43 protein-coding genes are annotated in these 49799 nt (G+C 63.9%); 12 read left to right on the top strand and 31 right to left on the bottom strand.

The window, feature by feature from the left end; all coding sequences use genetic code 11:
• Window positions 1-5: 5 nt before the first annotated feature.
• Window positions 6-1088: a GHMP kinase gene (locus PLN84_RS02250; protein WP_348531885.1), complete on the bottom strand. Its 1083-nt coding sequence runs from the start codon at window positions 1086-1088 to the stop codon at window positions 6-8.
• Window positions 1089-1102: 14 nt separating this feature from the next.
• Window positions 1103-1654, bottom strand: coding sequence for a DUF2148 domain-containing protein (locus PLN84_RS02245; protein WP_292386221.1), 552 nt, complete (start codon window positions 1652-1654; stop codon window positions 1103-1105).
• 92 nt (window positions 1655-1746) lie between these two features.
• Between PLN84_RS02245 and msrA the strand changes: the two genes are divergently transcribed.
• Window positions 1747-2238, top strand: a complete 492-nt coding sequence (msrA, locus tag PLN84_RS02240) for a peptide-methionine (S)-S-oxide reductase MsrA (protein ID WP_300033232.1) — start codon at window positions 1747-1749, stop codon at window positions 2236-2238.
• Between the two features lie 25 nt (window positions 2239-2263).
• On the opposite strand, the gene PLN84_RS02235 is transcribed toward msrA, so the two are convergent.
• The 19 genes from PLN84_RS02235 to PLN84_RS02145 all read right to left on the bottom strand — a co-directional run bounded on the left by PLN84_RS02235 (window position 2264) and on the right by PLN84_RS02145 (window position 23191).
• Complete coding sequence (locus PLN84_RS02235) at window positions 2264-2689, bottom strand: PaaI family thioesterase (RefSeq protein ID WP_348531884.1); 426 nt, start codon at window positions 2687-2689, stop codon at window positions 2264-2266.
• 4 nt (window positions 2690-2693) lie between these two features.
• The gene (locus PLN84_RS02230; RefSeq protein ID WP_348531883.1) at window positions 2694-3392 is read right to left on the bottom strand and encodes a glycosyltransferase; all 699 of its coding nucleotides are present in this window, start codon (window positions 3390-3392) and stop codon (window positions 2694-2696) included.
• Window positions 3389-4366, bottom strand: a complete 978-nt coding sequence (locus PLN84_RS02225) for a glycosyltransferase family 4 protein (protein ID WP_292386225.1) — start codon at window positions 4364-4366, stop codon at window positions 3389-3391. Before PLN84_RS02225 ends, PLN84_RS02230 begins: the two co-directional genes overlap by 4 nt.
• A complete protein-coding gene (locus PLN84_RS02220) occupies window positions 4363-5682 on the bottom strand; it encodes an FAD-dependent oxidoreductase (RefSeq protein WP_292386226.1) in 1320 nt (439 codons plus the stop codon). The genes PLN84_RS02225 and PLN84_RS02220 overlap by 4 nt, the downstream gene beginning before the upstream one ends.
• 127 nt (window positions 5683-5809) lie before the next feature.
• Entirely contained in the window at window positions 5810-6898 is a 1089-nt protein-coding gene (locus PLN84_RS02215) for an epoxide hydrolase family protein (RefSeq protein ID WP_292386227.1), read from the bottom strand.
• Window positions 6899-6977: 79 nt separating this feature from the next.
• On the bottom strand, window positions 6978-8375 hold the full coding sequence (locus PLN84_RS02210; RefSeq protein ID WP_292386228.1) for an NAD(P)H-dependent oxidoreductase: 1398 nt from the start codon (window positions 8373-8375) through the stop codon (window positions 6978-6980).
• Between the two features lie 164 nt (window positions 8376-8539).
• The gene (locus tag PLN84_RS02205; protein WP_292558714.1) at window positions 8540-9298 is read right to left on the bottom strand and encodes a 4Fe-4S dicluster domain-containing protein; all 759 of its coding nucleotides are present in this window, start codon (window positions 9296-9298) and stop codon (window positions 8540-8542) included.
• Window positions 9299-9615: 317 nt separating this feature from the next.
• Window positions 9616-10275, bottom strand: coding sequence for a DUF4332 domain-containing protein (locus tag PLN84_RS02200; RefSeq protein ID WP_292386231.1), 660 nt, complete (start codon window positions 10273-10275; stop codon window positions 9616-9618).
• A gap of 9 nt (window positions 10276-10284) precedes the next feature.
• Window positions 10285-11505 (bottom strand): radical SAM protein, encoded by a 1221-nt coding sequence (locus tag PLN84_RS02195; RefSeq protein WP_292386232.1) that lies wholly within the window; start codon window positions 11503-11505, stop codon window positions 10285-10287.
• Window positions 11502-12326: an EFR1 family ferrodoxin gene (locus tag PLN84_RS02190; RefSeq protein ID WP_292386233.1), complete on the bottom strand. Its 825-nt coding sequence runs from the start codon at window positions 12324-12326 to the stop codon at window positions 11502-11504. The genes PLN84_RS02195 and PLN84_RS02190 overlap by 4 nt, the downstream gene beginning before the upstream one ends.
• Entirely contained in the window at window positions 12323-13201 is an 879-nt protein-coding gene (locus PLN84_RS02185; protein WP_292386234.1) for a metalloregulator ArsR/SmtB family transcription factor, read from the bottom strand. Before PLN84_RS02185 ends, PLN84_RS02190 begins: the two co-directional genes overlap by 4 nt.
• Window positions 13202-13320: 119 nt before the next feature.
• The gene (locus tag PLN84_RS02180; protein WP_348531882.1) at window positions 13321-14907 is read right to left on the bottom strand and encodes a sodium:solute symporter family protein; all 1587 of its coding nucleotides are present in this window, start codon (window positions 14905-14907) and stop codon (window positions 13321-13323) included.
• A 331-nt stretch (window positions 14908-15238) separates the two neighbouring features.
• A complete protein-coding gene (locus PLN84_RS02175) occupies window positions 15239-16825 on the bottom strand; it encodes a sodium:solute symporter family protein (RefSeq protein ID WP_348531881.1) in 1587 nt (528 codons plus the stop codon).
• Window positions 16826-17031: 206 nt separating this feature from the next.
• The gene (gene ilvN, locus PLN84_RS02170) at window positions 17032-17535 is read right to left on the bottom strand and encodes an acetolactate synthase small subunit (protein WP_292386239.1); all 504 of its coding nucleotides are present in this window, start codon (window positions 17533-17535) and stop codon (window positions 17032-17034) included.
• Window positions 17532-19202: a biosynthetic-type acetolactate synthase large subunit gene (gene ilvB / locus PLN84_RS02165; RefSeq protein WP_348531880.1), complete on the bottom strand. Its 1671-nt coding sequence runs from the start codon at window positions 19200-19202 to the stop codon at window positions 17532-17534. The genes ilvN and ilvB overlap by 4 nt, the downstream gene beginning before the upstream one ends.
• Window positions 19174-20685 (bottom strand): 2-isopropylmalate synthase, encoded by a 1512-nt coding sequence (locus PLN84_RS02160; protein ID WP_292386241.1) that lies wholly within the window; start codon window positions 20683-20685, stop codon window positions 19174-19176. Before PLN84_RS02160 ends, ilvB begins: the two co-directional genes overlap by 29 nt.
• A 95-nt stretch (window positions 20686-20780) precedes the next feature.
• A complete protein-coding gene (locus tag PLN84_RS02155; RefSeq protein ID WP_292558718.1) occupies window positions 20781-21455 on the bottom strand; it encodes a DUF4013 domain-containing protein in 675 nt (224 codons plus the stop codon).
• Window positions 21456-21583: 128 nt separating this feature from the next.
• Window positions 21584-22279 carry a DUF4013 domain-containing protein gene (locus tag PLN84_RS02150; protein WP_300195535.1) on the bottom strand — a complete coding sequence of 232 codons (696 nt, stop codon included), beginning with the start codon at window positions 22277-22279 and terminating at the stop codon, window positions 21584-21586.
• 264 nt (window positions 22280-22543) lie between these two features.
• A complete protein-coding gene (locus PLN84_RS02145) occupies window positions 22544-23191 on the bottom strand; it encodes a DUF4013 domain-containing protein (protein ID WP_292558719.1) in 648 nt (215 codons plus the stop codon).
• A gap of 434 nt (window positions 23192-23625) precedes the next feature.
• On the opposite strand from PLN84_RS02145, the gene PLN84_RS02140 reads away from it, so the two are divergent.
• Window positions 23626-23970 (top strand): zinc ribbon domain-containing protein, encoded by a 345-nt coding sequence (locus PLN84_RS02140; RefSeq protein WP_292558720.1) that lies wholly within the window; start codon window positions 23626-23628, stop codon window positions 23968-23970.
• Between the two features lie 94 nt (window positions 23971-24064).
• Here PLN84_RS02140 and PLN84_RS02135 read toward each other — a convergent pair whose 3' ends face one another.
• From PLN84_RS02135 to purH, 3 genes are all read right to left on the bottom strand, one after another.
• A complete protein-coding gene (locus PLN84_RS02135; protein WP_292558721.1) occupies window positions 24065-24757 on the bottom strand; it encodes a DUF4013 domain-containing protein in 693 nt (230 codons plus the stop codon).
• A 137-nt stretch (window positions 24758-24894) separates the two neighbouring features.
• On the bottom strand, window positions 24895-25338 hold the full coding sequence (locus PLN84_RS02130; protein ID WP_292558722.1) for a GNAT family N-acetyltransferase: 444 nt from the start codon (window positions 25336-25338) through the stop codon (window positions 24895-24897).
• A gap of 73 nt (window positions 25339-25411) precedes the next feature.
• Entirely contained in the window at window positions 25412-26896 is a 1485-nt protein-coding gene (gene purH / locus PLN84_RS02125; RefSeq protein ID WP_292558723.1) for a bifunctional phosphoribosylaminoimidazolecarboxamide formyltransferase/IMP cyclohydrolase, read from the bottom strand.
• A gap of 278 nt (window positions 26897-27174) precedes the next feature.
• On the opposite strand from purH, the gene PLN84_RS02120 reads away from it, so the two are divergent.
• The 5 genes from PLN84_RS02120 (at window position 27175) to PLN84_RS02100 (ending at window position 32541) form a co-directional block, all read left to right on the top strand.
• The gene (locus PLN84_RS02120) at window positions 27175-27684 is read left to right on the top strand and encodes a nucleotide exchange factor GrpE (RefSeq protein ID WP_292386251.1); all 510 of its coding nucleotides are present in this window, start codon (window positions 27175-27177) and stop codon (window positions 27682-27684) included.
• A 4-nt stretch (window positions 27685-27688) separates the two neighbouring features.
• Window positions 27689-29503, top strand: coding sequence for a molecular chaperone DnaK (dnaK, locus tag PLN84_RS02115; protein WP_292386252.1), 1815 nt, complete (start codon window positions 27689-27691; stop codon window positions 29501-29503).
• A gap of 5 nt (window positions 29504-29508) precedes the next feature.
• Entirely contained in the window at window positions 29509-30657 is a 1149-nt protein-coding gene (gene dnaJ, locus PLN84_RS02110; protein WP_292558724.1) for a molecular chaperone DnaJ, read from the top strand.
• Between the two features lie 453 nt (window positions 30658-31110).
• Entirely contained in the window at window positions 31111-32064 is a 954-nt protein-coding gene (locus tag PLN84_RS02105) for a methyltransferase domain-containing protein (RefSeq protein WP_292558725.1), read from the top strand.
• A 108-nt stretch (window positions 32065-32172) separates the two neighbouring features.
• Window positions 32173-32541, top strand: coding sequence for a hypothetical protein (locus PLN84_RS02100; RefSeq protein WP_292386267.1), 369 nt, complete (start codon window positions 32173-32175; stop codon window positions 32539-32541).
• Window positions 32542-32777: 236 nt separating this feature from the next.
• Here PLN84_RS02100 and PLN84_RS02095 read toward each other — a convergent pair whose 3' ends face one another.
• Window positions 32778-33344: a phosphatidate cytidylyltransferase gene (locus tag PLN84_RS02095; protein ID WP_292386268.1), complete on the bottom strand. Its 567-nt coding sequence runs from the start codon at window positions 33342-33344 to the stop codon at window positions 32778-32780.
• Between the two features lie 150 nt (window positions 33345-33494).
• On the opposite strand from PLN84_RS02095, the gene PLN84_RS02090 reads away from it, so the two are divergent.
• Window positions 33495-34262 (top strand): TIGR04255 family protein, encoded by a 768-nt coding sequence (locus tag PLN84_RS02090; RefSeq protein ID WP_292386269.1) that lies wholly within the window; start codon window positions 33495-33497, stop codon window positions 34260-34262.
• 56 nt (window positions 34263-34318) lie between these two features.
• On the top strand, window positions 34319-35818 hold the full coding sequence (malQ, locus tag PLN84_RS02085) for a 4-alpha-glucanotransferase (protein WP_292386270.1): 1500 nt from the start codon (window positions 34319-34321) through the stop codon (window positions 35816-35818).
• Between the two features lie 373 nt (window positions 35819-36191).
• Here malQ and PLN84_RS02080 read toward each other — a convergent pair whose 3' ends face one another.
• A complete protein-coding gene (locus tag PLN84_RS02080) occupies window positions 36192-36389 on the bottom strand; it encodes a hypothetical protein (RefSeq protein ID WP_292386271.1) in 198 nt (65 codons plus the stop codon).
• Window positions 36390-36545: 156 nt separating this feature from the next.
• Window positions 36546-38318 carry an alpha-glucan family phosphorylase gene (gene glgP, locus PLN84_RS02075; RefSeq protein ID WP_292558726.1) on the bottom strand — a complete coding sequence of 591 codons (1773 nt, stop codon included), beginning with the start codon at window positions 38316-38318 and terminating at the stop codon, window positions 36546-36548.
• 670 nt (window positions 38319-38988) lie between these two features.
• Here glgP and PLN84_RS02070 point away from each other — a divergent pair.
• Window positions 38989-41436 carry a plasma-membrane proton-efflux P-type ATPase gene (locus PLN84_RS02070; RefSeq protein WP_292558727.1) on the top strand — a complete coding sequence of 816 codons (2448 nt, stop codon included), beginning with the start codon at window positions 38989-38991 and terminating at the stop codon, window positions 41434-41436.
• Window positions 41437-41446: 10 nt separating this feature from the next.
• Here PLN84_RS02070 and ppsA read toward each other — a convergent pair whose 3' ends face one another.
• The 4 genes from ppsA to gpmA form a co-directional block, all read right to left on the bottom strand.
• On the bottom strand, window positions 41447-43885 hold the full coding sequence (gene ppsA, locus PLN84_RS02065; RefSeq protein ID WP_348531879.1) for a phosphoenolpyruvate synthase: 2439 nt from the start codon (window positions 43883-43885) through the stop codon (window positions 41447-41449).
• On the bottom strand, window positions 43882-44937 hold the full coding sequence (locus PLN84_RS02060; RefSeq protein WP_292385949.1) for an NAD(P)-dependent oxidoreductase: 1056 nt from the start codon (window positions 44935-44937) through the stop codon (window positions 43882-43884). Before PLN84_RS02060 ends, ppsA begins: the two co-directional genes overlap by 4 nt.
• A gap of 12 nt (window positions 44938-44949) precedes the next feature.
• The gene (gap, locus tag PLN84_RS02055; RefSeq protein WP_292558729.1) at window positions 44950-45957 is read right to left on the bottom strand and encodes a type I glyceraldehyde-3-phosphate dehydrogenase; all 1008 of its coding nucleotides are present in this window, start codon (window positions 45955-45957) and stop codon (window positions 44950-44952) included.
• A gap of 64 nt (window positions 45958-46021) precedes the next feature.
• Window positions 46022-46768: a 2,3-diphosphoglycerate-dependent phosphoglycerate mutase gene (gene gpmA, locus PLN84_RS02050; RefSeq protein WP_292385945.1), complete on the bottom strand. Its 747-nt coding sequence runs from the start codon at window positions 46766-46768 to the stop codon at window positions 46022-46024.
• 256 nt (window positions 46769-47024) lie between these two features.
• Between gpmA and PLN84_RS02045 the strand changes: the two genes are divergently transcribed.
• Window positions 47025-48668: an META domain-containing protein gene (locus PLN84_RS02045; RefSeq protein ID WP_292385943.1), complete on the top strand. Its 1644-nt coding sequence runs from the start codon at window positions 47025-47027 to the stop codon at window positions 48666-48668.
• 247 nt (window positions 48669-48915) lie between these two features.
• Complete coding sequence (locus PLN84_RS02040; protein WP_292558730.1) at window positions 48916-49788, top strand: META domain-containing protein; 873 nt, start codon at window positions 48916-48918, stop codon at window positions 49786-49788.
• The last annotated feature ends 11 nt before the right edge of the window (window positions 49789-49799 follow it).

The following is a 49799-nucleotide window of genomic DNA, read 5'->3' as shown; positions in this document are numbered from 1 at the left end:
CGGCCTTACGCCTTCTCTTCCACCCGGATCTTCAACCCCTCGTTGTCCACCGTCGTCGCGATCGCGACCCGGAGCCCTGCCTCGGTGAGGATCTTCGCCACCTCGTCCTCCGGGCGGGCGGTGACGACGGCGATCGACGGCCCGACCGAGCTCATCCCGACGAACTCGAGGCCGGCGTCTCTGAGCGCCGCCATGTAGCGGTAGATCTCGAATCCGTGGTGCTCCACCTCGGCCCGCTTCGAGCCGCGGAACTCGATCTCCCAGATGACGTCGCCGATCTTCTCGAGATCCCCGCGCTCCAGTGCCGGGATGAGGTCCATCAGGATGAGGTAGGACTTCAGCTCGCGGTCGCGGTAGTCCAGGGTCCGGGCCTTGTTCATCAGCAGGTCGAACTCCTTCTCCCCCGCCGACGAGACATCGGAGGTCGGGATGGCGATGTAGACCCGCTTGCCCTCGGCAAACGCGTGCCGGTAGACGAGGGTCAGCTCGTCCCCCATCACCGCCATCCCGCCGTGGGTGCTCGCGGCGGGGCCGACACCGGTCTCGAACCCGAACGCGACGTTCCCGGCATCCGTCTCCTCGACGAAGTTGCTGCCGAGGAGGAGGCGGAGCTGGTCGCTCGTTAGCGGCGAGCCCACGGCGGTGTTGAGGGCGTTTGCGACCGCAATCAGGATGGTGCTCGTGGACCCGAGCCCGACGTGCTCGTACATGTGGTCGCGTGCAGAGATCTTAAAACCGCCCTCATAACCGACAACCTGCCGGAAGGCCTCCACGAAGTGGCGGAGGATCGGTTCGCGGGAGTAGTCGATCTCGATGCCTGAGGCCGTGCACGTGACCTCGGCGGTGCAGTAGACACCGATGGCAAACCCGATCCCGCCTCCCCCGGGGTGGTCCGGGGAGAACCGGTTCATGTCGAGCACGGTGAGATGAATCCTCGCCGGGGCGCGGACAACGACGGTGCCGGCAACCGGCGCGAGCGGGTAGTCCTTCTGGAGGCCGCACGGTCGGATATGCTCGCCGGGGGAGAAGGAGGTGAACTCGTACTCGACGAGGTCTAAGTCCCCTCCGCGGATCTTCATAATGGGCATGATGTCACTTCGTTTCAGCGTGTGCGGTCAAAGAAGATATCCTTTCCAGCAGCCCGGAGCGGGATGCCGTAGGCGACGCCGCATCCATCCAGCCACCCGAGCGAGAGCGCGCCGACGCCGACCGAGTACATGACCCGGTTGTCGACGTTGTGGATGCTCGCAGTCTTTACCGCGGAGCCGACCGCGATCCCGAGATCGGCCATCCGGACGGCGCAGTTCGGGCCCCCAAACGGCGTGGTCCGCACCCCTCCCTCGCGCTGTGCATCAAGCATCTCTGCACAGGTGGAATAGCCGCACGCGCCGCAGTCGAGGCCCACGGCATCGTTTAAGAGCGATCCGATGAGGAAACAGGCGTCGCTTGCCGCGACGTTAGCCGCGTCACGGAGAAAGAACCCCAGGTTATGCCGCTCGCCGAACCTCCGCATCGCCTCCGCGAGGACCGTCTTCCCTTCGCCGGTGACGATCCTCGTCCGGATGACGTCGGTGCCCCGGGCTTTCGGGGCGGTGCGCGCCGAGAGAGCCATTAACTTCGCGACGGTCTCCACGGCGTCTGATTCGATACCCATGAGAGTACGTGGCACCGGCCCAAGATAAGAGTATGCCCGGCCGGAGGCAGCGATACATTTTTCCGGGAACCCCGCCGAAGAGCCGGGTTGTCATGGCAACGGAGAAGAATCTCGAGTCGGCCACATTCGGCGCAGGATGTTTCTGGGGCGTCGAGGAGACGTTCCGGCACGTGCCGGGTGTCGTGGATACGGCGGTGGGGTTCATGGGGGGCACCACCGCAAACCCATCCTACGAGGGCGTCTGCACCGGGAGGACCGGGCACGCAGAGGTCGTGCAGGTGACCTACGACCCCGGCGTGGTCTCGTACCGGGCGCTCCTCGACGTCTTCTGGAACGCCCACGACCCGACCACCCCGAACCGGCAGGGCCCCGATATCGGGGCGCAGTACCGGTCGGTGATCTTCTACCACACCCCGGAGCAGGAGAAAGAGGCACGGGCGTCGAAGGAGGAGGCGGACCGCTCGGGCAGGTTCCGGCGCCCCATCGTCACCGCGATCGAACCCGCGGGGACGTTCTGGCGGGCCGAGGAGTACCACCAGCAGTACTTCGCGAAGCGCGGCGGCGGGCACTGCAGGGTCGTTTAGGGGTCTCCGGCAGGTGCGGACTCCTTCACTCCCGCTTCCGGGGCACCCCGGTCTTGAACCCGACGCCCTCGAATGAGGCGACCAGGCGGTCGCCCGAGTAGACGGCGACGGCGTAGACGGACGTCCTCTCCGTCTCCGAGACCTTGCGGGCTACCGCCTCGAGCGTACCCGTCGCCGGCGGAGAAAAATAGCGAATATAGGCAGAGATTGCCGTCTGGTCCACCCCATCCATGTTCCCGGCGATGCCGAAGGCGTGGTCCGCGAGAGCGAAGATCGCGCCACCATGCGTCGTGCCGTGGGCGTTCTCCCGGCCCTCCGTCTGCATCGCCACCCGGACGCTGCCGCCCTCGACCGCCGTGACCTCCATCGCGAGGAGGCGGGCAAACCCACAGGCGTCGAACCGGCGCACCACATCGCCATAGGCTTCCGGGATGGAACCGGTCTGCTTCATGGAACTATTTATACTCCCGCTGCGTGTAGGTGGCGTTGCCGGCCTCGCCGCCGCGAAGAACGATATACAGCCATTCCGATATCGACTTGAGCGTCCCGAACTGCTGGTAGCGCCGCATCGAGAACCCGACTTTCAGGCCCGGGTCGAGGTAGACCTTCCCGAGCTTCCGCATCCTCTGGGCTATCTCGAGGTCGTCCCCGGCATCGATGCAGCGGTACATCCCCGCCCGGACGAACGCCTCGCGGTCGAAGGCCGTGTTGCACCCGAGCGTGAAGTAGATCGTCCGGGTGTGGTAGCCCAGGCGCGAGAAGGTGTTTGCGCCGAGGAGCGAGAGGTGGTTCCGGATGCCCCCCTCGATCGGGTAGACCGTGCCGTAGAGCTGCACGATCTTCTTCTCCGCAAAGTTCCTCCCGATCCGCTCCACCCAGTCATGGGGGAGGATACAGTCGGCGTCCGTCGTCGCGACGATATCGCCGCTGGCCGCCATCGCCCCGTCGTTTCGCGCCCCGCCCACCCGCTTGCTCGTCTGGACAAAGACCCTGTCCGCGAGCGGCTCGGCCAGTTCCCGGGTCCGGTCCTTTGAGTTCCCGTCGACGACGATGATCTCGTAGGAATCCCTCGGCACCGTCTGGTCGGCAAGAGACTGCAGGCAGCGCTCGATATTCTGCTCCTCGTTATAGGTCGGAACGACCACGGAGATCATCCCTCGATCAACTCCCGGTATAGTTGTTGATGTCGTTTTGCTATAAGCGTGATGTCGTATCTCTCCGTCGAAGCACGAGCCCTCGCGGCGCAGCGCTTCAGGGCCGCGTCGTCGGCGAGGAGGCCCTGCGCCTCATCGACCTCCCGGAAGAAGAGGACCGAGTCCCCGAAGATCTCCTGGAACTCGAAGATGTCCCGGGCGATCACCGGGAGGCCCGCCGAGAGGGCTTCGACGATCACGAGGCCGAAGGTCTCCGCGTGCGAGGGCATGAAGAAGATGTCCGCCCCGCTGTATGCCCGGGATATATCTTCGATGACGCCGGTGAAGATGACGTTCTTGTGGGACTGGGTCTTGAGCATCTGGATCTTCGCGTAGTCCTTCGAGAACGTCCCGTAGGGGAACCCGCCCACCCAGACCCAGGTCATCTCCGGGTGCAGGTCGGCAAGCGCCAGGAAATCGTAGATCCCCTTCCGGGGTGTCTGCTGGCCGACGGAGAGGACCACTCTCTGGCCGTGGTCGATCCCGTACTCGTCGCGGAACTCCTTTCGCTTCTTCTTGTCCCGCTTGAAGTACGCCCGGTCGATGCCGTTCGGAATGAGAGTCTTCGGGACATCGGGGACGAGCTGGTCGGTCTCCCGGTGGCAGGGTTCCGATATCGTGATGATGTGGTCGAACTGCCGGTAGATCTTCGGGTATACCGTATTTATCCTCTTTGAGAAGGCGACATTCCCTTCGTTCAACCGGGGGGTCGAGTGGGCGGTCAGGACTTTTACGCCCTCGGTGAACTTCAGGTGGTACATCGCCCAGGGCCCGAAGGTGTGGTAGTGGGTCAGGTCGAAGTCACCGTGATACAGGTTGCGGGAGACCTCCATACCGGGGAGCAGGGCGAGGTGGTTATGCAGCGTCCGTGCCGCCGTTGCGCACCCGATGTAGCGCAGGAAGCGGAAGTCCTCGACGAATATGTTGACCTTCATCCATTTGTCCCCACGAAGTCGATCGCGCTCCTGATGCAGCCGTCCATGTTGAGGTACTCGAACTGCGAGAACCGCCCGACAAGGTCGATCCCCCGCTCCCGGCAGAACTCACGAACGATCGCGACGTTCGTGAGATACCCGGTATCGTAGACGACGTAGGCAAACTTCTGCCGCGCGACGCCGGTGTAGACGACGTTTTCCCGTGAAGGGATGATCCCGGCCGCGATGAGAGAGCCCACAGTATGCTCGATCACCGCATCGTCCGTCATCTGTGATACCGTGTCGCCGTCGTTGTAGGTGATCTCGGCGAGGATCGAGGAGTGACCGGCCGGGGCGACCGCCGTGCTGTAGTTCGAGGGGAACGATATCCGGTTGAAGAGCCCGGTCGCCGGGTCGGGGACGTAGAGCCACGATATATCGGGGACGTCACCGGAGAGACCGATGAAGACCGAACAGAGCGAGTTGTAGCGGAGGGCGTCGCAGGCCGCCTGCACCCCGGCCGGGACGTCGGCAAGGCAGGGGAGCAGGTTCTGGAGCGGGATCGTCGATATCAGCCGTTCGGCATGGACGGTCTTTCTGCCGTCGCTGACGGCAAACCCCCCGCTCTCCTCGCGGATGGAGCGGACCGCAAAGTTGGTCCGGACGGCGGGGAGGACCGGTTCGGCAATCGCATGGACCAGGGCCTCGATACCGCCTGTCACCGGGTAGGAGAAGACCGCCTGGTGGACGTAGCCCTCGGTCTCGATACCCACGGCCGACCGGATGATATCCTCGACCGGCGGCCGGGGGATGCGCCCCTCCACCCAGTGGTGCGACATCCGTCTGGCCGGAAAGTTCCAGATCTTTTCGTTGTAGGGGAGCATGTAGGACTCGGCGATCCCCCGGCCGAAGGTGTAATTAATCCATTCGGCAAAGTTTTCCGGCGGGGGGACCTCGCCCTTCTCGACGGCGATGAGGTTCTTGACGAACTCGTTGATGCAGAAGAAGCGGTCTTCGTCAGGGAGTTGATAGAGGCCGTTCTCGAAGGGGTATTTGACGTAGCGACCTTTATAGAGGATCTTCGTGTTCCGCTTCCGACGATCGGCGTTCCCGCCGAGGACCGAGAGCATGAAGGAGAGGACTTCGGTGTCGCGGGAGAAGATGATGTGCGAGCCCCCGAGATCAAACGTGAACCCAGCATCCGTGATCGATCGGCAGAGCCCTCCGATCGTCGTATCCCGTTCGAGTACGGTCACGTCCTCGCCCTGTTCGTGGAGCAGGCGGGCCAGCGTAATCCCGGTAAGACCGCCACCCAGTACCGCCGATTTCACATTCATACTGTTTACTGCCGATGCCATATATGGTTGACCATCCGGTTCCCGGAGATTGCTGCAAAATGGAGTAGAAAGGCGGTGAAATCAGACCGGGAACGCGGGGTGCGACACCGCCGCCCGGCAGGGGTTCCTAAAGATTGCGCAGTTCCCCGACGAACGCCCGCAGGTCCTCCGCGTAGAGTTCGGGCTCCTCCCAGGCCGCGAAGTGCCCGCCGCGAGATAGGTCGGTGAAGCGCACGAGGTTCACTCTGCGCTCCGCCCATTCACGGGGCAGCGGAGCGTCCCGGGGAGGGTGGGCGACGGCCGCCGGAACCGGGGTGCGCTCCCAGGGACCGGAGGCCGTGTGCGTATCGAGGTAGTACCTGCGGACGGACGAGCCGATCGTCTCCGTCACCCAGTAGATCATGATGTTCGTGAGCAGGTCGTCGCGGCCGATGCGCGCTTCAATCTCCTCGCCGGTCGTGTCCGAGGCCATGAAACTCATGATCCAGGCCGCGAGGCCCGCGGGCGAGTCGGCAAGTCCGTAGGCGAGGCTCTGCGGTTTGGTCGACTGGATGATATTGAAGGCGCCTTCGCTCATCCACCACCCCTGGATGAACTCTGCGAACGCGACCTCGGGCTCCGTGAGGGACGCGAAGTCCGTCGACGGGTCCGGGTAGCCGACGTCGGTCAGGTGGATGCCGATGAGCGCCTCTGTATGCCGTTCCGCAAGTGACCGGGCGATCAGTGTCCCGGCATCGCCGCCGGCCGCGATGAACTTCTCGTAGCCGAGCAGATCCGTCATCAGTTCGGCGAAGATGTCGGCGGCTTCATCAGTGGTCATGGCCTTCCGGTCGGAGAACCCGTGGCCGGGGATGGACGGGACGACCACGTCGAAGGAGCCGGCGAGCAGCGGGATGACGCGGTGATAGCGGTAAAACGAGTCGGGCCAGCCGTGGAGGAGGAGGAGCGGCACCGGGTCCGGTCCCTTCCCGCGCTCGTGGACGAAGTGGATTCCCGTCCCGTTGATCTCGGCGCGGAACTGGCGATACCGGTTCAACTCCGCTTCGCGGGCCCGCCAGTCGTAGGAGTGCCGCCAGTAACGGACGAGGTCTTTCATGTAGGAGAGGGCGGTGCCGTACTCCCACCCGGCGCCGTCGTCGGGCCAGCGGGTGTCGGCGAGCCGCCGGCGCAGGTCCTCAAGGACTGTCTCCGGAACGGAGATGGTGAAGGGTTCCATGCTCCGGGTGGACGGCCTGTCTCCGGTTATATATTTCGCGTGGGGGCTGCATCAATTGACCGGGCGGCTCAGCGGAGCTCTATCGTCTTTTCCTCCTCTCTGCCAGGACCCTGCTCGTTTCTATCGACTTCTGCAGGGGCTGGATCATATAGGCGGGCATACTCTTCACCACCTCCCGCCTGACGGAGGGGATGCTCATTGCAAGAGAGGTCACCCGGGTGCCGATCCGCTGCAGGTAGTTCCAGGTGGGGAAGTCGTAGAGCCCGTGCTGCCGATAATACCGGTCGTCCGCCTTGAAGGTCGCCCGCATCCCTCCCCAGATCTCGTCCCGGAAGATCTTATGGCCGCCCACAGCCGGGAAGGTGGCCGGTGCGATATACCCCCGGCCCGCGAGCCTCACGGAACGTTCGGCCAGGGCCTGCAGGGCGGCATCGATCTCGCCCGGGTCCGGCTCGTTGGTCACGATCCCCGCAAGGTTGGCTTTTTCCGTCATCACCAGGCTCGTGAGAACCTCCCGGAGGGTTGCAAGATGGCCGAGCGGGCCTTCCACGAGGTATGCGACCTGTTTTCCCTTAAACGCCGGCACATGGCCGCTAAAGAAACTCCGGTCGATGAACCGCTTCCAGGCTGCCGAGAAGAAGCGGTCGCGGACGGTCCCGGCCATGACCAGAATATCCGCGGCAACGACATACCGCCTCCAGAATGCCATAAATCCGTCGTCGTAGATGCAGGTGTTCTCCAAGGCGCATCGGCAGCACCCCAGGCAGCCACCGTTCATCATGGCGTCCCGGATGTGGGCAACCTGGACGGAACCTGCGTAGCACGCCGTGAGGTGCCGAACCATCGCCTCAAGGTCGGAGCCGGGTTCCGCGTCGTGCAGGATGACCACCCGTTTCCCGCGGGTGTCCACCGCGGCCGGCGGGGTCTCCGGAACGTAGGAGGAAGAGAGCGCGGGCAGCGATGGAAATTCCCTCAGAACCGGCCGCCGTTCTTCTATCGCCTCCAGGAAATCGGAGAAGAACAGGACGAGCTGCTCCTGGAACGCCTCCTTCTCGAGATCCTGCATGTGGGCCGAGCAAGAACCGGCATACCGCATCCCGAGGTCGTCGCAGACCCCGTGCAGGTAGGCGTGGGCGGTGTGATCGAAGAAGTGGATGGAGGTGGTGAGGCTGGCGGCATACTTCCCCGAGAACGTCTCCGCCGCGTTCCGGGTGCCTATCAGTTCGATGAAACGCTTGAGCTGCGCCGGGACGAGCATGCAGTAGACCGGGGTCGCCCAGAGCACGCCGTCAGACTCCTTCACCGCGGCGAGCAGCCTGTTCCATACCTCTTCCTGCCGCTCGATCGTCTTAATCTCCTGCCCCACATGCGCCACGGAGAAGGTATGCTCCGGAAATGCCTGCTCAAGGAACCGGACGTACTGGAGGGTGACGCTCTTCTCTCCCTTGGGGCTCCCGGAAATGACACGGATCTGCATGATTTCGCACGCTCGCGTATTATATACGGATCTAAATCAGGCGGAGGGATATATCTTGCGGAAGGACGGTCCTGCCGGCGATCCGGAATTTCTCGCAGGGCATTTCGCCAACCGGGTAGCGGCGAGTTAATGCGGCTTTTTTGGTGCGGCAGGGGGCTTCACGCTCACTTTCCCCTCCACGTGTACCCGACGGCACCCTCCGGGCAGGCGTCGACGCACTCGCCGCAGAGGATGCACTCGGTGCTCTCCATCTTCCCGTCCCGGACCATGCCGTGGACATCGAGGCCCATCGGGCAGGCGTTTGTGCACCTCTCACAGCCGATGCAGCGGCCGGCGTCGGCCGCAAGGCGGAGCGCCGGCCAGCCGACGGCGTTCCTGATCTTCCGGCCGGCGATCATCAGTGCGGCGGTCGGGCAGAGGACGCGGCAGAAGCCGCGCCGGCCCAGGAGGTATGCGGCAGCGAAGAGCGCGAGGAAGATGACTCCGACGATCACCAGGGTCTCGGACGACGTGATCGAGACGCCGTTCACCGTGCCGTAGAAGGGATCGACTGCACGGATTCCGCCGGCACCGATGAAGAGGTACGCGAGCAGTGAAAGCCAGAGGACCGTGACGCCGTACTTGACCCGGTCGCGCCGGCCGTCCACCCTGTGCTTCATGACGGGCGAGCAGATCTCCTGCCATGCTCCCATCGGGCAGAGCCAGCCGCACCAGAAGCGGGAGACCCCGAGCGAGAGGACGGCGAGTGCGGCAAAGACGAGCAGGCTGCCGGTGGCGATGCCTTCGGCCGCCCCCATCAGGATGACGATGGGCGAGATATAAAAGAGCGTGACCGGGAGGAGGAGGAACGAGACGACGAGGATCGCCTTCCGGATTGTCTGGCGCGACAGTCTCGGTTGTTGCGACGGGGTTTCGTGTGCCATAATAATACCTTTGCATCAAGGTGACGGTTGTGCGGTCTTCTCACCCGCCGGATCGCCGTGCCGGAATCATCCGTTATGGAATCTTCCCTCCCGGAGGCCGTGAGTATCCGCACGGGGAAATACTCCCGGTTCGATCGGAGGATGCAATAATACTTATACATGGTGATTTCATCTCTGCCGGGCAGGCTGTTGCAGGAATGAGCCATTGTTACGGCTCCGATTCCTTGTTACCCTCTATAGGGGGGGTTGTCCATCTTCGGAGCATGGGGTGAGCCGGATCCCGAACCGGTAAACCGCAACATCGCGACCCTGCTGAGTTACGAAACATACGATGCCGCTTTCACCAGCCGCCTGACGTCTCGAAGGCCGATCGTTCCTTTGAAGTACTTATGCTCCCTGTTGACCCGATCGAGATCGCTGCATAATCTCTCAGGATCTGCACCTGAAATCGCTTCCGGATCCGTATACCCCGCAGAGACCAGCATCCTGGCTACAATGGGACTTACCCACTGGATTCTTGTGAGACCGGCCAGCACATAGAGAGCATCGATGACGTCGGCATCGACGCCGAGAGCGACCGCAACCTCCTCTCGCTTCCCGGAGGAGGCCAGAGTTTCGTAGAGTAAAACAGTATTCTTCAACCCCAAGCCCTCCAGTTTTTCGAGGTCGGTCTTCTGGAACCAATCAAAAGCGCCTGCGGGGTATGGTTTTGGGAAATAACCCTCAACTTCCCGGCGCAGCAACGTTAGATACGCCGCATCGATCCCGGTCTCCCCTGAAAGAGCCGGTATGTTCTTTGGGTTTTTCAAACTCTTTCGCAGGTCCGCGAGAGTCGCGAAACCATGCGACTTCAGTCTCAAGAATGTTCCGTCAATCTCTTCCAGCAGAGACCGGCGGCTTGGAACCAGATCGGTCTCCTGAATCCTCGTTTGCAGGTCGTCAAGACTCACTCTTTCAGCATCGATGTAGTACGGCATCCGGTTACCTCACTCCCCCATAGCATCGTCGTGCTCCGCCGTTACGGCGACAATCCCCTTCTCCGGACCGCCTGCCGCGGCGTGTCCTCCGGGCATCCCGGCCGGAGCCTCCTCCCGGCCGATCAGCGCCTCCACCCATGCCCGGTTCGCCCATAGGGCACAACCGCCCTCCGACTCCGTGAGCGCCTCCGGTGTCTCGCGGAGCCGGTTGAGCAGTCTCGAACGGAGGGCTTCCCGAAGCGGCACGGCCGCAAGGTTCACGTCCGAGTAGGGGGCCGCGGGGCAGGGCTCGAGGTCACCCGAGGGGCTGACGTGGACGAACCCCCGGCCCGCGGCGAGGCACCCGCCGTAGGCGTCCTCGTCGCCGGGGAAGCCGATGAAGAGCGCCGGGAACTGCCGGTTGTGGCTTGCAAGGACCGCCTGGAGTTCCGTCCTCTGTTCGGGGGCGAGGACGAGATCCTCCGTCCCGGGCGCCATCGGCACGTACTCGACGTAGGTGAAGACCCGGACACCGGCCAGGAGCATCTGCCGGACGAAGGCTTCGTCGGTGACGTCCGCAAAGTTCTCCCGCGTCGTGGTCAGGGAGCAGCCGAAGAAGACGTTGCGGTCTTTTAAGCAGGCGGTTGCCGAAAGGAGCCGGTCATAGACCCCGTCGCCCCGCCGCCGGTCGGTATGCTCGCGGGAGCCCTCGAAGCTGATGACCGGCACCACGTTCCGGCATCCCGCGAGCAGATCGGCAACCGCACCATCGATCAGGAGGCCGTTCGTGAAGACCGCAAAGAGCACCTGCGGATGGGCCCGTACGAGGCAGAAGATCTCCTCCATCCGGACGAGCGGCTCGCCGCCGGCGAGGACGACGATGGAGACGCCGAGCCCTGTCGCCTCGTCGACGACCGATGCAAGGACCTCCGGTTCCATCTCGGCTCTGTGGTTCCCGCCCCGCCCGTGCATGTAGCAGCCCGCGCACGCGAGGTTGCATCGCGCGGTGACGCTCACGATCATCACCGGCGGGACGAGGAGCCCCTCCTGTTCGTGCCGCTTCCGCGCTGCTGCCGCTCGTTTCTGGTGGCGGAGGATGGCGGCGCCGGGGATGGCGAGGGCCGGCTCCGCGGCGATGATCCTGACCGCCTGGCCGAGGGTCTCGCGGATCGTGGCATCGAACGTCTCCCGGTAGCGGTTGTCGCCTGCCGCGGGTGCTGCCTCTCCTCTGGTAGGGTACCCGGCGATCATGGAGCGCCTGCCCTTTCCGGGGTTCTCTGTTCCCGCTGGTTCTCCATATCCTCAATCTCCAGGTCCGGGTGCCGGTAGCGCTGCCTCTTCTCGGTGCGGCTGCCGGCCTGGATCGCCTCCGCCGGGCAGAGGTGGATGCACCCGCAGCAGAGTTCGCAGCGGTGGTTCCAGACGGGCCTCCCGCCGACTATATCGATGTTGCCCGCCGGGCAGACGGCGGCGCAGGTGCCGCACGACGTGCACGCTTCGCTGACCGTGAACTTGCGGTCATTCTCGTGGACATGGGAGAGGAACCGGGGGTACATGAGGGCCCTAACGATTCGCGCAACCGGCGAGTTCGGGAGGTTCACCCTCTCTGCCTGTCCGATCCGGCCCGCGATGCGATCGAGTTCCGTGTCCGCCGCATCAAGCAGCTGGTCCCGCTTCTCCCCTGCGGGCGACGCGTACATCAGGATGTAGTTGCCCGGCATGCTCACGGCGAACCCGGCATCGAGCCCCTTTCCGGCCTTCTCCCTGAGGATGCCGTCGAGCTGCCGGAGGGCCGCGGCACCCCCGCCGCCCCCGTGCGTGACGACCGAGAAGACGTAGTCCGCCGCGGTGAGGTCGAGGCGCTCCGCAAACGATGCCGCCATCGCCGGGAGCCCGGAGAAGTAGACCGGGCAGACAAGCCCGACCCGGTTCGCCCCAGGGGCGACGGGTCCCGGGGTATCTGCAAACGATGCAACAGGGACGATATCGCAGTCCCCGAGGGCCCCGGCGATCTTCTTTGCGGCTGCAAGGGAGTTGCCGGTCCCGGTAAAATAGTAGATGATGGTCTTCATGATATCAGATCCTCGACCGGAAGCGGGTACGCCCCGACGATCCGCTCGATGAGGTCGTTCTCCGCCGTCCGGGCCGCCATCTCCTCCTGTGTCAGGCTGACCGCCGCCGCGACCTCTATCCCCCGTGCGGCGAGCGCCGCTTCGAGGAGCGGGAGGGCTTCACCGGGCTGGCCGCAGTTCGTGCAGAAGATCACGGCCCGCTTCCCCTCGCAGCCCGAGAGCGCCCTGACGGCGGCGTTGATGGCCGGTGCGGGTTTCCAGGCCCAGACCGGCGTCCCGATGACGAGAAGGTCGTAGCGGGAGACGTCGATCCGGTCGGGGAGGATCGGGTCGCAGACCCCTCGCCGGGCGTGCAGGACCCCGGTCGTGTATGCCGTGAAGGCCGAGTACTCGGTCAGGGTCTTCACCTCGACGAGGTCGCACCCGCAGGCGTTCCGGATCCGTTCCGCGACGCCCCGGGTCACGCCGGTATACGAGTAGAAGACGACGCAGGCGTTCAGCGACGTCTGCTGCGTCGTCTCCCGGACGAGTTCGCGGTCGCACCGGTCCATGACGGCCGCCGACATCTGGTCGAAGTGCTCCCGGAACTCCAGCAGCCGGTCGCGGTTGAACGAAAAGTAGACCCGGAACCCCTCCCGCCGGGACGTCACGAACCCCTCGCTCTTCAGCGTTTTCAGGTGCTGCGAGGCGGCCGGCTGTGAGATGCCGAGGATCCCGGCAAGGTCGGAGACGCCCAGTGTCCCGGTCGTGTCCGTTGCGAGCAGGTGGATGATCCGGAGCCTGTTCGGGTCGCCGAGGGCTTTGAAGGCGCCGGCCATCCCGGGGACAATCTTACAGAGGCCGGTGCAGGGGTCGCACTTATTACAGTCGTCCATGTGAATTGTATAAGTGTATGCTTATACAGATATAGACCTTGCGGGCGGACGATCCGGAGCTGCGCAGGAGAGGCGATGAGGAAGCGACGCTAAAAAAATATTCGGGGAGCGCTCCTCCATCACTGCTGACGAGGGGAGTCCTGGTCGACCCGCCAGGCATCTCCCGGGCTGGTCTTCCGTGAAGGCTGGCCGGGCGACTGGATGAACCAGCCGGTCCGGGTATTGTCGAGTATCTCCGCGGAGTTTTTGGCGGTCATGAGGCTCGCGACGACCATCGCGACGGCCGAGAGGACGAGGGCGTAGAGGCTGAAGTGCACCGGAAGCGAGCCCACGAACTTGGAGTAGTAGCCGAAGATGCCGGCGGCGACGAGCCCGACCGCCATGCTCGCGATCGCTCCCTCGCCCGTGGCGCCCCGCCAGTAGAGCCCCGCGAGCAGCGGGACCGCGAACGTCGCGAGCATCACCCCGATCCCCATCCAGATCAGCCAGGCGAGCATCTCCGGGGGGTTGATGGCAAGGAGGAGCGTGCCGCCGGCACCGAGGATGATGGTGACCTTCGAGACCAGGAGCACCTCTCTATCGGTCGCGGAAGGCCGGAGGATGTTCTTGTAGACGTCCCACGCAAACGAAGTGCCGACGGTGAGCATGAGCCGGTCGGTCGTGGACATCACCGCCGCAAGGACGATCACCGCAAAAAGTGCCCAGAGCGCCACGTTCGGCATCGCGTGCTCGACGCCGGCGATGAAGGCGAAGTCCTGGGCGTTCACGGCGTCGGGAAGGACAAGCGTCCCCTCCTCGACGAGCGACCGCACGGCAAACCCGGTGAACTTCACGAGAAACATCACGACCGCATAGATCAGGAACGCGACGAGCGGCGCCCACTTGAAGTAACGGGCCTCCTTTGCGGCCAGGACGTTGTTGATGACGTGCGGTGCGCAGGCAAGCCCGACCATCAGGAGGATCCCGAACGAGACGAGGAACTCCGGCGTCGCGTAGGCGTAGGAGGCGTAGGCCGGACTCGGGAACCAGGGTTCGACGAAGTTCGGGTCGATCCCGGCGATCACCGTGTTGATGTGATCCAGCCCGCCGGCGCTCATGATGACGGGCGGCGCCATCAGGAGCACGCCCAGGATCAGGATGCCGCCCTGGAAGAGGGTCGTCCAGGATACGGCGTAGAGCCCCCCGACGACCGTGTAAGCGGTGATGATGACCCCGGCGATGAGGAGCGCCTGCCAGTGCGGGATGTTAAAGAGCCAGACGAGGACGATGCTGATCGCGGCATACTGCCCGACGAGGTAGATCAGCGAGACGACGATGCCCGCGATGGCCGAAAGACCCCGGAGCGCCCGCGGGCTCTCGAACCGTTCGGCGAGGTAATCCTGGATGGTCAGGTAACCCCGCGTCTTGCCGATGGCGTTCAGCTTCACCCCGAAGAAGATGATACAGAACGAGGCAGCGAGCGGGACGAAGATCTGCTCCCAGATGCCCGGCCAGCCCGACGTGTATCCAAAGCCGCTGACGCCGAGGAGGGTCATCCCGCTGCAGATCGAGCAGACGATCAGGATCGTGAAGACCCAGAATCCAAGCGATCTCCCGGCGAGGATGTAGTCCTCGGTGTTCTTGATCTTCTTTGAGGCCCAGCTCCCGATGCCGATGAGCACGACAAAGTAGAGAACGATCAGCGCGAGCGTGATGAGGTCCGCCATTCAAGCGGCCTCCTTAAACCGGAGTCCCCAGAGGGCGAGCAGCACGACGACCAGAGCGACAGTCCCGCCCACGATGGCTCCCGTATGGAAAGGTAGCGCGATGAACATGCTGTGTCACTATGTGACATGCCAGCATATAACACGATCGGTCGGGACGGCCTCCCCGTCCCGATGAAAGGTCCGGCACAGGAGATCGAGAGAAAGGTATTTTGAAGTATTCACGGCCTTTGTCCCACGAAGGAGAGAAATTTCACGTGCGGGCGGGCACCATGGTGCCGTCGCGGCCGTGAAGAAAAAAGATTGGCGCCCGGAGGCCGGGAGCGCTCCCCCATCACTGCCGGCGGGGCGAGTCCCGGTCGACCCGCCAGGCATCTCCCGGGCTGGTCTTTCGTGACGGCTGACCGGGCGACTGGATGAACCAGCCGGTCCGGGTGTTGTTGAGTGCGGTCTCCGAGTTCCGGGTGGAGAGAAGGCTCACGACGATGATGGTGAGAACCGAGCAGACGAGCGCATAGATGCTGAAGTGCATCGGGAGCGGCGCCACGAACTGGTGCCAGTAGCCGAAGGCGGCGGACGCGACGAGCCCGACCACCATGCTCGCGATCGCTCCCTCGCCCGTAGCGCCGCGCCAGTAGAGCCCGGCGAGCAGCGGGACCGCGAACGTCGCGAGCATCACCCCGATCCCCATCCAGATCAGCCAGGCGAGCATCTCCGGGGGGTTGATGGCAAGGAGGAGCGTGCCGCCGGCACCGAGGATGATGGTGACCTTCGAGACCAGGAGCACCTCTCTATCGGTCGCGGAAGGCCGGAGGATGTTCTTGTAGACGTCCCACGCAAACGAAGTGCCGACGGTGAGCATGAGCCGGTCGGTCGTGGACATCACCGCCGCAAGGACGATCACCGCAAAAAGTGCCCAGAGCGCCACGTTCGGCATCGCGTGCTCGACGCCGGCGATGAAGGCGAAGTCCTGGGCGTTCACGGCGTCGGGAAGGACAAGCGTCCCCTCCTCGACGAGCGACCGCACGGCAAACCCGGTGAACTTCACGAGAAACATCACGACCGCGTAGATCAGGAACGCGACGAGCGGCGCCCACTTGAAGTAACGGGCCTCCTTCACCGCCAGGACGTTGCTGACGACATGCGGTGCGCAGGCGAGGCCGACTATCAGGAGGATCCCGAACGAGACGAGGAACTCCGGTGTCGTGTAGGCGTAGGGTGCGTAGGCCGGGCTCGGGAACCAGGGTTCGACGAAGTTCGGGTCGATCCCGGCAAGCACGGTATTGATGTGGGCCAGGCCGCCGGCGCTGGCGATGACCGACGGGGCCATCAGGAGGACGCCGAAGATCAGGATGCCGCCCTGGAAGAGGCCCGTCCAGGATACGGCGTAGAGTCCCCCGACGACCGTGTAGGCGGTGATGATGACCCCGGAGATGAGGAGCGCCTGCCAGTGGGGGATAGCAAAGAGCCAGACGAGGACGATGCTGATCGCGGCATACTGCCCGACGAGGTAGATCAGCGAGACGACGATGCCTGAGACCGCGGCGAGCGCCCGGACCTCCCGCGGGCTCTCGAACCGGTCCGCGAGGTAGTCCTGGATGGTCATGTAGCCCCGCTCCCTGCCGAGGGTGTGGAGTTTCACCCCAAAGAAGATGATACAGAACGAGGCTGCGAGCGGCACGAAGATCTGCTCCCAGATACCCGGCCAGCCTGAGGTGTATCCGAAGCCGCTGACGCCGAGGAGGCTCATGCCGCTACAGATGGAGCAGACGATCAGGATCGTAAAGACCCAGAACCCGAGCGACCTCCCGGCGACGATATAGTCCTCGGTGTTCTTGATCTTCTTTGAGGCCCAGCTCCCGATGCCGATGAGCACGACAAAGTAGAGAACGATCACGGCGAGCGTCGCCAGGTCCGCCATTCAAGCGGCCTCCCTGAAATGGAGCCCCCAGAGGGCAAGCAATACGATGACGACGAGAGCCGCACCGCCCAAGATGAGTCCTGTATGGAAAGGTAATCCGAAGAACATGCTGTATCAATATTTGGCACGTTCTGTGATAACGGGATCGCCGGGGAGACAGAGATCTCGCCCGGTGGCAGGACGGGCGCATCGCACCCGAAAGAAAGTTATTTGGAACTCTTCACGGTCTTTGCCCCCCGGAGGAGGGCAATCTTTCCCGTGCGGACGAACTCCTTGATGCCGTACTGGCGCAGGAGTTTCTCCATCGCGTCGATCTTTGACGTGTCCCCGGTGACCTGGAGCACCAGGGTCTTTGCACCGACGTCCACGACCTGAGCACGGAAGATATCCGCGATCTGCAGGACCTCGGCGCGGGAGGTGCCCGGTTCGGCGGCCACCTTGATGAGGGCGAGCTCGCGCTCCACGCTCTCCCGCTCCGTCAGGTCCGAGACCTTGATGACGTCGATGAGCTTGTTGGTCTGCTTCATCACCTGCTCGACGACGCCGTCGTCGCCGTTCACGACGATCGTGATCCGGCTCATGTTCGGCTCCTCGCAGGTCCCGACGGCGAGGCTCTCGATGTTGAACCCCCGCCGCGAGAACATGCCGGCGACCCGGCTCAAGACGCCGGCCCGGTTCTCCACGAGGACGCTCAACGTATGCGGCTTCATTGCCTCACCCCGATCATCTCGTTGATCGCGGCCCCCGCCGGGACCATCGGGAAGACGTTCTCTTCCCGCTCGACCCGGAAGTCGAGGACGAACGGCCCGTCGGTCGCAAGAGCGGTCTCGATCGCCTCCCTGACACCGTCCTTCGCGTCGACCCGGATCCCGTCGACCCCGTAGGCGTTCGCGATCTTCACGAAGTCCACCGGCGGGAGCTCCGTGTAGGAGTAGCGGCGGTCGTAGAAGAGTTCCTGCCACTGGCGGACCATGCCGAGGTACATGTTGTTCAGGATCATGACCTTGACGGGGATCCGGTAGTGCGCCACCGTTCCGAGCTCCTGGATGTTCATCTGGAAACTCCCGTCGCCGGCGACGTCGACGACCGGGACGTCCGGGCAGGCGTAGTGGGCGCCGATGGCCGCCGGGAACCCGTAGCCCATCGTGCCGAGGCCGCCGGAGGTGATCCAGGTCCGGGGTTTTGTGAAACGGTAATAGAGCGCGGTCCACATCTGGTTCTGGCCGACCTCGCTCGTGATGATCCCCTCTCCCTTCAAGACGTCGGAGAGCTCGCGGATGACATACTGCGGGCGGAGGTGGTCGTCGTCGCGGAACCGGAGCGGGTACTGCGCCTTCCAGGCATTGATCCGGGAGACCCAGTTCGCCGTGTCGCCGCGCTTCTGCATCCGCCTGAGGAGGGCCTGGAGCACCGCCTTCACGTCGCCGACGATCGGGACGTCGACTTTCTTGTTCTTCCCGATCTCCGCCGGGTCGATGTCAATGTGGATGACCGTGGCGTTCGGCGCGAAGGTCTCGATCTTCCCCGTCACCCGGTCATCGAACCGGGCGCCAATGGCAAGCAGGAGGTCGCATTCCGTCACCGCGTAGTTCGCGGACTGGGTGCCGTGCATCCCGAGCATGCCGAGGTTCAGCGGGTGATCGCCCGGGACGGCGCCAAGCCCCATCAGGGTCGTCGTCACCGGGACGGCGGCGGTCTCTGCAAACTCCAGGAGTTCTGCCGAGGCCCCCGAGAGGACCACCCCGCCGCCGGCGTAGATGAGCGGCCGCTCTGCCCCGGTGATCAGATCGAGCGCCTTATCGATCTGGCGGACGTGCCCCTGGTAGGTGGGCTGGTAGCCCCGGAGGGAGACCGCCTCCGGGACGGGGTTACTCTTCGCCACGCTCGTGGTGACGTCTTTGGGGAGGTCGACCAGCACCGGACCGGGCCGGCCGGTCCGGGCGACGTAGAACGCCTCCTGGACGACGCGGTCGAGATCGGCGACGTCTTTGACCAGGTAGTTGTGCTTCGTCACCGGCATCGTGATCCCGGTGATGTCCGACTCCTGGAAGGCGTCGTTCCCGAGGAGGGCGGTCGGTACCTGGCCGGTGAGCGCCACGATGGGGATGGAGTCCATGTAGGCCGTCGCGATCCCCGTGACCAGGTTGCACGCACCGGGGCCGGAGGTGGCAAGGCATACCCCTACGCGGCCGCTCGCGCGCGCGTAGCCGTCGGCCGCGTGCGCCGCTGCCTGCTCATGCCTTACCAGTATATGCCGAACCGACGAATCGTAGAGTTCATCGTAGATCGGCAACACCACGCCGCCGGGGTAGCCGAATATGGTATCTACCCCTTCACGCTGCAGCGCTTCAATCAGAGTCCTGGCTCCGGTCTTCATGCTCTTCCCTGAGTAGTCTGTTCATCCCGACGATAACTGCTTCGACGCTGGCCATGATGATGTCGGTCCTCGCCCCTCGCGATGTCACGGTCTTTCCGTCCTTGCTGAGTTTCACCGATACGTCAACGACGGCGTCGGTGCCGCCGGTTATCGCATCGACGCTGTATTCATCGAGTCGTACGCTCCCGACGTCCGCGACCGATCTCTGGAGCGCGCGGATCGCCGCGTCCACCGGCCCGGTCCCGACTGCGGCACCGGTGATCTCGTCGCCGTTGACAAGCATCGTCACCGAGGCGGTCGGCATCGCGTTGCTCCCCGAGACGATGGTGAACTGGCGGAGTTCGAGGCAGGGCGTGAACTCGATTGCCATCACGGTATCGGCGATCGCCATGATATCGGCGTCGGTTATCCGCATCCCGGTGTCCCCCACCTGCTTGATCCGGGCGACGATCTCGGCGAGTTGCGCCGCATCGGGGGCATACCCCATGTCGTGGAGGGCGGCCTCGACCGCCGTCGACCCGGAGTGTTTGCCGAGGACGATCCGGCGCTTCCGTCCCACCCGTTCCGGCTGGAGCGGTTCGTAGGTGCTCGCATCTCGCATCACCCCGTGGGCGTGGATGCCGCTTTCGTGGGTGAAGGCCATCTCGCCGACGATCGGCTTGTTGGTCGCAAGCGGCACCCCGGTCAGCCGGGCGACGTGGGTCGAGAGGGGGTAGAGTTCCTCGGTCCGGATCCCGGTTTTAACCCCATAGAGGACCTCGAGCGCCATCACGAGTTCCTCTAGCCCGGTGTTCCCCGCCCGCTCGCCGAGGCCGTTGACCGTGACGTGGGCAGAGGAGGCCCCGGCACGGAGGGCGGCGACGGTGTTTGCGAGCGCGAACCCCAGGTCGTCGTGGCAGTGGATCGAGAGCGGGGCAACGAGGAGCGGCGGTATGATCGCGGCCGCCCGCTCGGGCGTGAGGAGCCCGACGGTGTCGCAGAAACAGAGCCGGTCGGCTCCCCGCTCCACCCCTTCCCGGAAGACCTCCGCGAGGAACGCCTGGTCGGCGCGGGACGCATCTTCTCCTGAGAGTTCGACGATGAGGCCACACTCCTTCGCGTACTCGACGGCGCTCCAGGCCATCTGAGAGACCTGCTCGCGGGTCTTTCGAAGCTTCGTGCTGATGTGGAGGTCGCTCACCGGGACGACGAGGTGGACGGAGTCGGCGCCGGCGTCGGCGGCAAGGTCGATGTCCCCGGGAAGAGCCCGGACGTAGGTGCAGCACTCGGCGGCAAGCCCGGCGTCGGCGATGATGCGGATGGACTCGCGCTCTCCTACGGAAGCGGCCGCGGACCCGGCTTCGATGACGTGGACCCCGAGGTCGGAAAGATGCGTTGCAATCTCAAGTTTCTCGGCCGGCGTCAGGCAGACACCCGGTGTCTGTTCGCCGTCCCGTAACGTGGTGTCAAAAAAGCGAATCGGTTCACCGAATAAAACAATCACACATAGTGCAATTCACCGTCAGAGAATTGGCGGCGGCGCTACTTAAATGTTGGGCATTCGGGGATTCTGGTGCAGGATAAAAAAAGAGGGGGGATTTACGCCGGCGCCGGGGCGCTCTCGTAGACGAGGGCGATGTAGCGGGAGGCGAAGATGACGAACGCCGGCGAGAGGAGGAAGAGGGCGATCGGGCCGATGATCGGGATGAGCATGAGGATGAGTTCCACGACCGTGATCACGACGATCAGCACGAGAAAGGCGATGAAGACGTTCAGCCATCCGACCCTGCCGATGTGGGCGAAGAGAGTGCCGAACCTGAAGGCCTCGCCTAGCCTCCCCGTCCGGGCAAGCCGGACGGACCCGAAGGTCGCGAGGATGCTGCAGACGATGATGGCGACGACGAAGAGAACGAGGATGGCGAGGACTACGACGATGCCGAACTCGGGGCCGAGACCCGGCGCAGGGCCCGTTCCCGGGGTCGTCGTCGACGAGACCGGGACGAGGTACGCGAGGAAGGAGACGGCCGCGAGGAGGAAGACCGGGATCGTGTAGACGAGCGATACGATGATCAGTTTGATGCCGTCGATAAAGAGCCCGATCCAGCCCTGGGGTTCGGGGGCGGGCTTTGCGCCGCTCATGACCCGCAGGCTGTAGCCGTAGATGAACGGGAAGAGGATCGAGGCGATGAGCAGGAGAAGCCAGCGGACCCACCTGCCCCAGAGGGCCTCTTTTGTGTAGTCGAAGGACTCGTTGAGGTATCGGATATAATCCATGGATATCACCGCGTGTTACGAGAAGAAATCGTGTGTTTTGGGAGATAAATGCGCTGATCTGCTTTCGAGGCATCCCGGCGACGGAATGTCGCAGGAAAAGACTTAAAAAGTGGGGGGTTATTCCGGTATTACGCGGGAGCGGGCGCTTCCTCGTAGACCTGGGCGAAGTAGCGGGCGTAGAAGATGACGAACGCCGCGTTGAGGAAGAGGATGATGATGAAGCCGAGGAACGGTATCGCGCCGAGAAGGCCGATTACGAAGCCGTAGACCGCCGCGATGATGATGAGGACGATAACCGCGATGATCCAGGTTCCCCACCCGAGTTTGCCGATGTGGCCAAAGATCGCGCTGAAGTTGAACGCCTCACCGAGGCTGTCGGTGTGCGCAAAGCGCAGTATGGCAAACAGGGCGATGAACCCTACGACGATCGCGACGATCCCTGCAAGCAGGAAGCCCCCGATGAGGCTCAGCGCCGCAGCGCCCACCGCCGCCGGGTCGCCGCCGGCTGCTTCGCTCGCGAGCATCCCGATTGCGCCGAGCCCGCCGAAGACCAGGAAGACCAGGATCGCCGGGAGCATGTAGACCAGCGAGATGATGTTCATCTTCCATCCATCGACAAAGAGTTTGACCCAGTCGTCGATCTCGGGGGCCGGCGTCTTTCCTGAGAGGATACGCACGGCATACCCGTTGAGGAGCGGGATCAGCGAGAGCGTGAGCCCCTGCACGAGCGACAGGACGGCCAGGATGACCCATTGCATCCACTTTCCTACCAGAGCATCTTTGGTATACTCAAATGCCCTGGAGATTACAGTACCATAGTCCATAGGTGTATCACCTACGAGTAGATGCGAGAAACCGGCATATAATACTATTGGTAAAATTCGGGCGAATACATCACGTTTATCCTGAAACGAGCCGATTCTTTTCGTATAAACCGGGCAACCTTGACACAGAGCGCTTTCCCGGGAACAGGAGCGCAGCGGTGTATATAAGGCCGGGAACCCGGCAGCGACGACAACCTATGCCGTGCCCGGGTATCCGGAGCCTCCCCGGCGGCGATCCCGATCGAAAAAGGTGAAAAGTGATCTTCAGGCCGGCGCCGGAGCGCTCTCGTAGATCAGCGTCATGTACCGCGCCGTGAAGATGATCCAGACGGGGTAGAGGAAGAGCGTGATCAGCCAGCCGAGGACCGGGATTACAACCAGTATCCCAACGATGAAACCAAAGACAATCCCGACAATCCAGAGGACGATGAGGGCGATGATGTAACTACCCCAACCGATCTTCCCGATGTGCTCGAGAATGGCACCGAAAGCGAACGCCTGGCCCATACTGTCTTTCTGGGCGAACCGGATCATACCGATCGCCGCGATGAGCGAGATGATGATCGCGACGATGAGCGTGACGATGAGCCCGATGCCGATTGACCCGATAGCGAGCATGGGATCCCCGTCGGCAACCATGGCCGCCGGTATGATGAAGATGGTCATGATGATGAAGACCGGAATGGCGTAGATGAGCCCGATAATCCAGAGCTTCAGGCCGTCAATGAACATTCCCACCCAGTTCTCCGCCTCGGGAGCCGGCTTTACACCGCTATAGATGCGGACCATATATCCCATGATGAGCGGGAATATGATCGTGCTGATGACGAGCAGGATCCACCGGCCCCACTTGCCCCAGACAGCGTCTTTTGCATAGCTGAACGAATCGCCCAGCATGTTTCCAAAGTCCATAGGTACAACCCCTATGATTTACCTTAAGATAGGATGGTATAAAAGTGTTGCCATGATTCCTTCCTTTAAATCCCTCTTTTGGAGAAATCGAGCGATGTTTTCGACTTGAATCGGACAATCCGGGTGCAGAAGAATTCCAGGAGAACCGGGGCGCGGCCGCGGGGAAAACCCGAGACCGGACGGCAAAAGGGCGCAAAAGATGCTGCAAGCCGCCCGGGGGGAGATCCTGACGACCCGGCCGAGGGCGGGCAGCACCGGGAGCGAAGGGGCGCATAGTCCAGGCGCCTGCACTACAAAAACGTAGTTCCTGGCATGTTTGCCCTGGAGCAGGGCCTATAACCGCTTGATTGTTCGAAAATAGATGTATGATAAAGGACCAAAAGGAGATCGTTTAAATAGGCATACGTTAAACCCTGACCTCAGGGAGGAACGTTATGGCAAATTACTGTTCCGAATGCGGGAAAGAGCTGATCAGCCCAAACGCCGAGATTTGTCCGAACTGTGGTGTTAGGCTTAAAGAGGTAGTGATTAACCGGAGGAGCCCGGTCATTGCTGCAATATTGTCCCTCTTCATCTGGGGATTGGGCCAGATATACAATGGGCAGTTTGGCAAAGGCATTGCATACTTTGTCATCGGCATACTCTGTGCAGCGTCTATATTGATAGTAATCGGCATTCTACTGGCTCCAATCTGGTGGCTTATCGGGATCGTCGATGCGTACACCTCTGCCAAAAGGATTAACGCCGGTGAGGATGCATCCAGATTCATTAACCTCTAACTTTTTTCATCAAACGGCGTAGCCCTCCTGCCGAAGAGGACATCTCCACGAGGCAAACAAACTGGTGACCGCATCAAAAAAAAGGTGTGATACCTTACCCCGGCGCCGGGACGCTCTCGTAGGCAGCGGCAAGGTAGCGGGCGTGAAAGATCCCATATACCACCCCGAGGAAGAGGTTGACGATCCAACCGACGACGGGTATTGTGGTGATGAGCCCGGTCACGACCGCATACGCGAGGCCGATGAGGGCGAGGATGATGACCGCGACGATCCAGGACCCCCACCCGATCCGCCCGATGTGCCGAAAAATCGCCCCGAAACTGAACACCTGGAGGAAACTCCCCGTGTGAGCGAACCGCACGATCGCAAACATGGATATGATCGATATGATGACCCAGACGACGGCCGCGATCACGACCCCGGTGGCGGCAGCGGCGACGGCCGACGCCCATACATCGGGGTTGTCCAGCCCCCTTGCCGCTATGGCGGAGATGGCCGCAATCCCCCCGAAGACAGCCAGGACCAGGATCACCGGAATCAGGTAGATCAGGGTGATGATGTTCAACTTCCACCCGTCGAGAAAGAGCCTGCCCCAGCCCTCCACGTCGGGAGCGGGGCGCTCGCCGGCGAGCACCCGGACGATGTAGCCGCTCCAGAGCGGGACCAGAAAGAGCGTGAACGCCTGGATGAGCGAGAGGATGACGAGGACGAGCCACCGCCCCCATTTTCCCCAGAGGGCCTCTTTTGTGTAGCCAAATGCTCCGGAGATGAGATTGCCGTAGTCCATAACAGATATCACCTTCGGCCGTGGAGGGGAAGGTGGCGTATATAACTGTTCGCACGAACCGGAGTAGTGAAGGTTTGTGCCCCCCGGTACTGCGCTACGTATCTACGGCACCTGAACTCCGCCGGTCTCTCGAACCGTCAGAGTTCCTTCTGGAGGTAGATCATATCGACGAGTTGTTCGCCGCCGTCGAAGATCGGGTGGTCGTAATGGTCGACAAAGAAGTTTTTAACGCGATGGGATACGACAAACCCACAACGCTCGTAGAACCGGAGGATCCGGGGACAGTCTCCCGTGCCGACGGTCATGACGCGGCACCTGCCCCTGTAGTATTCAAGGATATATTCCACGAGCCGCCTGCCGTAGCCCTGCCCCCGGCACGCTTCGTACGTGGCGATGTTCTTCAGTTCGTAGATGCCGTCGCCTTCGTCTGTCACCACGCAGACACTCTTCAAGTCGCTGTCGTAGAGGGCAAACAGATCCCCGCGGTCCAGGTAGCGATCGATCATGGACTCCTGCTCGTCCCCGATCAGTAGCAGGTCAAGGAACTGCTCCTTGTTCTCCCGGACTTCTTCAACCTTCATGGCAATCCCGGCAGGTGTGCTCGATTCGAACGGAGCTTCCGGCATAAAAAATAGGAGAGGTCTCCGGCAGGTCTCAGTGCCGGAAGTGCCGCACACCGGAAAAGACCATCGCGATGTTGAGCCGGTTTGCCGCGTCGATGACCTCCGCATCGCGGATGGAGCCGCCCGGCTGGACGAGGGCCGTCGCGCCCGCCGCCGCCGCGACCTCCATCGTGTCGGGGAAGGGGAGGAAGGCATCCGAGGCGACCACCGAGCCGGCGAGGGGGCTCCGGGCCTTCCGGACCGCGATCTCCGCGGACTCGACCCGGTTCATCTGCCCGGCCCCGATCCCGAGGACCGCTGTCTCGTTTGCGAAGATGATGGCGTTGCTCTTCGTGTGTTTGCAGACCTTCATGGCAAGCTCCATCGCTTTCATCTCATGGGCAGTGGGCTCCCGCTCGCTCACGACCTGCCAGTCCTCGCGGCAGGGTCCCGTCCGCTGGACCAGGACGCCGCCGTCGATACTCCGGACCTCGTCCTGCACCGCCGGGGAAGGCAGCCGGAGCACCCGCATATTCTCCTTCACCTTCATGATCTCGAGCGCCTCCGGCGTGTAGGACGGGGCGACAACGACCTCGACGAACGTCCCCGTCAGTTCCCGGGCGACGTCCTCCCCCACCTCGCGGTTCATCGCGACGATCGAGCCGTAGGCCGAGACCGGGTCGACCTCACGGGCGGCGATGTAGGTCGGAAGGAGGCTCTCCCCCGTTGCCACGCCGCAGGGGTTGTTGTGCTTGACGATGACCACAGCGCACTCGTCGAACTCCCGGAGCAGGCCGACCGCGGCGTGGACGTCGAGGTAGTTGTTGTAGGACATCTGTTTGCCCTGGATCGGCTGTTCCCCGGCAATGCCGGCATCACCGTAAACGGCGGCTGCCTGGTGTGGGTTCTCGCCGTAGCGGAGCTCCCGGCCGTTCCTGAACTGGAGGGTGAGGACGTCGGGGAACGGCCGGTCGATACCGGTCAGGTAGTTCGTGATCGCGCCGTCGTAGGCCGCCGTCCGGGCGAAGGCCTTTGCCGCAAGGGGCAGGCGCTCTTCGGCCGTAAACCCGCCCCGCCGGACGGCATCCGCCGCCGTGCTGTAATCGGCACTCTCCACCACGACCGCGACGTACTTATGGTTCTTCGCCGCCGCCCGCACCATCGCCGGGCCGCCGATATCGATGTACTCGATCATCTCCTCAAGGGAGAGCCCCGTGTCCCGCATCGCCTCGAAGGGGTAGAGGTTCACCACCACGAGGTCGATAGGCTCGATGCCGTGCTCCTGCATCACGGCGTCGTCGATCCCCCGGCGGCCCAGGATGCCCCCGTGGATCTTCGGGTGAAGGGTCTTTACCCGCCCGTGCATCATCTCAGGAGAGCCGGTGTAGGTAGAGACATCGGTGTACGGGACGCCCGCCTGTGCGAGTGCGGCCCCGGTGCCGCCGGAACTTAAGATGCTGTAGTCGTGCTCAACGAGCACCCTGGCAAGATCGACGATGCCTGTCTTGTCCCAGACAGACAGCAGTGCCCACTTCATGGGTACACGTGAGCGGGATAGAGAGATATATATTTGGCGCCGCCCGCGAAACCGGGCTCCACGGCGCCCGGGGTTCTGGAGATCGCGGGCACGGCCGGAGCGGAAGGCAGCCCCTTTCCCGCACATCGATGGGAGAATACCGGCACCAGAGTTTCCGATCGGCAATTTGGCCTGCCAGGCGAGCCGGATGCCTGCCGCATACGTTAAATATATATAGAACCACATTACAATAAATAATCGAATAACTACAATCCATCATTTTGAAACAGGTTAGGCGTATGAAGGAGGATACATCCGAACCAAACGAGAAGCAACAGGGTCTCGCTGAATCGGCGGATGCAGCATCTCCGGCGCTTGAAGAGCTGCAAAAGGCATATGATGACTTAAACAGCCGTCATCTGCGTCTTGCAGCGGATTTCGACAACTACCGCAAAAGGATGGCCCGGGAGATCGACGCCCGTACAACCTTCGCCATCGAAGAGTTTGCGGTGGAGTTGCTCGACGTCATGGACAACTTCGAGCGGGCGGAGAAGACCGACGGCGCGGGCCTCCGGGAAGGGATGGAGCAGATCAGGAAACTTTTTGCGACCATCCTTGAGCGGCACGGCATCACGCCCATCGAATGCCGGAACCTTCCTTTCGACCCGGAACGGCACGAGGCTATCGCCTGCGTGCCTTCGGAGGCAACGGAGGGTACCGTGATCGATGAGGCCATCCGCGGATACTGTATGCAGGATAAAGTCATCAGATACTCAAAAGTCGTAGTTTCTAGAGGAAAGGAGGAATAACGGAATGGTTTCAGAGAAAGTTCTGGGTATCGATCTTGGAACAACCAACTCGTGCATGGCAATCATGGAAGGTGGACGGGCGACGGTCATCGCCAACGCCGAAGGCGGCAGGACCACCCCGTCCGTCGTAGCGTTCACCAGGGAGGGTGAGCGGCTGGTCGGCACCGTCGCAAAACGGCAGGCGATCACGAACCCGAACCGCACCATCCAGTCGATCAAGCGGAAGATGGGCACGAACGAGAAGGTCGAGATCGGGGAGAAGAGTTACACGCCGCAGGAGATCTCTGCAATGATCCTCCAGAAGATGAAACTGGACGCAGAAGAGTACCTGGGTGAGAAGATCGCGAAGGCCGTCATCACGGTGCCCGCCTACTTCAACGACGCTCAACGGCAGGCAACGAAGGACGCCGGGACGATCGCCGGCCTCGAGGTCCTCCGGATCATCAACGAACCGACCGCGAGCGCGCTGGCCTACGGCATCGATAAGGAAGGCGAGTCCACGGTGCTCGTCTACGACCTCGGCGGCGGCACGTTCGATGTCTCGATCCTCCAGCTCGGCGACGGTGTCTTCGAGGTCAAGTCGACCGCCGGCAACAACCGTCTCGGTGGCGACGACTTCGACAAACTGGTCGTCGACTACCTGGTCGATGAGTTCCGGAAGAAGGAGGGCGCCGACCTCAGGAAGGACCCGGTCGCCATGCAGCGGCTGCGCGACGCGGCCGAGAACGCGAAGATCGAGCTCTCCACCGTCCAGAAGACCAACATCAACCTCCCCTACATCACCACAACGGAGAGCGGCCCCAAGTTCCTTGACTTCGACCTCACCCGGGCGAAGTTCGAGAGCCTGATCGCCGACCTCGTCGACTCGACCCTCGGGCCGGTGAAACAGGCGCTTTCCGACGCAAAACTGAGCGCCGACGATATCAGCCACGTCCTCCTCGTCGGCGGGTCGACCCGGGTCCCGCTCGTGCAGGAGACCGTGAAGAAGGTCCTCAAGAAGGAGCCCGACAAGGGCATCAACCCCGACGAGTGCGTCGCCCTCGGCGCCGCCATCCAGGCCGGCGTGCTCACGGGCGAGACCAAAGACGTCCTGCTCCTCGACGTGACCCCGCTCTCGCTCGGCATCGAGACGCTCGGGGGCATCGCGACGAAGCTGATCGAGCGCAACACCACCATCCCGACGCGGAAGAGCCAGATCTTCTCGACCGCGGCCGATGGCCAGACATCGGTCGAGATCCACGTGATGCAGGGGGAGCGGGCGCTTGCAAAGGACAACTTCACCCTGGGCCGGTTCCAGCTCACCGGTATCCCGGCAGCACCCCGGGGGATCCCGCAGATCGAGGTCACGTTCGATATCGACGCAAACGGCATCGTCCACGTCTCGGCAAAGGACCTGGGTACGGGCAACGAGCAGTCGATCACCATCAAACCGCAGGACTCCCGGCCGTCCGAGGCCGATATCAAGCGGATGATGAACGACGCGAAGAAGTTCGAGGCGGAAGACCAGAAGAAGCGCGAGGAGATCGACCTGCGGAACACCGCCGACACCGCGGTCTTCACCGCCGAGCGGGCCCTCAAAGACGCGGGCGACTCGGTCGAGGCCGCGGAGAAGGAGAAGATCGAGAGTGCGATCGCCGACCTCAAGAAGGCGCTCGAAGGCGACGATCTCGAAGCCATCAAGCAGAAGATGGACACCCTGACCGAAGCGGTATATGCGGTCACGACGAAGATGTACCAGCAGGCACAGCAGCAGAAGGCGGAGGGGGCCACAAAGAAGGATGATACCGTCGTCGATGCCGATTACGAAGTCAAAGAGTGAGGTCAATGGGTCCGGACAGCTACTATGATATCCTCGGCGTCTCGCGGGACGCCAATGACGCGGAGATCAGGAAAGCCTACCGGGACCTGGCACGAAAATATCACCCCGACGTCTGCAAGGAGGACGGGGCCGAGGAGCGGTTCAAGGGGATCAACGAGGCCTACAGCGTCCTCTCCGATCCCCAGAAACGCGCCCAGTACGACCAGATGGGACACGATGCCTACAGTAACGCGTCCCGGGGGTCGTACTCCGGCGGGGGCGGGTTCTCCGGCGGGTTCAACGCGGACTTCTCCGGGTTCGGGGATATCTTCGACACGTTCTTCGGCGGCGGTGGGGCCAGGCAGCGTGCCGGCCCGCGCCCCGGCGCCGACCTCCTGATGAAGATGCGGATAACGCTCGAGGAGGCGGCGTTCGGGACCGAGAAGGAGGTCGGCCTCGACCATGTCGAGCCCTGCCCCGCGTGCGACGGGTCGGGGAGCGAGACGAAGAAGTTCACCACCTGCCCGACCTGCGGCGGCAGCGGCCAGATGCGGCAGATGAGCCAGTCGATCTTCGGGAGTTTCGTCCGGATGACCCCCTGTACCGCCTGCGGCGGGAGGGGGAAGATCCCCGAGTCCCGGTGCAAGACCTGCGGCGGGAGCGGGCACCGGCGTGCCCGGCAGACGGTGAAGGTCCGGGTTCCGCCGGGCGTGGACACGGGCATGCGCCTCCGGATGGAGGGCTACGGCGACGCCGGGGATTACGGTGCGCCGGCGGGCGACCTCTACATCGAGATCAGCGTCGCCCAGCACCGGTCGTTCACCCGGCGGGGCGACGATCTCGAGACGGCGATCGATATCACCCCCGCCCAGGCGGTGCTGGGGTCCGAGGTCGAGGTGAAGACGATCGACGGGCGGACAGTCGTCCTGGACATCCCGGCCGGGGTGCAGCACAACACCGGGCTGAAGATCGCGGGCGAGGGCGTGCGGTGGCAGACGAAGCCCGGCGATATGCTGGTGCGGGTGCGGATTGTCGTGCCCGACCGGCTGACGGACGAGGAGCGCGAACTCTATACGCGCCTGCTCGAGATGGAGGGGAAGAAACCCTCCGCGAAGAAGGGCAGCAAGGGCTTCTTTCAGGACGTCGTCGACAAAGTGAAAGAGACGGTGAAGTGAGCGGGGGTTCCCCTCTCGCTTCGGCGGCTCGGTTTTTCGCGTGCTTTTTTCTTTGGTGCTGCTTTCCGTTGAGGAGAACCACCGGATTGCTGCTGCCAGAACGGTAGGGACGGGAAAGCATCCCGATACACTGGACCGTGGGGATATCGCCCCTGGGGGAGAGGCTGACGGGGAGGGGGGCGGCCCCCCCTCCCCTGTCTCTACCCCATAAAAGGATAGTTGTGACCCCCACCCCACCCGGCCTCCGGCCTCCTCCCCCGCCCCTTGGGGCGGGGGCAGTGCGTGACGATATCCCCACGGTCCACAGTACAGGGCTTTCTCCTCGCTTCTACAGTTTCGGGGAGCCTGAGCGGTCACCTGGCTTCGAGTCCAACCGACCGGATATACAGACCTCATCACCAATCAGCTCCTCATCCCCCCGCTTTATCGCCCTCCCGGCCCAATATTCTCGGGATGAAACTGCTCTTCGAACTCTCCGGCGAGCACCCCGACCTCCCGGTCTCAGAACTGGAGTGCGTGGGCCGTGTCCTCGATAGGCGGGCCCAGGTCGCCGTTGCCGAGTGCCCGGACCCGGAGGCCGTCGGGCGGCTTGCCCTGACGCACGTGGTGATGGAGTACCTCGGGGAGTGCGAGGCCACCCGCGAGGCGTTCGCAACCCTCCTCCGCGACCTCGCCATCCGGACCGATAAGCCGTTTGCGGGCAGGGTGAAGACGATCCAGGGTGCCCGGATGGACACGGCCCGCCTTGAGGCCGAGCGGCTGATCGGTGGTCTCGTCGCCGGCCCGGTCTCGCTCCGTGATCCAATCGAAGAGTACCGCGCCGTCGTCTCGGAGGACCGCTGCTACTTCGGCCGGGTCTGTTCAAGGATCGACCGGGGCGGGTTCGACGCCAGGAACCCCATGTGCCGGCCGTTCTTCCACCCCGGCGTGATGATGCCCCGGATGGGCCGCGCGCTCGTCAACATCTCCCTGGTCTCACCGGGGGAACTGATCTTCGACCCCTTCTGCGGCACCGGCGGCATCCTCCTTGAGGCCCGCGAGATCGGCGTCCGGGTCCTCGGCAGCGACTTCGACCCCGCGATGGTCGCCGGCTACCGGCAGAACCTCCCGGGCTCGGACGTGATGATCGCAGACGCCACGGCGGTCCCGATCTGCGACGGGGCGTTCGACGCGGTCGTGACGGACCTTCCCTACGGCCAGTCGGTCCGTATTCGTGCGGAGAGCATGGACCGGCTCTACGACGGATCGCTCGCCGAGATCCGGCGGATCCTCAAGCCCGGAAGGCGCGCGGTCGTCGTCACGCACCGCGACATCACGCCGATCGCCGCCCGGCATTTCACCATCCTGCAGGAGCACGAGCAGCGGGTGCATAAGAGCCTGACGCGCCGGATCCTGGTTCTCTCCTGACGGTTCCGGGGATACGGGGGCTGATGATGTCCTTTTTCGCACAGCCCGGCGTGACTTCCTGCCGGGTGCCGGCCCCGGTTTTATGAGGGGGCCGGGCGAATTTTATAGGTGGAAGTAAATTTTAAACGATACGGCCTTTACCTCATCCGGTGGCAGCTCTCGACACCGATCCTCGCAGTCGTGCTCTACTGGCTCGCGGGCCTCGGAGCGCTCGCCGCCACCATCGTCGCGAACTTCATCGGCGGCCTCATCTTCTTCTGGGTCGACCGGTTCATCTTCACCTCCGAGACGCTCGCCGCCCAGTGGGAGGTCAAAGAGGAGGTCCGGTGCGTGGACTGCGGCACGGTCGCCCGGGGCTATCGCCTGGTCAGGGCGAAGAACTATGACCGGTCCGACGACCCGGCCCCCGAGTTCCGGTGCGAGGCGTGCTCGAAGCGGAAGTCCGAGGAGCTCAAGAAGCGGGGCGTCGAGTGCTGAAGGGGGCGGGGCGCTTCCCCCTTCCTGCCGGTCCTTTCCTATGAGAGAGAGGTCGTCCCAGAAACCTGTATGAACCTTCAGTGCCCCCTTATCAGAACACGTTCCTCCGAGGATTCTATCATCTGAGCCACATCTATGGCAAGAAGGGTGAAACGGCTTCCCACTGAATATCGCCATCCGGGGGAGGGATCGGGAGGGGGTGTCCCCCCTCCCGGCAGAGGCATTCTGGGACGGCCTCAAACAAACCCCACCCCGACCCCCACCGCCGCGAGCGTCACGCACGCCCCAACCTGGACCGCCACGTTGTCGTCGAGCGGGAAGTATGCCTCGATGATCCCGCCGACCGCCGCGACGACCGCCGCCGCCCACCAGGGGATCAGGAGAGAGAGGGCGAGCGCGGCCGCGATAATTCCGGCAACCGTCCCCTCAAGCGACTTTTTTCCCCGGACGACGTGCCGCCCGAACCGCAGCCCGACGAGGGTTGAGACGCTATCGAGCACCCCGACCGTGACGAGGCCGACCGCCGTGTACTCCCGCGAAAAGACCGCAAGGCAGAAGAGCGCGCCGGCGGCGTAGGCAATGCCCCCCTTGAGCGGCACCTTCTCGTTCCGCTCCGATTCGTCCATCACCCGGGAGAGGACCGGGATGTCGTAACCGCGGGTGATGGCGTCGCAGACGAGGAACTGGGCGACGAGGGCGGCGCTCACGAAGATGAATGCTCCCCGGTCGTCCAGGCTGAGAATTACCGCGGCGCCGATGACCCCCATGAGAAGGTGGACTATCTGGCGAAACGTCTCGCTCATCGCACCCAGATAGCAGCGTTGCTAGATAAAGCATCGCGTGAGTGCTCTTCTCCAGCAGTGTATGCCGGCAGGTATCGGGCCTTTCGTCCGGGGGAAGCAGTCACTTTAAAGTAGTCTCCTTCCATCCTACACCCCGTGAGGGATAAGATCATGGCAGAGGTACGAAAATACGTAAACCCGCCTGCGGCTGAGGTGATGTGCGAGTTCCGGTTCCCCCAGGAGACCCCCTGGGACATGACGTATCCCGGCGTACTCTACAGCCACCTGAAAGAGACCTACCCGAAGCGTGACCAGCGCTACGTCCGCGAGGTGGTGATGCTCGTCGGTCCCGAGGGGCTCCGCGAGGAATTGCTCGTCACCGAACGGTCGATCTTCCTCGCCGAGGACGAGGGCTGCGCCGTCCAGGTCGGGCCCCGTCTCCTCTCGGTGAGCTGCCAGAAGCCCTACGTCCACTGGGAAGCCTTCTCGGAGCGGATCAAGAGCGTTTTTGACCGGTTCCGGGACGTCATGGGGGTCGACGCCATCGGGACCATGAACCTCCGCTACGTCAACCTCATCGAGATCCCGGAGCGGGAAGTGACGCTCTCGGACTACTTCGCCTTCTACCCGACCCTTCCGCCGGAACTCCCGCGGGTCCCGGAGGGGTTCATCACCGGGTGCGAGTTCACGTTCCATGACAACCGGGACAACTGCCGGGTGGAACTCACCGACGCCGTGCCGGAGTCGACGGAGAACAACGCGTTCCTCTTAAATATCGACTACTTCCTCGCGGAAGGCCAGAGTGTCCCGCTGGACGGGGTCACGGACTGGCTCGAGATCGCCCACACCCATGTCCGGGATATCTTCGAGGCCTGCATCAGGGACACTCTCCGCGACCTCTTCACCCTGCGGGAGGAGGTGCCGGCGCCGGCACGGTGAGGATCTATGGGCGATATCGTGCGGAGGTCCGGCCCGTTCACCGGGAGAGATAACGGATGATCCACACACGGGGAAGCGGCATACTCCTGCATATCACCTCCCTGCCGTCGGCGTACGGCATCGGGGACTTCGGCCCGGCGGCATACCGGTTCGTCGAGGCGCTTGAGCGAGCCCGGCAGCACTACTGGCAGATCCTGCCGCTCAACCCGACACAGAACGAATACGCTCACTCACCCTACAGCAGCCCGTCGGCGTTCGCTCTAAACCCCCTCCTCATCAGCCCCGAGCTCCTCGCCCGGGACGGTTACATCGACCCCGAAGACCTGGAGCTGCACCCCGACTTCCCGGAGGGCCGGGTCGCCTTTGAGGCGGCCGCCTGGTACCGGGATCGACTCCTCGCGCTCGCTTACCGGCGGTTCGCCGAGTCGGAGCCGGAGAGTGGTTACGAGACGTTCCGCGCCGGGGCGGGGTGGTGGCTCGACGATTACGCGCTCTTTGTCGCGCTCACCGACCACTTTCACGGGCTCTCCTGGAACCGGTGGCCGGAAGAGGTCCGGACCCGGCAGCCGGAGGCCCTCGGGGAGATGCGGGAGCGCCTCGCTGGGAGGATCCGGAAGGAGACCTTCCTCCAGTACCTCGCGGACCGGCAATGGTCGGCCCTCCGCCGGCACTGCACGGAGCACGGGGTCCAGGTCATCGGCGATATCCCGATCTACGTCGCCTACGAGAGTGCCGATGTCTGGGCGAGCCCCGGGATCTTCAAACTGGACGGGGACCTCCGCCCGACCGTTGTCGCCGGGGTGCCCCCGGATATCTTCAGCCAGACCGGGCAGCTCTGGGGGAACCCGGTCTACGACTGGCCTGCGCTCCGGGGACAGGACTACGACTGGTGGGTGCGCCGGATCGCCCGCTCCGGCGAGCTCTACGACCTCTTCCGGATCGACCACTTCCGGGCGTTCGCGGACTACTACGAGGTCCCGGCCGGCGATGCGACGGCCGAGCACGGTACCTGGGTCGACGGACCGGGAGCAGACTTCTTTGAGGCGCTTGCCCGGCGGCTCCCCTGCTTTGCCATCGTCGCCGAGGACCTGGGGGCGAATACCCCGGCGGTCCAGGGGCTTCTCGACCGGTTCGACCTGCCGGGGATGAAGATCCTCCTCTTCGCCTTCGGGGAAGGGATCGCAAGGAGCCCCCACATCCCCCATAACTATATTCCGAACCTCATCTGCTACACCGGGACGCACGACAACAACACATCAAGGGGGTGGTTTGAGGAGGAGGCGACGGAGGAGGACAGACAGCGGCTCTATGCCTACATCGGGAAGGAGGTAGGGGCGGACACCGTCCACCGCGAGCTCGTCCGTCTCGGGATGACCTCGGTTGCCCGGGTCTGCATCGTCCCGATGCAGGACGTCCTCGGCCTCGACGCAGCGGCAAGGATGAATTACCCCTCGACGGCGGAAGGGAACTGGGAGTGGCGGATGACGCCGGAGGAGCTCGATACGGCCCCATTTGAGTGGCTGTGGGGGCTGACGGAACTCAGTGGGCGGGGGTGAGTCGGTGGTGCTCAGGAAGCATGCAGAAATAAATTTTCTCGGAAAATCTGGTAGATGCTTATTGAGCAATTATCCGCATTTATGCGCGACGTTCCCTAGAATACAGGTATTCTTCGTAGCAACTCCCGGACGCGAATTTCGAGGGGGTATCGCCTCGGGGGGGTGGGGACAGGCGAGGGGGGTCTCCCCCCTCCCCGTCAGCCCCTCCCCCAGGCGCGATAGCCACCACGGTCCAGTTTACCGGAATTCTTGGGAACAATCTCATTCAACGTTGGCGGACTGCACGACCTCCTTGGAGGCCTTCCCACAGTCAAATGCCCTCAGTGTAAGAGTGCCCCCGGGCACCACCTACCTCTGAGACCACCGCCCCGGCTCAGTACCTCGACGTCAGCCCCTCGAGTTCCTCGCGGATCGTCCGGCGGACCATCTCCTCGATGGCAGTGTAGTCACGCTTCGCCTTCTCCTGCTTCTTGAGCATCTCCTCCATCTTCATGATCCCGGCGGAGAGGTTCTTCCCGTACTGCAGGGCGACCTCCAGCGCCTCTTCGTCGATCCGGACGACCCTGGACATAGAGAATGGTTTTGCGGCCGCGGATTTATGTGTTACAGTTTTGTTACCAGACAGCCAGGACTGTTACAATATTGTAACAACACCCGAGATCCCGTAACATCTCTGTTACATATGCTGATCGGGCAGAAGATCTCTCCCCTTTCGGCCCCGGCCCCTTTATAGATACGCCTCCGACGCGTAGCGCCGCATCATCCGGTGCGTGTTGAAGTAGTAGGCGATCTTCGCGATCGAGCTCCGCATGATCGTCGCCCACTCATCCTTCCGGAGGTAGTAGGTTGGGATGATCAGGTACTCGAGTTTACTGTAAAGGTCCTGGAGCTCCCGTCTCCGCCGCTCTTCCTCGCTCACCTGCGCACCGGGTCCGGGGCCGATCGCCCACCCCGTTGTCCCTTCGATCCAGCCCTCGATCCACCACCCGTCGAGGACGCTGAAGTTTATCACGCCGTTCAGGGCGGCCTTCATCCCGCTCGTTCCGCTCGCTTCGTAGGGCGGCAGGGGCGTGTTCAGCCAGACGTCCACCCCCGCGGTTATCAGACCGGCGATATCCATCGAGTAGTTCTCGAGGTAGACGCCCGTCACCTCCCCCTCAAGGTCGCGCATGGCGTCGTGGACCCGGCGGATCTCCTGCCTGCCGGCCGCATCCTCCGGGTGGGCCTTCCCGGAAAAGACGAGCTGGATCGCCCCCCGCCTGCCGGCCTCCCGCAGTTTATCGAGGTCCGAGAAGAGCAGGGCTGCCCGCTTGTAGGCCGCCGCCCGCCGGGCAAACCCGATCGTGAGGGCGGAAGGGTCCAGGTCGACGCCGTTCTTCTCCCTGACGTAGTCCACCAGGGCCTGCTTCGCCTGCCGGTGTGCGTGCCTGATATCCTCGTGCGGGATCTCGTCGACCCTGACGAGCAGCTCCGGTTCCTGCGCCCAGCCCGCGATGTAGCGGTCGTAGAGGTCCCGGAACGGTCCCGACGTCCACGTGTGCGGGTGGACGCCGTTCGTCACCGCCCGGATGTGGAAGGCCGGGAAGAGCCGCCGCGAGAAGTTCATGTGCGCCGTCGTCACGCCGTTGACGTATTTGCTCAGGCGGAACGCGAGGGTCGCAAGTGCAAGTCCGTCATCGCTGATGTACTTACCAAGCAGTGTCGATGGGATCTCACCTTTGAGCAGCCGGACCGCCATCTCCCGCGGGAACCTCTCGAACGCCACCGCTACCGGGGTGTGGGTGGTGAAGATGCACCGCGTCTGCACCCTCTCCTCGTCCATCCCCGGCTGCCTCAGGAGCTCGAGGGTGAGGAGGCTTGAGTGGCTCTCGTTGATGTGGTACTTGCCGACCCGGATGCCCTGCGCGGCGAGCATCCGGGCACCGCCGATCCCGAGTACGATCGCCCGTTTCAGCCGATACTCCCGGTCGCCGGTATAGAGGCGATCGGTTATCTCCCGGTCCTCCGGTGCGTTCTCGGGAAGGTCCGTGTCGAGAAAGAGGACCGGCACGAGGCCGCCGACGGGGCTCCAGTAGTCGTAGAGCCAGGCCCGGATCGCGACGTTCGCATCCCCTATCCGCACGCTCACCCGCTCGGGAAGTTCCCGCATGTGCTCTCGCGGGTCCCACTCGTCGGGGAGATCGATCTGGTCGCCCTCCGGGGTCAGCCGCTGCCGCACGTAGCCTTTCCGGTTGACGAGCGTCACCGCGACCATCGGGATGAGGAGGTCGGCGCTCGAACGGATGACGTCCCCGGCGAGCACCCCAAGACCGCCGCTGTAGGTCGGTATATCGCTCTCGATGCCGATCTCCATCGAGAAGTAGGCGATCTTCTCCCCCTCGACGAACGTATCCCTGCAGAGTTTGTTCGAGAAGTAGTAGGTCCCGCCCCGAAGATCCACCGAATACGTTGCCGTTGCCGGGTCCACCGGCATCCCGCAGACAGGGTCCCTCGCCGCCATGGCCCTGCATCCCCCGGACATCATATGAACCTGCCGACACACCGGGTTTTGGGGCGGGTTATGTAGCGCTACTCGCACACACCCATGGCCCGGTTGCCACCGGGTATCGCCACGCACTGCTCCAGGAGGCCGGGCGGGGTGGGGATTTTTGGGGAGGGACTTACGGGTACCCGCCTGCAGGGAGAGGGGGTTACAGCGAATCGCCCCTCGCGGGGAGGGGGTTTCCCCCTCCCCGGTCCCCTCCCCCAATGGCGATAGCCACCACGGTCCACTGCAGCGGGACAGGCCCGGGGAAGAACCGGATCTAGAGCCACACACGGACACGGCTTCCCACTGGGTATCCCCACGCACTGCCCCCGCCCCTTGGGGCTGGGAACGACTGCTGGAACAGCAGGAGTTGGAGCACCGCAGGTGCGACTGAGGAGGCCGCAGGCCGGGCGGGGTGGGGTTGCGGGTACCGCCTTGCGAGAGACAGGAGAGGTCCCACCCCCCGTGGCGATAGCCCCCACGGTCCTGTGTATGGGGATAAACCTGGGGACAGGCCAGAGTCCAGACCATCCCTCTACCTGCGCCCCCCGAACGCGGCTTCCCTGGGTATCCCCACAAACACACCGGGCCCGGAGGCCAGCAGGCGGCACCTATATACGATCCGATAGAGAGGGCGGCAACCATGGAGCACGAGGCGATCAGCACCGACGAGGCCCGGGGCATGGCCGTCGACGACCTCTACCGGGCCCTCTCCTCCCGGCGGGAAGGTCTCTCCCAATCCGAGGCGAACGACCGGATCCGGACATACGGCTACAACGAGCTCCCCGAGAAGGAGGAGAGCGCGGTCAAAAAGTTCCTGCGCTACTTCTGGGGCCCCATCCCCTGGATGATCGAGGCGGCGCTTATCATATCCGCCGCCATCGGGCGCTGGGAGGACTTCGCGATCATCCTCGCCCTCCTCCTCGTCAATGCGATCGTCGGTTTCTGGCAGGAACGCCAGGCCGGGAACGCCATCGCCATGTTGAAACAGCGGCTCGCGCTCGAGGCGAGGGTGCTTCGCGACGGCAAGTGGCAGAAGATCACCGCACGGGACCTCGTTCCCGGCGATATCGTCCGGGTCCGGAACGGGGATATCATCCCTGCCGACATCAAACTCGTCGAAGGAGACTTCCTTTCTGCCGACGAGTCCGCCCTCACCGGGGAGTCGATGCCGGTCGAGAAGCACGCCTCGGATACGGCTTACTCCGGCTCCACCGTCAAACAGGGCGAGATGACGGCGCTCGTGGTGGCTACGGGGGATGCGACCTTCTTCGGCCGGACCGCCCGGCTCGCCGGGGAGGCGGTGACGACGAGCCACTTCCGGAAGGCCGTCGTCAGGATCGGCGACTACCTGATCGTGCTCGCGGTCGCCCTCGTCACCGTGGTCTTCATCGTCTCGCTCATCCGGCAGGAGAGCATCCTTGATACCCTCCAGTTCGCGCTCGTCCTGGTCGTGGCGGCCATCCCCGCGGCAATGCCGGCCGTCCTCTCGATCACCATGGCCGTGGGGGCGACGGCGCTTGCGCGGAAGGAAGCCATCGTCAGCAGACTCGTCGCCATCGAGGAGATGGCCGGGGTGGACGTCCTCTGCACCGACAAGACCGGGACGATCACGGAGAACAGGCTCACCCTCGCCGAGGTCGTCCCGTTCGAGGGGTTCGGGAAGGACGACGTCCTGCTCGCCGCCCTCCTCGCTTCCCGTGAGGAGGACCGGGACCCCATCGATATCGCGATCATCGAGTCGGAAGATGCGCAGGGTCTCAGGGACCGGCTCTCCTCCTTTACCGTCACCGGCTTCAAACCGTTCGACCCCGTGGCGAAGCGCACCGAGGCCACGGTCCGGGGCGCCGACGGCCGCGAGTTCTCGGTCGCAAAGGGCGCTCCGCAGGTAATCCTCGCCCTCGCCGGCGGAGGAAAAGACCTTACCGAAACGGTCGACCGCCTCTCCGAAACCTTCGCCGGGAAGGGCTACCGGATGCTCGGCGTCGCAAGGAGCGATGCCCCCGGCGCCTGGGCCTACGCCGGCGTTCTCGGCCTTCACGACCCGCCCCGCGCCGACTCCGCGGCGACCATCGGGACGGCGGCGAAGATGGGGCTCGACGTCAAGATGGTCACCGGCGACCACGTAGCGATCGCCCGGGAGGTTGCGCGGGAAGTGGGCCTCCGGCCGGAGATCGCCACCGCCGATGCCTTCGTCAAGGAGAGCGACCCGAGAGCCGCGGAGATCGTCGAGCAAGCGGCCGGGTTCGCCGAGGTCTTCCCCGAGCACAAGTACCGGATCGTCTCCCTCCTCCAGTCGCGGGGGCACATCGTCGGCATGACCGGCGACGGCGTGAACGACGCCCCCGCCCTCAAAAAGGCGGACGTCGGGATCGCCGTTGCCGGGGCCACGGATGCGGCGAAGTCGGCGGCCGCGATCGTCCTCACGAAACCCGGCCTCTCGGTGATCATCGATGCGATCAAAGAGAGCCGGATGATCTTCGAGCGCATGACCCACTACGTCACCTACCGGATCGCCGAGACCATCCGCGTCCTCTTCTTCATCACCCTCTCGATCCTGATCTTCGGGTTCTTCCCGATAACCGCCCTGATGATCGTCCTCCTTGCCCTCTTAAACGACATACCGATCATGACCATCGCCTGGGACAACGTCCTCTACTCCCGGTCCCCCGAACGGTGGAAGATGCGCGAGATCCTCACCCTCGCGACGATCATCGGGTTTGTGGGCGTCGTATCCTCGTTTACCATGCTCGCCATCGCACAGGGTCCGCTCAACCTCCCCCTGGAGGTCATCCGGTCGCTCATCTTCCTCAAACTCGCGGTTGCCGGCCACCTCACCGTCTTCGTCGCCCGCACCCGGGGCCCGTTCTGGTCCGTCCGGCCCGCACCGGTCCTGCTCGGGGCGGTGATCGTCACGCAGACGGTCGCGACCCTGATCACCGTCTACGGGGTATTCATAGAACCCATCGGCTGGCCGCTTGCGGCGTTCGTCTGGGTCTACGCGCTCATCTGGGCGCTTGTGATCACGGACCCGGTGAAGGTCTACGCTTACCGCCTCATCGACCGCGGCAGCATACCGTTTGTCCGGTGAGGGATATCCCTCACCGGGGCACCGGGGCCGCTATTTTCGCCTTCGCGAGCCGCTCTTCCGCCTCCGCCACCCGGAGGGTGATCTTGAGGATCGCATCGGGCTCGACCGATATCGAGTCGATTCCCTGCTCCACCAGGAAGTCGGCGAACTCCGGATAGGTGCTCGGCGCCTCGCCGCAGAGCCCGCTGTGCCGATGGTTCCGCCGGCAGCCCTCCACGGCCATCGCGACCATCCTTTTAACGGCCGGGTCGCGCTCGTCGAAGGCCCCGCCCACGACCGCCGAGTCGCGGTCGATGCCGAGGACGAGCTGGGTCAGGTCGTTTGAGCCGATCGAGAACCCGTCGAAGTACTCGCTGAATGCATCTATCTCGACGACGTTGCTCGGCACCTCGCACATCTGGTAGACCTGGAGACCGTTCTCACCCCGGCGCAGATCGTTCTTTTCGAGCTCCTCGATGACTCTCTTTGCCTCCTCCGCCCGGCGGCAGAATGGGATCATGATGATCAGGTTCGCGAGGCCCATCACTTCTCTCACCCGCTTCAGCGCCCGGCACTCGAGGCTGAATCCCTCCCGGTAGCGCTCGTCGTAGTAGCGGGAGGCACCGCGGAAGCCGAGCATCGGGTTTGCCTCCTTCGGCTCGAAGTAGGTCCCGCCGAGGAGGCTCGCGTACTCGTTCGTCTTGAAGTCGCTCGTCCGGACGACGACGGGGTTCGGGTAGAACGCCGCGGCGATGGTCCCGACCCCCTCCGCGAGCCTCTCGGCGAAGTACTCCTCACCGTTCGGGTAGCCGTAGGTGAGGTCCGCGATCGATTGCCGGACGGATTCGTCCTCGACCCGGTCGGGGTGGACAAGTGCCATCGGGTGGACCTTGATGTAACTGCTGATGATGAACTCCATCCGGGCGAGGCCTATGCCGTCGTTCGGGACCATCGCCAATCCGAAGGCCGCGTCGGGGTTCCCCAGGTTCATCATCACCTCGGTCTTCGGCCGCCGCAGGTCCGAGAGCCGGGTCCTCTCGACGTGGAACGGGAGGGCTCGATCGTAGACGAACCCCTCCTCGCCCTCGGCGCAGCTCACCGTCACCTCCCGGCCCGTCGGGACCTTCTCGGTCGCGTCGCCCGTCCCGACGACCGCAGGGATGCCGAGTTCCCGGCTGACGATCGCCGCGTGGGATGTCCGCCCGCCCCGGTTCGTCACGATGGCGGCGGCCGTCTTCATCACGGGCTCCCAGTCGGGCGTCGTGGTGTCGGAGACCAGGACCTCCCCCGGCTTGAACTCCGGGAGGCGGCTGACGTCGGTGACGATCCGGGCCTTCCCGACGGCGATCTTATCGCCGATGCTCTTTCCGGCGGCAAGCACCGTCCCGCGCTCGTCAAGGCGGTAGGTCTCGAGGACGTCTCCCGCCTTCTGCGACTGCACCGTCTCGGGCCGGGCCTGGACGACGAAGAGCTCCCCGGTCTCGCCGTCCTTCGCCCACTCGATATCCATCGGCACCGGCTTTCCGGCCTTCTCCGAGTAGTGGTCCTCGATCGTGAGCGCGTACCCGGCAAGCGTCAGGATCTCGTCGTCGCCGATGCAGAACCTTTTTTGTTCGGCTTCCGGGACATCGACCCTCCGGGTGACCTCCTTCGTCCCCCCGTGGCCGTAGATCAACTTCACCCGCTTCTCGCCGGCAATCTTCCTGACGATCGCCCGGTGCCCCTTCCGGAATGTCGGTTTGAAGACGTAGAACTCGTCGGGATTGACGGCGCCCTGAACGATCATCTCGCCGAGGCCGTAGGACCCCGTGATGAGGACGACGTCCCGGAAACCGGTATCGGTGTCGAGCGTGAAGATGACCCCGCTCGATGCCAGGTCGGAGCGGACCATCTTCATGACCCCGACCGAGAGGGCGACCTTGAAGTGGTCGAAGCCGTTGTCCACCCGGTAGGCGATCGCCCGGTCTGTGAAGAGGGAGGCGAGGCACCGGACGTAGGCCTCCCGGAGCGCCTGGTAGCCGCGGATGTTCAGGAAGGTCTCCTGCTGGCCCGCGAACGAGACCGTCGGGAGGTCTTCGGCGGTGGCGCTCGACCGGACGGCGACGTCGGCGTCGGGCCCGTACTCGTCGCAGAGCATATCGTAGGCTGTCCGGATCTCATTCCAGAGGTCGTCGGGGACCCCTGCCGAAAGGATCAGGTCGCGGGCCCGCCTTCCCCGCTCTGCGATGTCGGCGACGTCGCTGCGGTCGAGCCCGGCAAGTGCCTCTTTGAGGTCGTCGAGAATCCCTGCGGATGTAAGGACGTGCCGGTAGCCTTCGGCAGTCACGGCGAACCCGTCGGGGATCTTCACGCCCTGCGGGGTCAGCTGGCTATACATCTCGCCGAGCGATGCGTTCTTCCCGCCGACCAGGCCGACGTCCTCGTTCCTGATATCGGCGAGCCAGCGGATGTAGGTAGCGTCCTGCTTCATGCTCCCCCTCCGGCAGGGGCCTCTGCCGGGACCCGGTAGGTCCCGGCGACGACGTTCTGCGGGTTCCCGGCAAAGAAGGCCCGTATATTCTCGATGCTTGCATCGAGGATCCGGTCGACCGCCTCCCGCGTGTTGAAGGCGTTATGGGGCGTGAGGATCGCCTTATCGGAGTGCAGCAGGCCGAAACTCTCGAGCGCATCCCGGAGATCGTCCTCCGACGCCTCGCCGGCGCCCTGGAACTCCTCCTGGATCCAGACTTCTTCGCCCTCGAAGGTGTCGAACGCGACTCCCCCGAGGTGACCTTCGCGCAGGGCGTCCGCGACCGCTCCCGTATCCACCACGCCGCCCCGGGAGGTGTTGACGAGGAGCACGGTATCTTTGACCAGCCGCAACCGTTCTGCATCGATCAGGTGGTGCGTCGCCTTCGTGTAGGGGACGTGCAGGCTGATGACGTCCGCCTGCCGGAGAACGTCGTCGAGGTCCACGTAGCGGACGCCGTACTCCTCTGTGAGGGCCGGGTTCGGCTTCAGGTCGTAGGCGATCACCTCCATCTCCGCCGCACGGGCGATGCGGGCGAGGTGCGACCCGATGCGCCCGGTCCCTATCAGGCCGAGGGTCTTACCGGCGAGGTCCATCCCCTGGAGTCCGGCCCGCGAAAAGTCGCCCCGGTCCGTTCGCTCAAACGTCGGCCTGAACCGCCGGGCAAGGGCCAGGATGAGCCCGAACGCGAACTCCGCGACCGTGGTGTCGCCGTAGCGCGGGACGTTAGAGACGGCGATCTTCCTCTCCCGGCAGGCGACGAAGTCGATGTGGTCGAACCCCGTGGACATGGCGGCGATCATCTTGAGGTCCGGCAGCCGGTCGAGGACCTCGCGGGTGACGCGCGACATGACAAAAACCCCGATACCTTCGGCGCCATGGGCAAGCGAGACGTTCTCGATCGTGAGCGGTTCGGCATAGAGGGCGACGTCGTAGCCGCCCTCGCCGGCGAACGCCCTCCGGGTCACATCCTGCTCGTGCTCATCGAGGCCGAAGAAGACGAGTCTAACCATGGTGCGTCCCCCTCACTCCCGGGAGGCCATGTATGAGGCGATGTCGACCATACGTTTCGCGTACCCGAACTCGTTGTCGTACCAGACCAGGACCTTGACCATCCGCCCGCCGACGACGCTCGTCGAGCGCCCGTCGACGACCCCGGAGTGCGGGTCGCCGACGATGTCGGCCGACACGATCGGGTCCTCGGTATACGCGAGGTACCTCTGCATCGATCCTTCCGCCGCCTGCTTCATCGCGGCGTTCACCTGGTCCGCCGACGTCTCCCGCGAGAGGTCCGCGACGATATCGAGCACCGACCCGTCGGGGATGGGAGCCCGGATTGCAATCGCGTCCATCTTCCCGGTGAGCTCGGGGAGGACACGCGTGGTGGCGACGGCTGCGCCGGTCGATGTCGGGATGAGCGAGACCGCTGCGGCACGGCCCCGGCGGGGTTTCTTCGTTGCCCGATCAACCAGCGCCTGAGTGGCGGTGTAGGCGTGGATCGCCGTCGCCATCAGCCGTTCGACGCCGAACGTGTCGTTCAAGACCTTCGCCGCCGGCGCAAGCGCGTTGGTCGTGCAGGAGGCGTTCGAGATGACCGTATGCTTCGCCGGGTCGTACTCCCCCTCGTTGACGCCGAGCACGACCGTCTGGTCCGCGTCGGGCGAGGGCGCGCTGATGACGACCCGGGACGCTCCGGCTTCCAGGTGCTTTGCAGACCTCGCCCGCTCGGTGAAGCGCCCCGTGCATTCGAGCACCATCTCCACGCCGAGGTCCTTCCACGGGAGGCGGGCGGGGTCCCTCTCGTGGAGCACCCGCACCTCGTGCGACCCGAACCGGAGCCGGTCCGCTCCGGCCTCGACCGGGAACGGCGCCCGCCCGTGGACCGAGTCGTACTTCATCAGGTAGGCGAGTTCTTCCGTCGGGTTTGGATCGTTCACCGCGACGATCTCGATCTTCTCCGGCGTATCGGTGAGGTAGTTGTAGAGGACTTTCCGCCCGATCCGCCCGAATCCGTTGATGGCAACCTTTTTCATGACACTTCCCCCTGTCAGACTGAGGCCCCCTCTGCGGGAGGGTATATATGATCTTTGCCACCGGCTACCCCGGCCCGGCCTGCCGGGCCACACCCCGTGCGGCCGCCGCAATCTCCTCCGGGTCGCCAAGGTAGTGGTGCCGGACGGCCTGCAGGCTCCCGTCCAGTTCGTAGACGAGGGGATAACCGGTGGGGATGTTGAGGCCTGCGATCTCGTCGTCGGGAACCCCGTCAAGGTGCTTGACCAGAGCCCGGAGGCTGTTGCCGTGGGCGGCGACCAGGACCGGCCTGCCCTTCCGGAGGTCCGCCGCGATTCGTCCCTCCCAGCAGGGGAGCACCCGCTCCAGCGTGTCGTGCAGGGACTCGGTCGAAGGAAGGCTCTCCGGGTCCAGGTCGGCGTAGCGGGGGTCGAACCGCGGGTGCCTCGGGTCGTCCCACGCAAGCGGCGGCGGCCGGACGTCGTATGCCCGGCGCCAGAGATGCACCTGCTCCGCACCGTACTCTTCGGCGGTCTCCTGTTTGTTTAAGCCCTGCAGGGCGCCGTAACTCTTCTCGTTTAACCGCCACGACCGGTATACCGGGACGTACATGAGGTCGAGGTCGTCCATGACGATCCAGAGCGTCCGGATGGCCCGCTTCAGGACGGAGGTGTACGCGACGCGGAACGTATACCCGCCGTCCCTGAGAAGTTCCGCCGCCCGGCGGGCTTCCTGTAGCCCGCTAGGCGAGAGGTCCACGTCGGTCCAGCCCGTGAACCGGTTCTCCCTGTTCCAGAGGCTCTCGCCGTGCCGTAAAAGGATCAATGCCACCATTGTGCTCATCTCCCGCGCCCGGTATACTCTTCCTTCCCGGATAAATGACGTGTATGCAGGGAAGACAATCCCCGTGGAGCGGCCGAACCGTTCAGATACCCCACGAGCCGCCCGTGCAACCTCAATGAAGCGTGTAGCGGCAAGAACCAAAATTCCGGGTATTCTCTCTCGGTTTGCCGAACCGGCTCCGTATAGGTTCGATTTTTTTCGTAGTCAAGCATGCTTTTATCTCTCTTTCCCGCCCATATGCTGTTGTATGGCACTGAACAGAAGAAACAGAAGCCACATCCTCGCGACGGCATCGCTGCTTGTTATAACTGCGGCATGCATCATCGCCGCGGGCTGCACGGCGGGTACGTCGGCGCCCGGTGCGGTCTCCGGGCTCAACGGAGTCACCTGGTCGCTTGACTCCTATCTCGACGAGAACGACACGCTCATCCCGGTCCTCTCCGGAACTGAAGTCTCCGCCCGGTTCGACGACGACGGCAAGGTCGGCGGCTCTGCCGGGTGCAACTACTACGGCGGCAACTACAGCCTTGATGGAACAGACCTCTCGGTCTCCTCGCTCGTCCAGACACTGAAACTCTGCACGGAGCCCGAAGGCATCATGGACCAGGAGGCCCGGTTCATGGAACTCCTCGGCTCGGCGGCAGGCTGCCGGATCGAGGATGAACGGCTCATTCTCACCGACGCGGACGGCACCGACGTCCTCGTCTTCACGAAGGAAGAGCCCGCGGAACTCGCCGGAACCTCCTGGGAACTTGCAACCCTCTCCGATGAGAACGGCGCGATGATCCCGGTCCTTGCCGGTACGAATGTTACGCTCGTCTTCGGCGCGGACGGCGGGCTCGGCGGCTCTGCCGGGTGCAACAGTTACGGCGCGGACTGTACCGTGGACGGCGCGAACCTCACCATCGAGCCGCCCATACGGACCGAGATGTATTGCAGCGAGCCGCCGGGTCTCATGGACCAGGAGGACCGCTACCTTGCGCATCTCACCAATACCTCCTCCTACCGGACGGAAGGCGGCCGGTTGATCTTCACCGACCACGAGGGTGCAGATCTCCTGGTCTTCGAACCGGTCGCCCCGACGCCCGACCTCCCGTTCACCGGGACGGACTGGGTGCTTGAGGCCTACAGCACCGGTGGAGACGCGGTCTCTTCGGTGCTCGCCGGGACGACGATCACCGCGAACTTTGCCGACGGGAACGTCACCGGCAACGCCGGGTGCAACCACTACGGCGGCCAGTACAGTCTCGACGGCGCGACCCTCTCGGTCTCCTCGGTCTACAGCACCCTGATGTACTGCGAGACGCCCGGCGTCATGGAGCAGGAAGGGAGGTTCATGGGTCTCCTCGCGAACGTCTCCTCCTACCGGGTCGAGGGTGACCGCCTGATCCTCACGGACACGGAGGGAACCGACGTGCTCTTCTTCGTGCAGGCACCGGAGGTCCCCCCGGCCCCGCTCACCGGGACCGGGTGGACGCTTGAGTCCTATAGCCTGAACGGCGAGGCGATCTCCTCGGTGATCGCCGGGACGACGATCACCGCAGAGTTCTCGCCTGACGGAAACGTCACCGGCAACGCAGGGTGCAACTCCTACGGGGCAGGCTACGTGCTCGACGGTGCAAACCTCACCATCGAGCCGCCTATCAGCACGAAGATGTACTGCAATGAGCCGGAGGGCGTCATGGAGCAGGAGAACACGTATCTGAATCTCCTGAGCAGCGTCTCGTCCTACCGGGTGGAGGGCAATCGCCTGAGCCTCGCGAACGAGGCAGGCACCGACCTGCTCACCTTTGTGCAGGCACCGTCGAGCGAAGGCCGGTGGATGTCTCCGCCCGATGGGGGCGACTACGACCTCCTCGATGAAGACGGAAATGTCGTAGCCTCGTACTGAGCGCAGATCCCCCTATCATGGCGTGACCTCCCGGTTTCAGGTGCCGGAAGGCCCCGGCATTCTTCTCCTTTCTTTTCCTCCTCTCTCCATAGTAAGGCGTCGCATCACGAGCCAGAGTCGGTTCGGAGTTCTTACAGCGGATCGACGCTGCACCCATCCAGCAACCCGGAAGCAGGCGATTGAGAGAACCTCGATGAAAATAGGTTATTTTTTCTTCTTTTTCCACCTACACCTATTCGTGGTACCGATGATCGGAGATGGGCATACCATACTCGCAAAGATCGCGCTCACGATCATCGTGGCGGCATGCCTCGTCTCGGCCGGCTACTCCGGCGGGACGGGAACGCCTCCCGACGACGCCGACCAGGTCGCCGAACCCCTTGCGGGGACGGCATGGGACCTGGTCGCGTTCCGCGCCGATAACGGCTCCGTCGCCGCACCCCTTCCGGGGGCGCAACCGCTCATCATCTTCGGCGACAGCGGCACGCTGTCTGGCTCCGCAGGATGCAACCTCTATGCGGCCTCTTACCGGATCAATGGTTCCGGCATCAAGGTAGAACCCGTCGCCGTCACGGCGGCATACCCCGCGAAGGCGCAGGAACTCATGCAGCAGGAGAGCCGCTACCAGGAACTCCTCGTTGCGGCTGCCTCGTACCGGATCGAGGACGAACGGCTGGTCCTCTCCGGGCCGTCGGGCCGCGACCTGCTCATCTTTGCCCGGGAAGAGCTGCCTGAGAGCGTGCCGCTCCTCGATACGGAGTGGCAACTCTCCCGCTACTGCACCGAGGGCAGCACCGTCGTCTCGCCGGTCCCCGGCACCACCATCAACCTGACGTTCGACCCGGACGGCACGCTCTCCGGGTCGGCGGGGTGCAACGCCTACTCGGCCCCCTACCGGGTCAACGAGACGGGGATCGCCGTCGAGCGGATCATCGCAACGAAGGCCTCCGCGACCGGGCCCGAGGGGATCATGGAGCAGGAGGCCACGTATCTCGCCCTCCTCCGGACGGCGGCGGGCTACCGGATCGTCGGCGACACCCTCGTGGTCATCGACGGCAACGGCCGGGCGATCCTCTTCTATACGCGATGTTCCGAAGGAACGGAGCGGGAGCACCGTTAGGTGCGACTCGT

The organism is Methanoculleus sp., assembly GCF_035363275.1.
GTDB lineage: Archaea > Halobacteriota > Methanomicrobia > Methanomicrobiales > Methanoculleaceae > Methanoculleus.
This window is presented reverse-complemented; position numbering and strand designations above follow the sequence as displayed.

Bases quoted from the DNA above. Each gene is read 5' to 3' on its own strand.
- PLN84_RS02250 (WP_348531885.1), bottom strand. From the start codon at position 1,088: ATGCCCATTATGAAGATCCGCGGAGGGGACTTAGACCTCGTCGAGTAC.
- PLN84_RS02245 (WP_292386221.1), bottom strand. From the start codon at position 1,654: ATGGGTATCGAATCAGACGCCGTGGAGACCGTCGCGAAGTTAATGGCT.
- msrA (WP_300033232.1), top strand. From the start codon at position 1,747: ATGGCAACGGAGAAGAATCTCGAGTCGGCCACATTCGGCGCAGGATGT.
- PLN84_RS02235 (WP_348531884.1), bottom strand. From the start codon at position 2,689: ATGAAGCAGACCGGTTCCATCCCGGAAGCCTATGGCGATGTGGTGCGC.
- PLN84_RS02230 (WP_348531883.1), bottom strand. From the start codon at position 3,392: ATGATCTCCGTGGTCGTTCCGACCTATAACGAGGAGCAGAATATCGAG.
- PLN84_RS02225 (WP_292386225.1), bottom strand. From the start codon at position 4,366: ATGAAGGTCAACATATTCGTCGAGGACTTCCGCTTCCTGCGCTACATC.
- PLN84_RS02220 (WP_292386226.1), bottom strand. From the start codon at position 5,682: ATGAATGTGAAATCGGCGGTACTGGGTGGCGGTCTTACCGGGATTACG.
- PLN84_RS02215 (WP_292386227.1), bottom strand. From the start codon at position 6,898: ATGGAACCCTTCACCATCTCCGTTCCGGAGACAGTCCTTGAGGACCTG.
- PLN84_RS02210 (WP_292386228.1), bottom strand. From the start codon at position 8,375: ATGCAGATCCGTGTCATTTCCGGGAGCCCCAAGGGAGAGAAGAGCGTC.
- PLN84_RS02205 (WP_292558714.1), bottom strand. From the start codon at position 9,298: ATGGCACACGAAACCCCGTCGCAACAACCGAGACTGTCGCGCCAGACA.
- PLN84_RS02200 (WP_292386231.1), bottom strand. From the start codon at position 10,275: ATGCCGTACTACATCGATGCTGAAAGAGTGAGTCTTGACGACCTGCAA.
- PLN84_RS02195 (WP_292386232.1), bottom strand. From the start codon at position 11,505: ATGATCGCCGGGTACCCTACCAGAGGAGAGGCAGCACCCGCGGCAGGC.
- PLN84_RS02190 (WP_292386233.1), bottom strand. From the start codon at position 12,326: ATGAAGACCATCATCTACTATTTTACCGGGACCGGCAACTCCCTTGCA.
- PLN84_RS02185 (WP_292386234.1), bottom strand. From the start codon at position 13,201: ATGGACGACTGTAATAAGTGCGACCCCTGCACCGGCCTCTGTAAGATT.
- PLN84_RS02180 (WP_348531882.1), bottom strand. From the start codon at position 14,907: ATGGCGGACCTCATCACGCTCGCGCTGATCGTTCTCTACTTTGTCGTG.
- PLN84_RS02175 (WP_348531881.1), bottom strand. From the start codon at position 16,825: ATGGCGGACCTGGCGACGCTCGCCGTGATCGTTCTCTACTTTGTCGTG.
- ilvN (WP_292386239.1), bottom strand. From the start codon at position 17,535: ATGAAGCCGCATACGTTGAGCGTCCTCGTGGAGAACCGGGCCGGCGTC.
- ilvB (WP_348531880.1), bottom strand. From the start codon at position 19,202: ATGAAGACCGGAGCCAGGACTCTGATTGAAGCGCTGCAGCGTGAAGGG.
- PLN84_RS02155 (WP_292558718.1), bottom strand. From the start codon at position 21,455: ATGGATTATATCCGATACCTCAACGAGTCCTTCGACTACACAAAAGAG.
- PLN84_RS02150 (WP_300195535.1), bottom strand. From the start codon at position 22,279: ATGGACTATGGTACTGTAATCTCCAGGGCATTTGAGTATACCAAAGAT.
- PLN84_RS02145 (WP_292558719.1), bottom strand. From the start codon at position 23,191: ATGGACTTTGGAAACATGCTGGGCGATTCGTTCAGCTATGCAAAAGAC.
- PLN84_RS02140 (WP_292558720.1), top strand. From the start codon at position 23,626: ATGGCAAATTACTGTTCCGAATGCGGGAAAGAGCTGATCAGCCCAAAC.
- PLN84_RS02135 (WP_292558721.1), bottom strand. From the start codon at position 24,757: ATGGACTACGGCAATCTCATCTCCGGAGCATTTGGCTACACAAAAGAG.
- PLN84_RS02130 (WP_292558722.1), bottom strand. From the start codon at position 25,338: ATGAAGGTTGAAGAAGTCCGGGAGAACAAGGAGCAGTTCCTTGACCTG.
- purH (WP_292558723.1), bottom strand. From the start codon at position 26,896: ATGAAGTGGGCACTGCTGTCTGTCTGGGACAAGACAGGCATCGTCGAT.
- PLN84_RS02120 (WP_292386251.1), top strand. From the start codon at position 27,175: ATGAAGGAGGATACATCCGAACCAAACGAGAAGCAACAGGGTCTCGCT.
- dnaK (WP_292386252.1), top strand. From the start codon at position 27,689: ATGGTTTCAGAGAAAGTTCTGGGTATCGATCTTGGAACAACCAACTCG.
- dnaJ (WP_292558724.1), top strand. From the start codon at position 29,509: ATGGGTCCGGACAGCTACTATGATATCCTCGGCGTCTCGCGGGACGCC.
- PLN84_RS02105 (WP_292558725.1), top strand. From the start codon at position 31,111: ATGAAACTGCTCTTCGAACTCTCCGGCGAGCACCCCGACCTCCCGGTC.
- PLN84_RS02095 (WP_292386268.1), bottom strand. From the start codon at position 33,344: ATGAGCGAGACGTTTCGCCAGATAGTCCACCTTCTCATGGGGGTCATC.
- PLN84_RS02090 (WP_292386269.1), top strand. From the start codon at position 33,495: ATGGCAGAGGTACGAAAATACGTAAACCCGCCTGCGGCTGAGGTGATG.
- malQ (WP_292386270.1), top strand. From the start codon at position 34,319: ATGATCCACACACGGGGAAGCGGCATACTCCTGCATATCACCTCCCTG.
- PLN84_RS02080 (WP_292386271.1), bottom strand. From the start codon at position 36,389: ATGTCCAGGGTCGTCCGGATCGACGAAGAGGCGCTGGAGGTCGCCCTG.
- glgP (WP_292558726.1), bottom strand. From the start codon at position 38,318: ATGGCGGCGAGGGACCCTGTCTGCGGGATGCCGGTGGACCCGGCAACG.
- PLN84_RS02070 (WP_292558727.1), top strand. From the start codon at position 38,989: ATGGAGCACGAGGCGATCAGCACCGACGAGGCCCGGGGCATGGCCGTC.
- ppsA (WP_348531879.1), bottom strand. From the start codon at position 43,885: ATGAAGCAGGACGCTACCTACATCCGCTGGCTCGCCGATATCAGGAAC.
- PLN84_RS02060 (WP_292385949.1), bottom strand. From the start codon at position 44,937: ATGGTTAGACTCGTCTTCTTCGGCCTCGATGAGCACGAGCAGGATGTG.
- gap (WP_292558729.1), bottom strand. From the start codon at position 45,957: ATGAAAAAGGTTGCCATCAACGGATTCGGGCGGATCGGGCGGAAAGTC.
- gpmA (WP_292385945.1), bottom strand. From the start codon at position 46,768: ATGGTGGCATTGATCCTTTTACGGCACGGCGAGAGCCTCTGGAACAGG.
- PLN84_RS02045 (WP_292385943.1), top strand. From the start codon at position 47,025: ATGGCACTGAACAGAAGAAACAGAAGCCACATCCTCGCGACGGCATCG.
- PLN84_RS02040 (WP_292558730.1), top strand. From the start codon at position 48,916: ATGATCGGAGATGGGCATACCATACTCGCAAAGATCGCGCTCACGATC.